Annotated in this window: 50 protein-coding genes, 3 tRNA genes and 1 pseudogene; 24 read left to right on the top strand and 30 right to left on the bottom strand. The window is 66.3% G+C overall.

The features are described from left to right. The 9 genes from H7U20_RS17190 to H7U20_RS17150 all read left to right on the top strand — a co-directional run. Window positions 1-535: hypothetical protein (locus tag H7U20_RS17190; RefSeq protein ID WP_199760352.1), on the top strand; the 535-nt coding region annotated here is incomplete at its 5' end. A 46-nt stretch (window positions 536-581) separates the two neighbouring features. Beyond that, window positions 582-1,823: a FliM/FliN family flagellar motor switch protein gene (locus tag H7U20_RS17185; RefSeq protein WP_199760351.1), complete on the top strand. Its 1,242-nt coding sequence runs from the start codon at window positions 582-584 to the stop codon at window positions 1,821-1,823. Further along, entirely contained in the window at window positions 1,820-2,476 is a 657-nt protein-coding gene (gene sctR / locus H7U20_RS17180) for a type III secretion system export apparatus subunit SctR (RefSeq protein ID WP_370593171.1), read from the top strand. The genes H7U20_RS17185 and sctR overlap by 4 nt, the downstream gene beginning before the upstream one ends. 63 nt (window positions 2,477-2,539) lie before the next feature. Next, a complete protein-coding gene (gene sctS / locus H7U20_RS17175; protein WP_199760349.1) occupies window positions 2,540-2,806 on the top strand; it encodes a type III secretion system export apparatus subunit SctS in 267 nt (88 codons plus the stop codon). A gap of 12 nt (window positions 2,807-2,818) precedes the next feature. Next, complete coding sequence (locus tag H7U20_RS17170) at window positions 2,819-3,640, top strand: EscT/YscT/HrcT family type III secretion system export apparatus protein (protein WP_199760348.1); 822 nt, start codon at window positions 2,819-2,821, stop codon at window positions 3,638-3,640. Continuing rightward, window positions 3,637-4,752 (top strand): type III secretion system export apparatus subunit SctU, encoded by a 1,116-nt coding sequence (sctU, locus tag H7U20_RS17165; RefSeq protein WP_199760347.1) that lies wholly within the window; start codon window positions 3,637-3,639, stop codon window positions 4,750-4,752. Before H7U20_RS17170 ends, sctU begins: the two co-directional genes overlap by 4 nt. 156 nt (window positions 4,753-4,908) lie before the next feature. Continuing rightward, window positions 4,909-5,301 carry a hypothetical protein gene (locus tag H7U20_RS17160; RefSeq protein ID WP_199760346.1) on the top strand — a complete coding sequence of 131 codons (393 nt, stop codon included), beginning with the start codon at window positions 4,909-4,911 and terminating at the stop codon, window positions 5,299-5,301. Between the two features lie 115 nt (window positions 5,302-5,416). Then, entirely contained in the window at window positions 5,417-5,803 is a 387-nt protein-coding gene (locus tag H7U20_RS17155) for a hypothetical protein (RefSeq protein WP_199760345.1), read from the top strand. Window positions 5,804-6,066: 263 nt separating this feature from the next. Beyond that, window positions 6,067-7,161, top strand: coding sequence for a type IV pilus twitching motility protein PilT (locus H7U20_RS17150; RefSeq protein WP_199760344.1), 1,095 nt, complete (start codon window positions 6,067-6,069; stop codon window positions 7,159-7,161). A gap of 74 nt (window positions 7,162-7,235) precedes the next feature. On the opposite strand, the gene H7U20_RS17145 is transcribed toward H7U20_RS17150, so the two are convergent. After that, window positions 7,236-8,255, bottom strand: a complete 1,020-nt coding sequence (locus H7U20_RS17145) for a hypothetical protein (protein ID WP_199760343.1) — start codon at window positions 8,253-8,255, stop codon at window positions 7,236-7,238. A gap of 137 nt (window positions 8,256-8,392) precedes the next feature. Between H7U20_RS17145 and H7U20_RS17140 the strand changes: the two genes are divergently transcribed. The 7 genes from H7U20_RS17140 to H7U20_RS17110 all read left to right on the top strand — a co-directional run bounded on the left by H7U20_RS17140 (window position 8,393) and on the right by H7U20_RS17110 (window position 14,119). Continuing rightward, the gene (locus H7U20_RS17140; protein WP_199760342.1) at window positions 8,393-8,806 is read left to right on the top strand and encodes a hypothetical protein; all 414 of its coding nucleotides are present in this window, start codon (window positions 8,393-8,395) and stop codon (window positions 8,804-8,806) included. A gap of 89 nt (window positions 8,807-8,895) precedes the next feature. Then, a complete protein-coding gene (locus H7U20_RS17135) occupies window positions 8,896-9,258 on the top strand; it encodes a hypothetical protein (RefSeq protein WP_199760341.1) in 363 nt (120 codons plus the stop codon). A 175-nt stretch (window positions 9,259-9,433) separates the two neighbouring features. After that, window positions 9,434-10,498, top strand: a complete 1,065-nt coding sequence (gene dusA, locus H7U20_RS17130) for a tRNA dihydrouridine(20/20a) synthase DusA (RefSeq protein ID WP_199760340.1) — start codon at window positions 9,434-9,436, stop codon at window positions 10,496-10,498. A 334-nt stretch (window positions 10,499-10,832) separates the two neighbouring features. Next, window positions 10,833-12,590: a methyl-accepting chemotaxis protein gene (locus H7U20_RS17125; RefSeq protein ID WP_233410825.1), complete on the top strand. Its 1,758-nt coding sequence runs from the start codon at window positions 10,833-10,835 to the stop codon at window positions 12,588-12,590. A gap of 148 nt (window positions 12,591-12,738) precedes the next feature. Further along, window positions 12,739-13,077 (top strand): energy transducer TonB, encoded by a 339-nt coding sequence (locus H7U20_RS17120; protein WP_199760339.1) that lies wholly within the window; start codon window positions 12,739-12,741, stop codon window positions 13,075-13,077. Window positions 13,078-13,128: 51 nt separating this feature from the next. Next, entirely contained in the window at window positions 13,129-13,476 is a 348-nt protein-coding gene (locus H7U20_RS17115; protein WP_199760338.1) for an energy transducer TonB, read from the top strand. Window positions 13,477-13,759: 283 nt separating this feature from the next. Further along, entirely contained in the window at window positions 13,760-14,119 is a 360-nt protein-coding gene (locus tag H7U20_RS17110) for a membrane lipoprotein lipid attachment site-containing protein (protein ID WP_199760337.1), read from the top strand. A gap of 95 nt (window positions 14,120-14,214) precedes the next feature. Here H7U20_RS17110 and H7U20_RS17105 read toward each other — a convergent pair whose 3' ends face one another. The 5 genes from H7U20_RS17105 to H7U20_RS17085 all read right to left on the bottom strand — a co-directional run bounded on the left by H7U20_RS17105 (window position 14,215) and on the right by H7U20_RS17085 (window position 18,269). Then, a complete protein-coding gene (locus H7U20_RS17105) occupies window positions 14,215-14,355 on the bottom strand; it encodes a hypothetical protein (protein ID WP_199760336.1) in 141 nt (46 codons plus the stop codon). Between the two features lie 133 nt (window positions 14,356-14,488). Next, window positions 14,489-14,935, bottom strand: coding sequence for a hypothetical protein (locus H7U20_RS17100; RefSeq protein ID WP_199760335.1), 447 nt, complete (start codon window positions 14,933-14,935; stop codon window positions 14,489-14,491). A 210-nt stretch (window positions 14,936-15,145) separates the two neighbouring features. Further along, window positions 15,146-15,802: an FxDxF family PEP-CTERM protein gene (locus H7U20_RS17095; RefSeq protein ID WP_199760334.1), complete on the bottom strand. Its 657-nt coding sequence runs from the start codon at window positions 15,800-15,802 to the stop codon at window positions 15,146-15,148. 347 nt (window positions 15,803-16,149) lie between these two features. Next, window positions 16,150-17,067, bottom strand: a complete 918-nt coding sequence (locus H7U20_RS17090) for a LytR/AlgR family response regulator transcription factor (RefSeq protein ID WP_233410824.1) — start codon at window positions 17,065-17,067, stop codon at window positions 16,150-16,152. After that, complete coding sequence (locus H7U20_RS17085; protein WP_233410823.1) at window positions 17,064-18,269, bottom strand: sensor histidine kinase; 1,206 nt, start codon at window positions 18,267-18,269, stop codon at window positions 17,064-17,066. Before H7U20_RS17085 ends, H7U20_RS17090 begins: the two co-directional genes overlap by 4 nt. A gap of 136 nt (window positions 18,270-18,405) precedes the next feature. Between H7U20_RS17085 and H7U20_RS17080 the strand changes: the two genes are divergently transcribed. Together H7U20_RS17080 and H7U20_RS17075 are read left to right on the top strand one after the other, a co-directional pair. Then, on the top strand, window positions 18,406-18,864 hold the full coding sequence (locus tag H7U20_RS17080) for a (2Fe-2S)-binding protein (RefSeq protein ID WP_199760333.1): 459 nt from the start codon (window positions 18,406-18,408) through the stop codon (window positions 18,862-18,864). Further along, window positions 18,861-21,095, top strand: a complete 2,235-nt coding sequence (locus H7U20_RS17075) for a xanthine dehydrogenase family protein molybdopterin-binding subunit (protein ID WP_199760332.1) — start codon at window positions 18,861-18,863, stop codon at window positions 21,093-21,095. The genes H7U20_RS17080 and H7U20_RS17075 overlap by 4 nt, the downstream gene beginning before the upstream one ends. Here the strand turns inward: H7U20_RS17075 and H7U20_RS30940 are convergent. The 13 genes from H7U20_RS30940 to H7U20_RS17010 form a co-directional block, all read right to left on the bottom strand. Further along, a complete protein-coding gene (locus H7U20_RS30940) occupies window positions 21,092-22,435 on the bottom strand; it encodes a TonB family protein (protein ID WP_199760331.1) in 1,344 nt (447 codons plus the stop codon). The two genes, H7U20_RS17075 and H7U20_RS30940, sit on opposite strands and share 4 nt — an antisense overlap. Further along, window positions 22,435-23,019, bottom strand: coding sequence for a biliverdin-producing heme oxygenase (locus H7U20_RS17065; protein WP_199760330.1), 585 nt, complete (start codon window positions 23,017-23,019; stop codon window positions 22,435-22,437). Before H7U20_RS17065 ends, H7U20_RS30940 begins: the two co-directional genes overlap by 1 nt. A 28-nt stretch (window positions 23,020-23,047) precedes the next feature. Then, window positions 23,048-25,948: a TonB-dependent receptor gene (locus H7U20_RS17060; protein ID WP_199760329.1), complete on the bottom strand. Its 2,901-nt coding sequence runs from the start codon at window positions 25,946-25,948 to the stop codon at window positions 23,048-23,050. 227 nt (window positions 25,949-26,175) lie between these two features. Beyond that, window positions 26,176-27,204 (bottom strand): FecR family protein, encoded by a 1,029-nt coding sequence (locus tag H7U20_RS17055; RefSeq protein WP_199760328.1) that lies wholly within the window; start codon window positions 27,202-27,204, stop codon window positions 26,176-26,178. Continuing rightward, window positions 27,201-27,719 (bottom strand): sigma-70 family RNA polymerase sigma factor, encoded by a 519-nt coding sequence (locus H7U20_RS17050; RefSeq protein WP_233410821.1) that lies wholly within the window; start codon window positions 27,717-27,719, stop codon window positions 27,201-27,203. The genes H7U20_RS17055 and H7U20_RS17050 overlap by 4 nt, the downstream gene beginning before the upstream one ends. 91 nt (window positions 27,720-27,810) lie before the next feature. Next, the gene (locus H7U20_RS17045) at window positions 27,811-28,650 is read right to left on the bottom strand and encodes an FkbM family methyltransferase (protein WP_199760327.1); all 840 of its coding nucleotides are present in this window, start codon (window positions 28,648-28,650) and stop codon (window positions 27,811-27,813) included. Window positions 28,651-28,983: 333 nt separating this feature from the next. After that, window positions 28,984-30,111, bottom strand: a complete 1,128-nt coding sequence (locus H7U20_RS17040) for a hypothetical protein (protein ID WP_199760326.1) — start codon at window positions 30,109-30,111, stop codon at window positions 28,984-28,986. A gap of 5 nt (window positions 30,112-30,116) precedes the next feature. Beyond that, on the bottom strand, window positions 30,117-32,615 hold the full coding sequence (locus tag H7U20_RS17035) for a hypothetical protein (protein ID WP_199760325.1): 2,499 nt from the start codon (window positions 32,613-32,615) through the stop codon (window positions 30,117-30,119). A gap of 374 nt (window positions 32,616-32,989) precedes the next feature. Next, window positions 32,990-33,065 (bottom strand) — tRNA-His (locus H7U20_RS17030). Between the two features lie 96 nt (window positions 33,066-33,161). Next, window positions 33,162-33,237 (bottom strand) — tRNA-His (locus tag H7U20_RS17025). Window positions 33,238-33,347: 110 nt separating this feature from the next. Further along, a complete protein-coding gene (gene murI / locus H7U20_RS17020; RefSeq protein ID WP_233410820.1) occupies window positions 33,348-34,199 on the bottom strand; it encodes a glutamate racemase in 852 nt (283 codons plus the stop codon). A 64-nt stretch (window positions 34,200-34,263) separates the two neighbouring features. Next, entirely contained in the window at window positions 34,264-35,805 is a 1,542-nt protein-coding gene (locus tag H7U20_RS17015; protein ID WP_199760324.1) for a fumarate hydratase, read from the bottom strand. Between the two features lie 39 nt (window positions 35,806-35,844). Beyond that, window positions 35,845-36,453, bottom strand: a complete 609-nt coding sequence (locus H7U20_RS17010; RefSeq protein WP_199760323.1) for a YqhA family protein — start codon at window positions 36,451-36,453, stop codon at window positions 35,845-35,847. Between the two features lie 286 nt (window positions 36,454-36,739). Here H7U20_RS17010 and acs point away from each other — a divergent pair, with 286 nt between their 5' ends. Together acs and H7U20_RS17000 are read left to right on the top strand one after the other, a co-directional pair. Beyond that, complete coding sequence (acs, locus tag H7U20_RS17005) at window positions 36,740-38,740, top strand: acetate--CoA ligase (protein ID WP_199760322.1); 2,001 nt, start codon at window positions 36,740-36,742, stop codon at window positions 38,738-38,740. Between the two features lie 92 nt (window positions 38,741-38,832). Next, window positions 38,833-38,923: transfer RNA gene (locus H7U20_RS17000), tRNA-Ser, on the top strand. Between the two features lie 261 nt (window positions 38,924-39,184). Here H7U20_RS17000 and H7U20_RS16995 read toward each other — a convergent pair. The 3 genes and pseudogenes from H7U20_RS16995 to H7U20_RS16985 all read right to left on the bottom strand — a co-directional run. After that, a pseudogene (locus tag H7U20_RS16995) lies at window positions 39,185-39,322 on the bottom strand (type II toxin-antitoxin system HicA family toxin); the annotation flags it as partial. Between the two features lie 45 nt (window positions 39,323-39,367). Then, a complete protein-coding gene (locus H7U20_RS16990; RefSeq protein WP_199760321.1) occupies window positions 39,368-41,416 on the bottom strand; it encodes a M13 family metallopeptidase in 2,049 nt (682 codons plus the stop codon). A 10-nt stretch (window positions 41,417-41,426) separates the two neighbouring features. Next, window positions 41,427-42,248 carry an AraC family transcriptional regulator gene (locus tag H7U20_RS16985; protein ID WP_199760320.1) on the bottom strand — a complete coding sequence of 274 codons (822 nt, stop codon included), beginning with the start codon at window positions 42,246-42,248 and terminating at the stop codon, window positions 41,427-41,429. Between the two features lie 110 nt (window positions 42,249-42,358). Here H7U20_RS16985 and H7U20_RS16980 point away from each other — a divergent pair, with 110 nt between their 5' ends. After that, on the top strand, window positions 42,359-42,751 hold the full coding sequence (locus tag H7U20_RS16980; RefSeq protein WP_199760319.1) for a nuclear transport factor 2 family protein: 393 nt from the start codon (window positions 42,359-42,361) through the stop codon (window positions 42,749-42,751). A 97-nt stretch (window positions 42,752-42,848) separates the two neighbouring features. Here the strand turns inward: H7U20_RS16980 and H7U20_RS16975 are convergent, their stop codons facing one another. After that, window positions 42,849-44,177, bottom strand: coding sequence for a S41 family peptidase (locus H7U20_RS16975; protein ID WP_199760318.1), 1,329 nt, complete (start codon window positions 44,175-44,177; stop codon window positions 42,849-42,851). Window positions 44,178-44,347: 170 nt separating this feature from the next. Here H7U20_RS16975 and H7U20_RS16970 point away from each other — a divergent pair, with 170 nt between their 5' ends. Further along, window positions 44,348-45,547, top strand: coding sequence for an MFS transporter (locus tag H7U20_RS16970; protein WP_199760317.1), 1,200 nt, complete (start codon window positions 44,348-44,350; stop codon window positions 45,545-45,547). Between the two features lie 257 nt (window positions 45,548-45,804). Here the strand turns inward: H7U20_RS16970 and H7U20_RS16965 are convergent, their stop codons facing one another. Beyond that, window positions 45,805-46,032 carry a hypothetical protein gene (locus H7U20_RS16965; RefSeq protein ID WP_199760316.1) on the bottom strand — a complete coding sequence of 76 codons (228 nt, stop codon included), beginning with the start codon at window positions 46,030-46,032 and terminating at the stop codon, window positions 45,805-45,807. 103 nt (window positions 46,033-46,135) lie between these two features. Between H7U20_RS16965 and H7U20_RS16960 the strand changes: the two genes are divergently transcribed. Further along, window positions 46,136-47,029, top strand: coding sequence for a LysR family transcriptional regulator (locus H7U20_RS16960; protein WP_199760315.1), 894 nt, complete (start codon window positions 46,136-46,138; stop codon window positions 47,027-47,029). A gap of 48 nt (window positions 47,030-47,077) precedes the next feature. Here H7U20_RS16960 and H7U20_RS16955 read toward each other — a convergent pair whose 3' ends face one another. Beyond that, window positions 47,078-47,590 (bottom strand): MarR family winged helix-turn-helix transcriptional regulator, encoded by a 513-nt coding sequence (locus H7U20_RS16955; RefSeq protein WP_199760314.1) that lies wholly within the window; start codon window positions 47,588-47,590, stop codon window positions 47,078-47,080. Between the two features lie 58 nt (window positions 47,591-47,648). Beyond that, window positions 47,649-48,623, bottom strand: coding sequence for a LysR substrate-binding domain-containing protein (locus tag H7U20_RS16950; RefSeq protein ID WP_199760313.1), 975 nt, complete (start codon window positions 48,621-48,623; stop codon window positions 47,649-47,651). Window positions 48,624-48,806: 183 nt separating this feature from the next. Between H7U20_RS16950 and H7U20_RS16945 the strand changes: the two genes are divergently transcribed. Then, a complete protein-coding gene (locus H7U20_RS16945) occupies window positions 48,807-49,685 on the top strand; it encodes an EamA family transporter (protein ID WP_199760312.1) in 879 nt (292 codons plus the stop codon). Window positions 49,686-49,694: 9 nt separating this feature from the next. On the opposite strand, the gene H7U20_RS16940 is transcribed toward H7U20_RS16945, so the two are convergent. The 4 genes from H7U20_RS16940 to H7U20_RS16925 form a co-directional block, all read right to left on the bottom strand. Beyond that, window positions 49,695-50,531, bottom strand: coding sequence for a sterol desaturase family protein (locus H7U20_RS16940; protein WP_199760311.1), 837 nt, complete (start codon window positions 50,529-50,531; stop codon window positions 49,695-49,697). A gap of 85 nt (window positions 50,532-50,616) precedes the next feature. Continuing rightward, window positions 50,617-51,348 (bottom strand): PEP-CTERM sorting domain-containing protein, encoded by a 732-nt coding sequence (locus tag H7U20_RS16935; RefSeq protein WP_199760310.1) that lies wholly within the window; start codon window positions 51,346-51,348, stop codon window positions 50,617-50,619. Between the two features lie 186 nt (window positions 51,349-51,534). Continuing rightward, entirely contained in the window at window positions 51,535-52,167 is a 633-nt protein-coding gene (locus H7U20_RS16930; protein ID WP_199760309.1) for a lipase secretion chaperone, read from the bottom strand. A 47-nt stretch (window positions 52,168-52,214) separates the two neighbouring features. Continuing rightward, window positions 52,215-53,558: an esterase/lipase family protein gene (locus H7U20_RS16925; RefSeq protein ID WP_199760308.1), complete on the bottom strand. Its 1,344-nt coding sequence runs from the start codon at window positions 53,556-53,558 to the stop codon at window positions 52,215-52,217. Window positions 53,559-53,779: the final 221 nt, after the last annotated feature.

Raw genomic sequence — 53,779 nt, 5'->3', positions numbered from 1 at the left:
GCCACGCCCCGCGCCGGGCCGCAAGCCGGCCGGCGCGCGCGCGTCGCCGGCGACGGCGGCGGCGCAGCAGCCGGCGCGGCAGACCAGCGCAGGCGCCGATGCGCGCGGCGCGGAATCGAGCGGCGTTTTGGATCTGATGGCATTGCTGGCCGTGTTGGACGACGCCGGCGGCGATGGCGGCGGGGCGGGCGAACGTGGCGCGCCCGGCGATGGCGTGGCGGAGCGCGGCCCGGCCGGCAGCGGGCCGAGCGAGCGGCTAAGCGAGCGTCTGAGCATGTTGGCCGAAAGCGGTCTGGATCTGGATGCGCTGGCGATCCGCTTGCTGCCGCCGGGCGGCGACGACGGCATTTTCGAGGTGGTGCTGCCGAACGGGCAGAAGATGGGGGTGGCGGTGCATCTGCGTCAAGGCATGGCGCGTTTTCATCTGAGTCCCTTCGACGACAAATTGGGTGGACGGCTGCGCGCAAAAAAAATGGAACTACAAGGCCTGTTGGCGCGACATATGAACCGGGACGTGGAAGTGACGGTGTTGTAGCGCCGCCGCCGGGTTCCGTCCCGCGAACCCACCGGAGCAATCGGCCATGTCAGATATGGACGCACCCATCGCCCCTGCCACGGCAGTATCGACCCACACCGCGGCGGCACTGGCCCGTGTCGCAGTGAGCGCCGCACAGGCGGACTTGTCGCGCATGGTGGGGCGGGGTTGTTACGTCGCGCTGCCGACGCTAGGCGCCACGCTGCACTTGCGGGCGAGCGACGCAATGCCGCCGGACTGGTCCGACGCCTTGGTGTTGGCCGGGCCGTTCGGCGCGCTCGAACTGGCCCAGGGCGCGCGCCTGCTGCGTGCCCTGACGGGAATCGACTTGAGCGGCGAGGGCGACATCGATGCCGACGCCGAGCGCTGGAGCTGCATGCAGGCGGCCGTGTTGGGTCGGCTTGGCGGCACCCAGTTCGGCGACGCCGAGCGGATCCTGTCGGCACAGCCGACGCCGGACGACGCCCGCATCCTGCGCCTGACCGTGCAAACCGGCGCGCACGCCTTGCATACGTATGCGCGCGCCGGCGCGACCGACTGGCTGCGATGGTTGCAGCGCGGCGCGTGGACGCGGCGGCTGCTGCCCTTGTCGCGCCTGCTCGACTTGCCGCTGGAACTGGCCGTTCCGCTGGCCACCCATACCTTGCCGAGCCATGTCTGCCGCGCGCTGGCGCCCGGCGACGTCCTGCTGCCGGACACACCTTACTTTGGCTGCGCCGGCGAAGGGCGGTTGCGCATCGGCGCGCGCCACGCCCGCGTGCGCTTCCAGGCGCCTGGCGCCTTGCTCATTCTTGCCTTGGAGGGAAACATGGATTCAGATCAGATCAATATGCCATCGCCGCGCGAAGCCGGCGCGGAGGAATCAGCCATCGCGGCGGTCGACAGCGCCGCTGCCACCGACAACATGGCCACGGCGACGGCGACCGCCGCCGGCATGGGCGGCGGCGAGCCAGGCACTGGCGCCGGCGCCGCAAGCGAAAACGGCGGCGCCGATGGCATCGTCGCGGCGGACGGCGCAGACGGCGCGGACGGCATGGCGGCCGAGCTGGCGGCCGACGAACTGACCCCGCTCGACCTGCTGCCGCTGACGCTCAGTTTCGAACTGGGCCAACTGCGCCTGTCGCTGGGCGAGCTGCGCACGTTGGCGCCGGGCAGCGTGCTGTCCTGCGAGGGCGGCTCGCCGGCGGCGGTGGCGATCGTCGCGCGCGGCCGCCGTCTCGGCCTGGGCGAGGCGGTCGAGGTGGCCGGCCGGTTGGCCATCCGCGTTGTGCAATGGGGAGCGCAATAGTGGGTGGGCAGTTCGATGTCGTCTCCTTCGCCATCCTGCTGGGGATGTTGTCGCTGGTACCCTTCCTGGTGGTGACGACCACCTCCTTCCTGAAGATTTCGATGGTGCTGCTGATCCTGCGCAGCGCCACCGGCGTGCAGCAGGTGCCGCCGACGCTGGCGATCTACGGAATTTCGCTGGCGATGACGGTGTTCGTGATGGCGCCGACGGTGCAGGAGATCGGCAAGATCGCCGCCAACATCGAGGCCGGCCACGGCAGCCAGGCCAGGCCGGTGCTGGCCCAGGCGCAGGACGCCTTCGAGCCGCTGCGCGGCTTCATGCTCAAGCACAGCCGGCCCGACCAGCGCGAGCTGTTCCTCGCTTCGGCCAAAAAACTCTGGCCGAAAGAGGCCGCGCAGGGCGCCAAGGACAGCGACACGCTGGTGCTGATCCCCGCCTTCGTCGTCTCGGAGCTGCAAACCGGCTACGAGATCGGCTTCCTGCTCTACATCCCCTTCGTGGTGATCGATCTGCTGGTGTCGAACGTGTTGATGGCGCTGGGGATGCAGCAGGTCAGCCCGCAGACCATCACCATTCCGCTCAAGCTGCTGCTGTTCACCATGGTGGACGGCTGGGGCAAGCTGCTCAACGCGCTGGCGTTGTCCTATGCTTAGCCCGTGCATGCATAGCCCGCGCATGCCGGGGCCGCCGCGCGGCCGCAGCGGGGGAGGACCGCCATGACCGCCGACACCATCAACTTCTTCCAGCACGGCCTGTGGCTGGCGATCATGTTGTCGGCGCCGCCGCTGCTGATCGCCACCGTGTTCGGCGTGATCGTCTCGCTGGTGCAGGCGGTGACGCAGATCCAGGACCAGACCCTGCCCTACGTGGTCAAGCTGGTCTCGGTGGCGGTCACCATCACGGCGGTGGGGCGCTGGCTCGGCACCGAGCTGCTACAGCTGACCGACCTGGCGCTGACCATGATTCCCAATATCGGCCGCTGAGGAGACGCGAACATGCCGCCATCCCTGCTGCTTGACCTGCAAACGCTGCTGGTGACGATCGCCCTGATCACGCCGCGCACCGTGGTCTGCCTGACCATCCTGCCGGGCTTCAGTTTTCGCACGCTGACCGGCATGGCGCGCACCGGCGCCGCGCTGGCGGTGGCGTTGCCGGCCGCGCTGCCGACCTACGCCTTCGTGCAGCGCACGCCGCCCGACGTGTTCTTCGCCGGTATGCTGATCTTCAAGGAGGCCATTGTCGGCGGCATGCTGGGCATACTGCTGGCGATGCCGATCTGGGTGGTGCAGTCGATCGGCTCGATACTCGACAGCCAACGCTCGCCGATCCAGATCCAGGCCAACAACCAGTCGATGGACCAGGACGCCAGCGCGATCGGCGCCATGCTGGTGCAGGCGGTGGTGCTGTTGATGATACAGGCCGGCCTGTTCGTCGCGCTGGCGCGCATCCTGATCGAGAGCTATGGCAGTTGGGCCGTCTACGACCTGATGCCGCCGTTCGAGCCGGGCCACTTCGACGTGGTGATCAAGCGCTTCGGCGAGTTCCTCTGGCATGTGATGGTCTACGGCGGGCCGGTGCTGATTCCGTTGGTGATGGTCGATTTCGGCTTCGCCATGGTCGGCGTGTTCGCTTCCAACCTGCAGGTGTCGTTCGCCTCGTCGCCGATCAAGAGCCTGCTCGGCATGTTCATCCTGCTGGCCTATTGGCCGACGCTGTCGCACTACATCGGTGGCGACTTCGCCCACATGCTGGACCTGGCCGCCAGTCTGCTGCAGGTGAGCCCGAACCTGCGCACGCCGGCGCAGCTGTTGCCGTGAGCGACGACAAGACAGAACCGCCCAGCGAGAAGAAGCTGGAGGACGCGCGCGAGAAGGGCCAGGTGCCGGTCAGCCGCGACCTGGCGCGCCTGTGCACCTTGCTGGCGGTGGCGGAGATCTCCTTCGCCAGCGAGCCGCTGTGGTGCGAAGCGATTTTTTCGCTGTTCAATCTGTCCTTGATGCGGATCGGCCAGCCATTCCTGCCGGCGCTGGGCGAGTTGATGTCCTCGGTGACGCTGTTGCTGTTGGCGGTGTTTTTCCTGTTCTGGATCGTTTGCAGCCTGACGGCGGTGCTGGGGCACTGGGGCCAGTTCGGCGTGCTGATCTCGGGCGAGGCCATCGTGCCGAAGTTCGACAAACTCAATCCGGTCAACGGCATCAAGCAGTTGTTCGCCGTGAAGAAGCTGATCGAGCTGCTGCTGACGGTGTTCAAGGCCGTGCTGATCGGCTGGATCGTCTACAACCTGGTGCGCGACCAGCTGCCCTCGATCATCTCCCTGTCCGGCGGCGAGCCGAAGGACATCTTCCACGGCTTTATGACTTTGCTGCGCTCGGTGTTCCATACCCTGGTGGTGGTCTGCCTGTGCCTCGGCCTGGTCGACTACGGCATGCAGCTGCACTTCCACCTCAAGGGTTTGATGATGGACATGGAGGACATCAAGAAGGAATACAAGGAGTCGGAGGGTGATCCGATGGTCAAGGGGCAGCGCAAGCAGCTGGCGCGGGAACTGGCCATGTCGGGACCGACGGCCAAGACCGAGAAGGCGAACGCCGTGGTGGTCAATCCGACCCACTTCGCCGTCGCCTTGCTGTACGAGCCGGAGGCGGGCGGCGTGCCGCAGGTGCTGGCCAAGGGCAAGGACGAGCTGGCGCAGGCGATGATACGCCGCGCGCGCGAATGCGGCATTCCGGTGATCCGCCACGTCTGGCTGGCGCGCATGCTGTACGCCAGCTGCCGCGCCGACAGTCCGGTGCCGCGTGCCAGCTACGAGGCGGTGGCCTATGTGTATGCGGTGGTGGCCGAGTTGATCGCCGCCGACGACACCGGCCGCGAGGTCGAGCTGGAAAGCCTGGGCGAGCCGCCCGCCGGCCAGCGTCCCGGCGCGGTCTGAGCGGCGATGTTCAAGCTGTTCGACACCGGCCCCGCGCCGCGTCCAGCGCAGGCGCCAGCGGCAGCGCCTGTGGCAGCGGCAGCGGCAGCGGCAGCGGCAGCACGCCAGCCGCCGCCGCCGCGCACGGCACCGGGGCGGGGTGGTGGCGCGGCGGGCTTGGCGCCGGCCGATGCGGCGCCGGCGCCGGCGTCGACAGCGGCGGCGAAGAAGCGGCCGGCGCCGCTGCGCCCCGTCGACAGTATCGCCTGGCCGCGTGCGCTGGACAGCGCGATCGGCGCCGAGGCGCAACCGGCGGCGGCCGGTGTGGTGGGCAGCGAGGACCGCTTGTGGCATCTGGCGTTGGTGGCGGCGCCGGGCAGGCCGCTGCTGCGGGCGCCGGCGCCGGCGAAAAAGCAGGCCGGCAGCGTGGCGCGGCCGAAGTCGCGCGGCGAGTGCGAGCGGCGCTGCGGCGGCGTCGGCCGCTGCGACGCCGGCCACGCCGATGGTTGCGGCGGCGCGCTGTGCGCGGCGGACGCGACGAACGCGACGGACGACGCGGAGGTAGTGTGAGCGGATGGGCGCCTTGCGCTGCCGGACGGCGCGGCGGGAACTGTTTGGCGCCAGGCCCCACTTATCGCTGTAGCAAGCGTTTTTCTCGAATTTCAACCAGAGGAAGGAATGCATCATGGTTTCAAGCGTCAATAACAATTCCGGCAGCTATACCCCTGCCGACCACTCGTTCACGGAGGGCTTGAAGGGCAAGTCGAACGAGGACCTGCAGAAGATGTCGAAAGATCCAAAGCTGAGCACGGGCGAGAAAATGGCCGTGCTCGAAGAGCTGGCCAAGCGCACCGGCGAGGAGATGAAGGCCGAGGAGGCCGGTGGCGGCGGCGATCCCGCCGAGGGCGGCTCGGACGAGCTGGCGGAGCTGATGAAGAAGTTGAAAAACGGCACCATCACGCCGGAGGAGCTCGACAAGCTGGCCGGCATGATGAAAATGGACCCCAAGGACCTGGAGGCGGCCATGGGCGGCGGCGAGGACGACAAGGAAGAGAACCCCGACAACGTCTAAGTCCTTGAGGCCGGCGGCCGTGCCGGACCGGGGCCGGCCTCCTCGCGGAGACCGGCCCCGGCGCCGTTGGCGCGCCGCGGCGGGCCGTTCCGGCGCGATGGTAATAATTGTTGAGAAATATTTTCCGGCCGATTCAGTAGAATGCCTGCAAGGGGGCGCGGCCGGGCGCCGCCGGCCTTGCCCGGGCGCCGCGGGCGTGCGCGGTTTTTTGATCGTCGTCCCGTCTTCCGCGCCGGAGGCGGGCCACCCATCCAAGGCCCACCATGTCGAATGAAATCGTCGCCGCGCGCGACCTGCTGCAGGAAATAGTCGAACGGATCAACGCCGGCCAGACCTTTTCCGACATCCACCTGGAACAGGACGCGCCGGCCATGCTCAAGACGCCGCGCGGCTGGCAGCAGCTCGACCCGCGCCCGGTGCGGCGCGAGGAGATGCTGCCGATCCTGCGCGGCATCGACGCGGACTGGGAGGACAAGATCGTCGAGGGGGCGATCGACCGGCCGATGGTGCTCAGCTCCTGCCGGCTGCGTTGCAACGTCTACCGCCTGTCCTGCGGCGAGAAGGTGGCCGTGTCGATCCGCCGCCTGCCGCTGCAGCCGCTGGCGCTCGACAAGACCGGCCTGCCGCACTACGCCAAGACCCTGCTCGAAGCGAGCAAGGGCATCATCCTGGTGACCGGGCCGACCGGCTCGGGCAAGACCACCACCATCGCCGCCATGCTCGAGCACCTGAACGCGACGCGCAACGCCCACATCATCACCATCGAGGAGCCGATCGAGTACCAGCTGCAGCGGCGCCAGTCGATCATCTCGCAGAAGGAGGTGCCGACCGACACGGCCAGCTTCTCGGCCGGCCTGCGCGAGGCGCTGCGGCAGAAACCGGACATTTTGATGGTCGGCGAGATCCGCGACTTCGACACCGCCGACACCGTGCTGCACGCCGGCGAGTCGGGCCACCTGGTGCTGGCCACCATGCATACCAGCAGCGCCATGAGCGCGATCACCAAATTGCTGGCCTTCTTCTCGCCGGAGCAGCGCGCCCAGCGCGCCGCCACGTTGGCCAACGCGCTGATCGGCATCATTTATCAGAGTCTGCTGCCGACCGAGGCCGGCGACGAGTTCGTGCTGGCCAGCGAGATGATCTTCAACCACAACCAGCAGGCCGCGCCCTACATCGTCGACCCGGCCAAGACCCATTTGATGGCCGAGTTCCTGCGCCGCAAGGAGGACAACCTGTCGCGTGGTCTGAACGAGGTGCTGGCCCAGTTGGTGGCCAAGAAGACGGTCAACCCGAAGGACGCGATGCGCGCCGCCTACAACCGGCTGGAGTTGCACGACATGCTCAACAGCATGCGTTAGGGGAAGGGCTTGGCCGCGCTGCGGCGCGCGGCCGGCCTGGTGCGGCCGCTTGCGCGCCGCGCCAGGTCCGCCTATTACTGCATGTGTTTCTGAAGTTCAGCCTGATGTTCAGCCTGATGTCGTTTCTGCCGTTCGAGGGAGATCGCATTGCCCAGCTTCTTGAATTGAGGAAGGTTGTCGGTGGTTGCTTCACCTAAGATATCGCTGTGAGCCTGGTTGAATGTGGCGAGACTGTGTTTGTCCGCACGGCACCAGCTGATATCGGTCTGCAATTGTTCAAGTTTATTGTTGGGCCATTTGCTCAGTTCGGTGGCCGACATGCGCGGCGCCGGCGCAAGCTGCGCAGCGGCGAGCCGGGGCGCGGCAGGTGCCGCAGGTGCGGCAGCCGTATGGGCTGCGTGCTGCGCCGCTGCCGGTTTGGCCTGCTGAGCAGGTTCTTGTTCTTGCAACGCCTTGATTTGAGTCATGACGCTTGCGATGTGTATTTGAATGGCGTCTGAGGACTGTTGGGCCTGCTCCGTAGTCGAATTGGCGATTGTCGTTTCATGTTTCTCCGAGAAACCGGCTGACTGGGTCATCATCGGTTTGTCGGCGATGCCAAGCGCTGCGAAACATTCTTTCGCCGTACCACCGGGATTCTTCTTGATGAAACTAGCGATCTCGTCGTTGCGAATCGGCTGCGCAAGACGCCAGTTGCCGGACACACTATTATTGTTGTCCTCGTAGTCGCCGGCAGGTTGTATGCCCCGCGTCATGAAGGTTGCCATGGTCATCGGGACAGGCTGCGCAGGTGCTGATTTCGGGTTTTTTTGGAAGAATAAATTGAAGAACTGCTGGCGCATGACGCCGGCGCCGGACGTGTAGCGTTGTTGATTTCTCCTCTGCTCCGTTGATAAAGGCGTGGTGGTGGTCGCCTTTGGCGCGGCGCTGGCCTGCGTATCTGCCGAATTTTTTGGGTTGTTCGCCGAAATGGTGGCGCGGATGTTTGATAAAAGATTTGAGATCATGGTTTGGTCTGTCGAAAAGAGCTTGGGTCCGTCGGCAGGTGGTTTGGACCACCAGTTCTGTAGGGCAGCTTGTTGTGCCCCGGTCATGGGTGGCGCGGGTTTGGCCTGCGGTTCCCTGCCGCGCTTTGGCGGCATCGGCCGGTGCTTGGTTTATGGTAAGAATGGTGGAACGATTTACGTCGCATGCTCACCTATAAGGCATCGTTTGATAACGGAAAACAAGCATGAAAATGATCTTCAGTCAGGGCCAGCCGCTGTACCGCAAGGACCATCTGCTGCAACTGCGGGCGGCGCTGGAGTTGCCGTCCCACACGCTGGGCGAGGAGGGCCTGGTGTTCCTGATGGCCGCCGAGCGACGCGTGATGGTCTCCTACACCGACGGCGGCCACCTGTCGTTGATCTGCGAGGTGGGCTGGCTCGACGCCTTGCGCGCCAGCGGCTGGCGCGCGCTGTTGCTGCGCCTGTCGACGGTGCACGACTACGATTTCCCGATCAGCCTGCTGACGGTGGACGGCAAGCTGGCCCTGCTGTGGTGTGCCGACGCCCGCATGGAGACGACGGCCTGGCTGCGCCGCGCCGAGGACGCGCTGACCTGGTCCTTCGACATCCATACCAGGATCAACAACCACACCCTGTAGCGCGGCGGGCGGCCGCGACGGCCGCCAAGGAGAACAGCATGCTGATAAGCGGAACTGAATTGACGGGCCAATGTATAAGCCTTACTTATATGCACGCGACACCTGCGTTAAGCGCGTCATTCGCGCCGAGCCCTAGCCCTAGCCCTAGCCCGCTTCGGGGCCAGGGGCACGCCGACGCCGACGCCGACGCGGGCGTCGGCCGCTCCCGACAGCTGCAAGCCATCCGCGACTATGCCGCCGCAGCGGCCAACGCCACCGTCACCTGCGCCGCCAGCACTACTAGCACTACCAGCACCGCCTCTGCGCCGGCCGCCGCCATGGCGGGCTACACGGCGTTGGCCTCGGCGCCGGCGCTGGCTTTGCACCGGGCGGCGATGCTGCGCCTGCGGGCCGAGGCCGGCCACCATTGGACGGCGGCGCCCTGCGTGCCGGCGCCGGCACCGGCCGACTGAGGCCGGCGGCAATCCTGTCGCGCAGGCAAGTCTCCACGCGACTTCTGACGGCACCGGCGTTTGCCGGTATCATGTCGGCCTTCCCCTTGCTTGTCCCACCGCCCACGCCAACCCCGGCGCATCGGCGGCAGTGCCGGCCAAACAGGTACTGACACGTACTATTTCGCGAAACAATATGAACACTGAATTGACCCCGGCGTCCGCCACGACCACCGCCGCCGCCAGCACCGCCAACGCCACCTCTAACGCCGCCGCCATCCCCGGCCGGCGCATCTCCGTGGCGCCGATGATGGACTGGACCGACCGCCACTGCCGCGTGTTCCACCGCCAGATCAGCCGCCACACCTGGCTCTACACCGAGATGGTGACCACCGGCGCGCTGGTCTACGGCGACGTCGAGCGCCACCTGCGCTTCAACGACGAGGAGCACCCGGTCGCCCTGCAACTGGGCGGCAGCGACCCGGCCGACCTGGCCACCAGCGCCAAGCTGGGCGAGAAGTGGGGCTACGACGAGATCAACCTGAACTGCGGCTGCCCGTCCGAGCGGGTGCAGAAGGGCGCGTTCGGCGCCTGCCTGATGGCCGAGCCGCAACTGGTGGCCGACTGCGTCAAGGCGATGCGCGACGCCGTCAGCATCGACGTCACCGTCAAGCACCGCGTCGGCATCGACGACGGCGAGAGCTACGACTTCGTGCGCGACTTCGTCGGCACGGTGGCCGAGGCCGGCTGCCGCACCTTCATCGTGCACGCCCGCAACGCCATCCTGAAGGGCCTGTCGCCGAAGGAAAACCGCGAGGTGCCGCCGCTCAAATACGAGTTCGCCTACCAGCTCAAGCGCGACTTTCCTGACTTCGAAATCATCATCAACGGCGGCGTCAAGACGGCGGCCGAGATCGACGAACACCTGCGCCATATCGACGGCGTGATGCTGGGCCGCGAGGCCTACCACAACCCCTACCTGATGGCCGACTTCGACCGCCGCTATTACGGCGCCGAGACGGCGGTGGCCAGCCGCGAGCAGGTGCTCGAGGCGATGCTGCCCTACATCGAGGCGCAGCTGCGCCAGGAGGGCGGACGCGGCCTCAAGCTCAATTCGATCACCCGCCACATGCTGGGGCTGATGCAGGGCCTGCCGGGCGCGCGGGGTTTCCGCCAGACCTTGTCGGACTCGAAAAAACTGGCCGCCGGCGACGCCCGATTGTTGCTTGAGGCGGCGGCGCGACTGCGCCAAAGCACGTAAAAACCGGCCCGCGACAGTGCAAACCACGGCACTGTCGTTATTTCCACTAAGAAAGTTCGTTTGCGTAAAATTGAGGCAGGAAATGCTTGCTTTGAGGCAAAACTTGCATCTATAATTTCAGAATATACACACATATCCACCGTTCCCAGATTGTGTATGCGACGTAGAAACTACACGTAAGCTGCTGGTGGGGCCGCTTATTTTGCATTCGCAGTCATTGTTTGCTACTGTACATAGATATTGCCTAGCAACAAGGGCCGGTGGGGCGCTTCGTGCACAAGACGACGGCATTCCAAGGCACTTTTATCAATTGTGTCACTTACGAAGAGACGAAATGAATTTAGCAAAAATGAAGGTGGGCACACGTCTGGGCCTCGGATTCGCGCTGGTCCTGGTCTTTCTGGTTGCCGTCACGGTGGTGGGTATCGCCCGCATGTCGCAGATCCAGGACCGGCTCGACCACGTGGTCGGCGTCAACAACGTGGTGACCCGCCTGGTGCTCGACATGCGCACCAACGTCAACGACCGCATCACCGCGCTGCGCATCCTGACCCTGATGAGCGATGCCAGCGACATGGAAAAAGACATGGCCCGCATCAAGGATCTGGCCGGCAAATACGCCGACACGCAGAAGAAGCTGAGCGACCAGTTCGCGCTGGAATCGACGGCCGAAGAGAAGGCGCTGCTGGCCCAGATCAAGGAATTGGACGCGGCCGCCATACCGGCCATCGCCAAGGCGTCCGAGCTGTGGATGGCCAACCAGGCGATGGATGCCACCAAGGTGCTGATCAAGGAAATCCGTCCGGTGCAAACCAAGTGGATGACCGCGCTGGACCAGCTCGCCACCCTGGAAGAAAAACTCAACGCCCAGGTGCAGACCGAGGCCGCCGAAGGTTTCGGTAGCGCCCGCACCTTCATGATCCTGCTCGGCGCGCTGGCCGTCGTCATCAGCGTCGCCGCCGCCATCGTCATCACCCGTGGCCTGCTCAAGCAGCTCGGCGGCGAGCCCGACTACACCGCCAGCATCGCCGGCGCCATCGCCAACGGCGACCTGTCGATCGTCATCGACACCGACGTCAGCGACAAGGACAGCCTGCTGGCCGAGATGAAGGAAATGCGCGACAGTCTGGTCGATATCGTTGGCCAGGTGCGCACCGGCACCGAAACCATCGGCACCGCCTCGCGCGAGATCGCCGCCGGCAACATCGACCTGTCGTCGCGCACCGAGATGCAGGCCAGCTCGCTGGAAAAAACCGCCTCGGCGATGGAAGAGTTGACCTCGACCGTGAAACAGAACGCCGACAACGCCCGCGAGGCCAACCAGTTGGCCGCCACCGCTTCGGACGTGGCCCGCAAGGGTGGCGCCGTGGTGTCGCAGGTGGTTGACACGATGAGCTCGATCGACGCTTCGGCCAAGAAGATCGTCGACATCATCGGCGTGATCGACGGCATCGCCTTCCAGACCAACATCCTGGCGCTGAACGCCGCCGTCGAGGCGGCCCGTGCCGGCGAACAAGGCCGCGGCTTCGCCGTGGTGGCGTCGGAAGTGCGCAACCTGGCCCAGCGTTCGGCCGGCGCGGCGAAGGAAATCAAGATGCTGATCGACGACTCGGTGGAAAAAGTCGGCGCCGGCACCAAGCTGGTCGGCCAGGCCGGCGTGACCATGGACGAGGTGGTCGCCAGTGTGGCCCGCGTCACCGACATCATGAGCGAGATCGCCAACGCCAGCCAGGAACAGAGCGCCGGCATCGAACAGGTCAACGTGTCGATCATCGAGATGGACAGCATGACCCAGCAAAACGCGGCACTGGTGGAACAGGCCGCCGCCGCCGCCCAGAGCCTGCAGGACCAAGCCTCGGAACTGGCCCGCGTGGTCAGCATCTTCAAGCTGGTCGAAGGCGAACAGCGCGTCGCGCCGGCCGTCTCGGCGATGGCCAGCGCGCCGGTGCGCAGCATCGCGCCGCGTGCGCCGCAGAAGAAACTGGCACCCGCCATGATCGCCCGCCCGGCCGCCAAAGCCGCCGCCAAGCCGGCGCCACGCAAGGCCGCCGCCAGCAGCGCGGCCGCCAGCGACGAGTGGGAAGAGTTCTAATCGTCCCGCCGGCCGCCTGCGGGCGGCCGGCCAGCAATCGTTCAGCAATCGTTCGGCAATATTCAACAAATTTCAGCATCAAGTAAGTAGGGGTCGCGTTACGGCGCGGCGGACAGCGTGTTTTTAAAAATAAGTGAAAAATTGTAAAATGAATAAGATTTCGATCAGCACCATCGCATTTACCCTCCTGAGCACCGGCGCCAGCGCCTTCGCCGCCGAAGTGCCGGCCTCCTTCGATGCCAAGAATTGCCGCGCCGAATATCCGAAAGCGTCGTTGATGAACGAAGAGCAGGGCAATGTGTCGATGGCTTTCCTGGTCGCCGCCGACGGCAGCGTGATGGAATCGAAAGTGGAAAAATCGAGCGGCTTCAAGAACCTCGACAAGGCCGCCGTGAAGGCGATCAGCGCCTGCAAATTCAAGCCGGGCACCAAGGACGGCGCGGTCGCGCAAACCTGGGCGAAGGTCGATTACGCCTGGAAACTGTAATTCATTTCATCGGCAGCACGGAACTCGTCTAAAAATACTTGGGGAAATCAAATGTCTACAAATAAGCGTTGGTTGAGTGTGGTCGCAGCGGTGCTCGTCATGGGCGCGCCTGCAGCGTTCGCCGCCGAGGTGCCGGCGAGTTTCGATTCGAAGAATTGCAAGGCCGAGTATCCCAAGGCTTCGCTGATGAACGAAGAGCAGGGCACCGTCTCGATGATGTTCCTGGTCAAGGCCGACGGCACCGTGGCCGACTCCAAGGTCGAGAAGTCGAGCGGCTTCAAGGGCTTGGACAAGGCCGCCATCAAGGCCTTGAGCGCGTGCAAGTTCAAGCCGGGCACCAAGGACGGCGCCGCCGCCGAAACCTGGACCAAGGTCGACTACGCCTGGAAGCTGGACTGATTCAGACATGGCGGCCGCCCGGCCGCCAGCGGCGCGGCCGAGCTTGGCCGCCGCCGGCCTTGCCCGGTTGCGCACGCCATTCCCCCTCGTTAGCCCTCCCTCCTTAGTTTTTCTCTCGCCAAGCCCTTCGGTTCCTGCGGCATGCCGGTCCTTTGCCGCCCCGTTTGCAGGCACTTTTGCCGCCCCAATGTAGCGCCAGCCCCATGTATGTAACAAGCTGTAAATCTGCGGCGAAGCGCGCGCGGATTCCCTATAGTATTCTGTGGGAATAGGAGATTCGATCATGAAGAAAATGATATTCGCATTGGCCGCCGTGGGGGTGCTGAGCGGTTGCGCTGTCGTGCCGGCCGGCCCGGTGTACTACAGCGCCCGCGCGCCGCAGAATTACGACCCCTACCAGTGGCACACCGTGGCGGAGGAGCCGCAGCGCGCTTCGCGTGTCGAGTACAGCAACGAGCCGGTGTACGAGTCGCGCACGGTGTATGTGCAGCAACCCGTCTACGTGCAGCAGCCGGTGTACGCCGCGCCGTCTTATTACTATCCGCCGGTGTCGATCGGTCTCGATTTCGTCTTCGGCAACCGGTGTTGCGGCTGGGGCGGCCGGGGACGCTACGGTTACGGCCACGGTCACGGCCGCCGCTGACCAGGGCTTTTTCATCCCGCATAAAGCAATGCCCGCTGCCGTCTTTCGGCGCAGCGGGCATTGTTGTCTGTGGGGTAGCTTGCTGTGTGGATGAATTAATGAATGAAGAACAGGGCGGCGTCGTTCAGCACTTCCGCCGAGCACAGCAGGTAGGTCGAGCCGCCGGTCAGTCCCAGCACCAGCGCGCCGTATGACACCGGGATACAGCGGGGGAGAAAGCGGGTTAAGCGAGCCATGGCGTACTCCTGATCTGGCCCCGCAGGCAAAGTGCGGGGGTAGTCATCAGCATAGCCGCTCGAATAAGCTTGTTGTATCGGCAAAAAGTCCGAACGCTTGTAGGACAAGCGCCCGACGATGCGATTGGCCGGGTTATTTACGCCACTGCACGATGGCCTCGGCCGGCGCCGTGTCGAGGGCGTTCGACACGCTGAGCCATTGCTGCAGCCGGTCCGGCAGCTTGAGGTTGATGCCGCGACCGTCGATGATACCGATCTGCTCGACCATCTTGGCATCCATCTTCGCCTTCGACACGGTGGGCGCGCCCATGACCATGCGGTCGTAGGCCTTGCGCGCCTTGTTTTCCCATTTGTGCAGGCTGCTGTCCTCGAAGCGGTTGGCCTCGAAATAGATGGTCAGCGAGCCGTCCGGGTTGCCGTAGCCGACGATGCCGGCGCCCTTGCGGATGGTGGTGGTGTTTTCCAGGTCGAAGGAGCCGGTCGGCACGAAGACGCCGGCGCGGCCGTCGGTGTCGGGCCGGCCGACGGGCGTGTCCTTGCCGTAGGTGCTCACTTCGGTGATGTTTTTTTCTTGAGCCATGTCCTGATCTGGCCGCAATTCCGGGCGGACGCGGCGTTCCTGTTCGATAAATAGTGGGAGGCGGATACGCGTTGCGGCACAGCGCAACGCCGATCCCCATTGTAGCGGGAATCTAGTTCCACTTGGAAACGTTTATACACTTTTATTCAAACGAAAAAAATGCCGCCCAGCGCTAGCTGGACGGCATTCCGGGCGCCGCTGTTATTGTGTTCAGGCGGTTTTTTTGCGGCGCGCGACGAAGCCGACAATGCCCAGGCCCAGCAGCATCATGGCGTAGGTTTCCGGTTCCGGCACAGCTGCCGTCACAGAAACGTTATCCAGGTAGGAGCCGTAGGTCGGCGAGCTGACCGGACCCAACGATTCAAATTTCAGTTCGGTGCTGGCGCCGGCCGCGTGCAGGCCGGACAGGGTGAACACACTCCAGCTGTTGTTGACCTGGCCGATCAGCGGGCTGGCGTTGAGCAGCTGGCCGCCCCAGTAGACGTTCATCGAGCTGGTGGCGCCGTTGGCCGTGTCGGGCCGGCCGGAGTAGGCGAACGACAGGGTGTAGCTGGCCAGGCCGGCGGTGCTGACGTCCTGCTTGACGGTGGTCAGCTGGTCGGTGTTCAGTTCCAGGTATTGCTGGCCGTCGGCGGCGTGGCTGTTGAAGCCGCCGTAGCCGCCATGCGCGCCGTCGGTCTGGATCTCGAAGGCGGAGTTGCCGCCGGCCGAGGAGGTCCAACCCGGCACCGCGCCGAGCGGGGTCCAGGCGGTGTTGATCAGCGGTGCTTCAAAGCTGCCGTTGACGACCAGGTTGCCGCTGGCGTTGGCGGCGCCGGCGGCGACGAGGAGGGTTGCTGCGGCAAGGCGGATGAAGGAGGTGCGCATGAGAAGATCCCGATGTGAGTTGTTTTAGATAAACATATATTGCTTTTCAATACCTAAATGTTACCACTGGAAACTCTCAAAAACTCACCTTGATGAAAATATTTATTTCAATTGTGATATCGAAACATTTCTTTTTATCATTAAATTGTTGTGCGGGAATAATGCGCTGCGCTCGCCTTAATCAAGTGGAAATGTTTTCGGGGCGCCGTATCGGTGGGTTTTCCCTATGAAAACAGGGGGATGTGGCGCCGTCCGGCCGGGCCGGCGCGGGGCGGCAGCTCGGCCAATTGCAATGGAGAATTTTTGTGACGCGGCGCGCTCGGCTGTGGTTTTTTTGCCGGCGCGGCTCAGGCGGCGTTCATCCGTTGGCGCAAGGCCTGCACATGGCGCTCGCTGACCGGCACCCGCGCGCCGCTGCGCAGGCTCAGCTCGTAATTGCCGTCGCCCAGCACGGCCAGCGCCCGCACCTGGTCGACACGGACGATGGCGCCGCGATGCACGCGGAGGAAGTGGCGCGGGTCGAGGTGGCGCTCCAGCTGACCGATCGGCACGCGGTGGAGCACCTGGCGGCCGGCCAGGTGCAGTTCGACGTAGTTGCCGGCCGCGCCTATCCAGTGCACCTGGTCGAGCTGGATGCATTCGATGCGGCCGATCGAGCGCACGCTGAGCTGCTGCCAGTGCGCCGCCGCCACCGCCACGGCCGGATGGTCCGCGCCCGTCTGCGCCGCCTGCCGCGCCGCGTCCTGCGCCGCCAGGAAGGCGCGCACCGCCTGGCCGTAGGCGGCGCGCTGGCGCTGCGCCAGCATGGCCTCGGCGCGCTCCAGCGCCTGCGCCAGGCGCAGGTCGTCGATAGGCTTGAGTAGATAGTCGAGGGCGTGCACCTCGAAGGCCTCGATGGCGTAGGCGTTGAAGGCGGTGACGAAAACCAGCAGCGGCGGTTCGGCCTGTTGACACAGCTCGCGCGCCAGGGCCAGCCCGTTCTCTTGCGGCAACTGCACGTCGAGCAGCACCAGGTCGACCGCTTGCGTCGCCAGCAGCGTGCGCGCCGCCGCCACGCTGGCGCACTCGCCGGCCAGCTGCCAGCGCGGATGCTCGGCCAGCGCGTAGCGCAGGTTGACGCGGCCCGGTTCCTCGTCGTCGACGATCAGCGCGCGCAGCGGCGGCGTGGCCGTTGCCGCCGCCGCCATGTCCGGCACGGCGGCGTTGATGCCGGCGGCGTCGGCGCCAAGTGCGGCCGTTGCGGTATGCGGCGCGGCGGCGCTCATGCCGGCAGCGCCAGTGGCAGGCGTAGTTCGACGCGGAAGCGGCCGGCGTCCACGCTGGTGCGCAGCGTGGCGAGCGGGCCGAAGGCCAGTTGCAGGCTGGCCTCGGTGTGGCGCAGGCCCAAGCCCAGGCCGGGGTTGCTGCCGTGGGCGGCCGCCAGCGGATTGCAAATGCTCACGGCCAGCTGGCGCTCCTCGGTGTGGAAGCGCAGACGGATGTCGCTGGCCTCGGTGTGGCAATCGAGGTCGTGGCGCAGGGCGTTCTCCACCAGCGGTTGCAGCAGCAGCGGCGGGCAGGCGATGGCGCCGATGCGCGCGTCGACGCCCTCGATGTTGACGCGCAGACGGGTGCCGTAGCGCAGCTGTTGCAGCGCAAGGTAGTCGCGCACGAAGGCCAGTTCCTCGTCGACGCTGACCCAGTCGCGGTCGGCGGCGGTGAGGGCGTAGCGCAGCAACGCGCTGAGGCGGTTGATGCCGGCCAGCGCCACCTTCTTGTCGTCCGAGCGCACCAGCGCGCTGATGGCGTTGAGGGCGTTGAACATGAAGTGCGGTTCGAGCTGGCCGCGCAGGGCCAGCATGCGCTGCTGCTCCAGTTCCAGTTTGAGGCGCAGGTTGTCGGTCTCCGCCTGCCCCAAGGCCTGCTGATCGGCCTTGCCCTGGCGCCAAATGCTCAAGGCGATCTGTGCGCCGATGCTGCCGCAGGTGAGGGCGACGTCGACGAACCAGTTGAACTTGTGGATGCTGGCCAGCGCCTTGAGCATGCGTTCGAGGTGCAGCGCGCGGCCGGCCAGCAGCACGTTGTAGGTGGTCTCGTACATCACGTCGAGCGGGAAGAAGATCAGCAGCGTGGCGGCGAACACCAGCGCGATACGCCGCGGCCGCGCCAGCAGCGCCGGCCAGCGCGTGAACAGCGCGTGCAGCAGGCAGCACAACAGCACCTGCGCCATGGTGCAGCGCCACCAGGCGAAGAAGTCGGTGGCGTAGGAGTTGCCGACGCCGGTGCGCAGCGTGGCGCTGTAGGACGAGGCGGCGCCGAGCGCGCTCAACACCCCCCAGACCAGCAGGTTGATGGCCAGCAGGCGCAGCATCTGGCGCCCGTCGGGCCAGCGCGTCGCGATGGTGGTGGCGGCGGTCGGCGCGCTCGGTGTGGCCATTGGGCCGGCGCTGCCGAACATGTCGACGGTGGCGGCATGGGTGGGGTTCATGGGCGCCAAGTATAGCAGCGGCGCGATGCCGCCACGGCGGCACTGTCCCGCCGATCCGGGCTTTCGTCACATGCCGCGCGCCAGCGCCGGCGCGCTTGCCTACACTGCGCTCATTCTTCCTTTTTGGAGCATGTGGATGCGCTTTGACTTGAACATCAACGGACGGCGCCAGCGCGCCGAGGTCGACGGCGACACGCCGCTGCTGTGGGTGCTGCGCGACGCGCTGGGCATGACCGGCACCAAGTTCGGCTGTGGCGCGGCGCAGTGCGGCGCCTGCACCGTGCACGTCGACGGCGAGGCGGTGCGCAGCTGCGTGCTGCCGGTGCAGAGCGTCGCCAAGCGCGCCATCACCACCATCGAGGGACTGGCGCCGCAGCGCAGCCATGTGCTGCAGCAGGCCTGGATCGCGCAGCAGGTGCCGCAGTGCGGCTACTGCCAGTCCGGCATGTTGATGGCCGCCGCCGCGCTGCTGCGGCAGAATCCCCATCCCAGCGACGCCGAGATCGACGCCGCCATCACCAACATCTGCCGTTGCGGCACCTACCCGCGTGTGCGCGCGGCGATCCACGCCGCCGCCAAGGCTGGTGCGGCATGAGCGGCGCGGCGACGCGGCGCGGCTTCCTGCGCTCGACGCTGGCGGCCGGCGTGTGGACGCTGGGCCTGAACCTGACGGCCGGCGCCGCCGCGACGGTGCCGGCCGCCGGCGCGGGCGGCGCCATTGCTGGCGCTCGAACCGATGACAAGGCGGGCACCGTCGCCTTCGATTGCTGGCTCAGCTTCGCGGCGGACGGCATGCTGAGCGCCTACACCACCGTCACCAATCTGGGCCAGGGCACGCACACCGCCATCGTGCAACTGGTGATGGAAGAGTTGGAACTGGCCGCCGCGCAGATACGCGTCTGCCACGCCCCGGTGCGCAAGGAATTCCACCGCCGCTTCCCGGCCGGGATCACGACCTTCGCCAGCGCCGGCCTGCGCACGGCGCGCGACAGCGTGGGCCTGGCCTGTGCCGCCGCGCGCGACATGTTGCTGCGCGCCGCCGCGCAGCGTTGGCAGGTCGAGGCGGCCGTCTGCCATGCCGCCGACGGCCATATCGTGCACGGCGCCAGCGGCCGCCGGCTGCCCTACAGCGCCTTGTTGGCGGAGGCCGCCGCGCTGACTCCGCCGGAGAAGCCAAAACTAAAGGCGGCGCGCGACTGCAAGGTGTTGGGCCAGTCGATGGCGCGCGCCGACATCCCGGAACGGGTCGACGGCAGCGCCGTGTACGGCATCGACGTCAAGCAACCTGGCTTGCTGGTGGCGGCAGTGCTGCACGCGCCCGGCTTTGGCGGCGCGCTGTTGCGGGTCGACGCCGCGCCGGCGTTGAAGGTGCGCGGCGTGCGCCAGGTGGTGCGGCTGGCCAACGCGGTGGCCGTGGTGGCCGACGGCTATTGGCAGGCCGAGAAGGCGGCGCGCCTGCTCAAGCCGGTGTGGCGCGCCGGCCCGCACGGCAAGGCGGACAGCACCACCATGCGCGCCGAGTACCGTGCCGCCGTGATGGGCGAAGGTGGCCTGATGTATCCGAGGGCGACCGACCGTCCCGACAAGCAGGACCACGCCGCCACCGCCGCCGCGCTGCTGGGCGCCAGCCGGATCATCGAGACCGTCTACGAGCTGCCCTTCCTGGCGCACGCGGCGATGGAGCCGTTGAACGCCACCGTCAGCGTCGGCACGGGGCCGGACGGCGGCGCCGAGGTCTGGCTGTCGACGCAAAGCCAGACCGACACCCAGCGCGCCGTGGCCAAGGCGCTCGGCTTGGCGGTCGAGCAGGTGACGCTGCACACGCAGCAGGCCGGCGGCGGTTTCGGCCGCCGCCTGGAGCACGACTTCGCGGTCGAGGCGGCGCTGATCGCCAAGGCCGTCGGCAAGCCGGTGAAGACCATCTGGTCGCGCGAGCACGATATGCGCTCCGGCTACTACCGGCCCGCCACCACGGCGCGCGTGCGGCTGGCGCTGGACGACCAGCACCGGCCCACCGCGCTGCGCGGCGACATGGCCGGGCCGTCACTGCTGGCCTATTCCGGCGTGACCAACAGCCCGCCCATCGATGGCGTGTTCGACTGGAGTTATCTGATGGGTTGGATGGGGCGCAGCTACGCGATCCCGGCCTACGACACGCGCTGGAGCCGCATCGACCATGCTGTACCCTGCGGCTACTGGCGCTCGGTCGGCAATTCGCAGAACTGCTACTTCCTCGAACACACGCTGGACCAGGCGGCGCGCGCCGCCGGCGTCGATCCGGTGGCCTACCGGCGCGCCCTGTTGAGCGGGAAAACGCGGCTGCTGTCCTTCATCGACCAGCTTTGCGCACGCGCCGGTTGGAACACGCCGCTCGCGCCCGGCCACTTCCGTGGCTTCGCCCTCAACGAGACCGGGCCGACGCTGGGCGGCCACGTGGTGGAGGTCGCCGTCGGCGCACCCGGCAAGTTCCGCCTGGTGCGCATCACGGCGGCGATCGATCCGGGGCGCGTCGCCAATCCACAGATGGTCTCGGCGCAGATGATGGGCGGCACGCTGTTCGGCCTGTCCGCCGCGCTGTTTGGCGAGATCACGCTGAAGGACGGCGCCGTCGAGCAGGGCAACTACGACGGCTACCAAGTGGCGCGCATGGCGCAAACGCCGCCGCTGGAGGTGCTGGTGATCGGCAGCGGCGAGACCGGCTACGGCGTCGGCGAGGAGGGGCCGCCGTCGATCGTCGCGGCGCTGGCCAACGCGCTGCTGGCGGCCGGCGGCAAGCCGATCACGCGCATGCCGCTGACGCAGGCCGGTTGGGAATTGCTGGGTTAGCGTACGCTGAACTGCACCGGGATCGACAGGTCGAGCTGGGCGGGGCGTTCGTCGGGGATGCGCGGCAGCGGGGCGGCGCGTTGCAGCGTCTCCAGCGCGGCCTGGTCCAGCAGCGGATGGCCGGAGCTGTGTTCGATGGTGGCGGACAGCACCTGGCCGTCGCGGTTGACGCGGCAGCGCAGCGTCACCACGCCTTCCTCGCCGCGCGCGCGGGCGGCCGTTGGATAGCGGCGGAAGCGTTCCATCCGCGCCAGCACCTTGCCCTCCCAGCTGTTCGAGCCGCTGCGCACCTCCTGCTGCGCCGGCGGTAGCGCGGGCGAGGGCGGTGCCGCCGCCACCGACGCAGTGTCGACCGGTGGCGTGGCGCGCGGCGCGCTGCTGGCCGTCGCGCCGACCGGCGGTGCATCCGCCGTCGGTGGCAATGGGGTGGACTTGGGCTGCGGCGGGGCTGCTTGCGGTGTCGGCGGCGTCTCGCGAGGCTGCGGCGGCGTGGGCGTCGGCTTGCTCTCCGCGCTGACGCGATCGGCCTGGCGCTGCTCCAGAGGCTTGGGCGGCGCGGCGGCCGGCAGGTAGACCAGCATCATGGCGCGCTCGGCTTGCGGCTCGGCGGCGACCACGTGCTTGTCCTGCGCATGGCCGTATAGTATCCATGCCAGCAGCGCGCAATGTGCGGCGACGATGGCCGCCGCAGCGAACGGCTTTGGACCGCGCGTGAACGCGGGCGTGCCCGCGTTGGCGATGACAACAGCGGCGCTGTTGGCGCCAGAGGAGCTGGCGCTGGCGAGCAGGGTGGCGGCGGCAGCGTCGGTCCCGGCGGCCGTGTTGGTCTCGACGGCCGCGTCGACCTCAGTGGCGGCCTTGGCATTGACCGTGGCGCCGGCCAACGCGCTGTCCATGGCGCCGGCATCGGCGGGCGGACCCTCGGGACGGCGCAGCAGATAGACCACCACCGCCAACTCCATCACTGCGACCAGCACGATCACCGGCCAGGGCGGCCTGCCCAAACACATCACGACGAAGCCCAGCGCCATGCCGAGGCAGGCCATGCGCTTGCCGCGCTTCGACACGGCGCGGTGTTCGCGCCACTGGCGCAGCGGCGCGCCGAAGCGCGGATGCTGCAGCAGGCGCTGCTCCAGCCGTGGCGAGGCGCGGCTGAAGCAGGCCAGCGCGAGGATCAGGAAGATCGTCGTCGGCATCACCGGCAGCAGCGCGCCGATCACGCCCAGCGCCACCATCAACACGCCGAGCGCGGTGTAGCCCCAGCGCAGCAGGCGCGCGGCATGCGCCTCGCCGCCGGCTGGCTTGGCCGGCATGCTCGGCGTGTGTGGCGGCAGCCGCATCAGAGCGTGCGGCCGACGTGGCCGTGCATGCGCGTGAAGGCCGCCTCGGCGCCGGCTACCAGGCGCGACTCCTGCTCGGCGTCGAGTTCTACGCCGTCGAGTGCCGCCGTGAATTCGCGCCAGTGGCGCGCCGCGCCGTCCGGGTGGGCGGCCAGATGGCGCGCGCCGAAGTCGCCGTCCAGTCCCAGCTTGCCGGCCAGTTTGAACAGCACCGCGCCGCCCAGCTTCGAGCCTTCGGTGACGTAGAGCCAGCCGAGCGCGGTGGCCAGGTCGACGTCGGCGGCCAGCGGCGCCTCGGGACCGTCCAGCGGCAGCGCGGCGCCCAGGTCGCCCAGGTCGGCGGCGATGGCGGCGTAGCGGCGCCGCTCGTCCAACTGCGGCAGCAGCGCGGCCAGTCCGGCGTGGTCGTACAGCGGGTCCACATCGCGCAGAAAGCTGTATTGCGCCTGCAGGAAGCGGGCGTAGTTTTCTTTGCTGGAGAAGGGGGCGCTGGCCATGATGCCGTCGTCGAGTTGTTGGTGAGTCGCCATGGTACGCGCTTTCAGGCGCAGGCTGCGGGTAGGCGGAAGATCGTTGATGTTCATGGGGTTCCTTGTGTGCTTGCGAGGGTGTTTAGAATTTGACGCCGAGCGACAGGCGCATGGTGCGGCCCGGCCCCGGCATCAGGCTAAGGGTGAGCGGGTCGAGGTAGTAGCGGTCGCCCAGGTTGTCGACGCCCAGGTCCAGCGTGGCGTTGGGCGCCAGCTTGTAACTGGCGAACAGGTCGACCAGGGTGTAGGCGCGCGTCAGCACCTGGGTTGCGGTGCCGGCCGAGTTTTGCCATTGCGCCTCTTTGTCCTCGGTGGCCAGCGGCGAGCCGACGTGGCTCAGGCGCGTGCCGACGGTGAGCTTGTTCTCCAGCAGGCGGGCGCCCAGCGTCAGGTTCATGCTCAGCTTGGGCTGGATGTGGTTGCTGACGTAGGAGGTGGTGAAGCCGATCGGCGAGCAGTCCGGCGTGTCCTTCATGCGCGGCAGGAAGCTGCCCTTGGTGCGCAGGTAGGCGGCGGTGGCGGCGTCGCAGATCAAGGTCTTGCGGTTGTAGGTGGCGGACAGTTCGCCGAACAGCGCGCCACGGTCGTAGCTCGACTGCAGTTCGAAGCCGGCGACCTGGTAGCTGTCGGCGTTGGCCATCGAGAAGTTCTGCGCCCAGGCCGGCAGGCCGGCGATCTGCCGCCGCGTGATGTAGTCGCGGGTGACGTTGTCGAAGTAGGCCAGTTTGAGGCGCAGCTTGTCGCTGGCGCTCCAGACGCCGTCCTTGACCAGGTTCAGGCCGATCTCGCGGTTGTCGCTGCGCTCGGCCTTGAGCGGCGAGAAGTAGGTGGCCGAGAAGCCCAGCGTCGACTCGTACAGGCTGGGCATGCGCAGGCCGCGCGCGCCGCGCAGGTAGACGCTGACGCTGTCGGACAGCTTGGCGGTCAAGCCGAAGGAGGGCGCGAAGCCGTGGTCCCGGCGCTCCAGCGGCATGCTGTACTTGAAGGCGCCGGGGATGTCGTCGTGGAAGACGTAGTCGTTGGGCTGCGCGTAGTCGACCTTGGACGGGTCGATCGGCACCGGCTCCTGGCCGTAGTTCTCGACCATGCCGACGCCGGTCAGCAGCGGATTGGTGGCCGGCGTGAATTGGCCGGCGTCGTCCTGGCGCCATTTGACGCTGCCGATGTTGTCGCCGGCCTTGTCGTACAGCGTCACCCACTGCCAGCCGCGCGGGTCGTGCAGCTGCTCGGCCATGCGGTTGCGGTCGCGCGTGTTGTAGCGCTGGTAGCGGCCGCCGACGTCGACGCTCAACCAGTCGCGCGGCTTCCACTGCAGCGCGATGAAGGCGCTTTCCTCGTGGCGTTTGCCGTCGCGCTGGGTGCGGTTGTGGTTGATGTCGTCGGCGACGATTTGCACGTCCTTGCCGGGGCCGATGTTCTCGTTTTGCAGCGACAGGCCGTAGTTCAGCCGCAGCGGGCCGAAGCGGGTGTCGAGCAGGCTGGTGTTGCTGATGTCGGCGCCGAGGCGGCGCGCCGCCGTCTTGGCCAGGTACAGGCTTTCGACGCAGGCCTTGCATTCGTGGTCGCCGGGGTTCGGCTTGCCCTCCAGCGGATTGTGGAAGATGTCGCCGTTGCGGGCGGCGCTCTGCATGTCGGTCAGCCACAGGTTGGCCTTGAAGTCGAGCAGCGACTGGCCGGCCGGCTTCCAGCCGTAGCGCGCGGTCCAGGCGTCGGTGCGCACCTGGCTGGTGTTCCACTGCGGGATGAAGCCGGTGCTGTTGCGGTAGATCTGCGACGGCATCACTTCGCCGAAAGCGCTGTCGAAATAGCGGTAGCCCAGCTCCAGCGTGTGCGCGCGCGGCAGGCGCAGCACGCCCTTCAGCAGCACCGAGGTGGTGGTGTTGGAGGTGTTGAGCACCTCGTCGCCGGCCTTGAAGAACTGCGTCACGCCGTTGTCGTCGCCCCATTCGTCGAGCTGCTGGTAGCGGCCGTAGCCCTTGGTGCCGGCGAAGTAGTTGCCGATGCGGCGGCGGCTGTAGGCGGCCACCAGGTCGTAGTCGTCCTGCGTGGTGGCTACGGCGACGCTGGCGTAGCCGCTGTGCGCGTTGAGCAGGCCGTTGCGCTCGCGCCGTGGCGTGGCGGAGAAGTCGTCCGGCGCGCTGACGCTGTTGCTTTGCAGGCCGCCGCGCAGGCGCACGCCCGTGCGCGCGCCGGGCAGCAGGACGTCCTCTGGGCGCAGCGTCTGCATGCTGACCATGCCGCCGATGGCGCCGGCGCCTTGTGCCGACAGGTTCGGTCCCTTGTCGATGCGCACGCTGCTGATCAGGTCCGGGTCGATGTAGCTGCGGTCGGCGATGCCGGCGTAGCCGCGATACACGGTCGACGATTGCAGGCTGCCGTCGATCAGCACCGGCACGCGGCCTTGTCCCTGCAGGCCGCGCACGTTGATGTCGACGGCGCCGCTGTTGCGGCTGTCGCCGACCTGCACGCCGGCGACCGCCTTGAACATGTCGGCCGGCGAGGTGCCGCGAAAGCGTTCGATCTGCTCGCGGCCGATGTGGGCGGCCGACGAGGACTGCGTGTAGGGTAGGTCGGCCGGATCGGTGTCGTCGTCGCTGGACCAGGCGCCGGCGGCGCTCTGGCCCTGCACGTTCAGGGTGCCGATTTGCACCGCGCCTGCCGCCGCCTGGGGCGCCGCCGTCAGGATGATGCTGCCGTCGGCGCGCACTTCGGCGCGCAGGCCGCTGCCGGCCAGCAGTTGGCGCAGCGCCTCGGCGACGCTGAACGCGCCCTTTAACGGTGGACTGACGCGGCCCTGGGTAAGCCGGGCGTCGGCCAGCAGCACCATGCCGGCCTGGCGCGCCAGCTCGTTGAGGGCGCGGCCCAGCGGCTGGGCGGCGATGCTGAATTCGATGCTGGCCGGCGCCGCGTAGGTGGGCGCCGGCGCAGACAAGGCCAGGGCCAGTAGCAGGGGAAGGGGACTGCGGCGTATCAATGAGGGCATCGTTGTTCCTATGGTGATGTGGTGTGTCGCTCATAGTTAAAACGAATGAGACTCATTTACCCTGACGTGCGGAGAAAAATATTTACGGTTTTAAGTGTGGATTGGCGGGATGCCGGCAAAACCCAGCGGCGTAAATCTAGGGTCAGACCCCGAGGGGTCTGACCCTGGCTCTGCGCCGCTGGGGTGGGGCGCCGGCATCCCGCCGCCTTGGCAAGCGGGCCGCCAGTTCAGCGCGGCAGGATGCGTTTGACCCGGCCGTCGCCGACCACCCGCACCGGCAGCGCCAGCGGCAGGGCGGCGGCGAACTGGGCCGGATTGCCGACGTCGAAGCTGCCGCTCAGGCGCAACTGGGCCAAGGCGGCGTCGTCGACGCGCAGGCCGCTGTCGGCGTAGCGTTCGAATTCGGCCAGCGCCTCGGCCAGCGTGGCGTTGTCGAAGTTGACGCGGCGCTCGCGCCAGCTACCGACCGCCGCCGGCACCACGCTGGCCGGCACGGCCGGACCGTCCGCCGCCAGGGTCAGGCCGTCGCCGGCCAGCAGCGCGGGCGCGTCGGCGTTGCGCCCCGGCGCGGCCACCGCGACCTTGCCCTGTTGTACGGCGACGTTGACCAGGCCGTCGACGTTGCGCACGGAGAAGTGCGTGCCCAGCACCGTCACGCGGGCCGCGCCGGCCTCGACGTGGAAGGGGCGCTGCGGCTCCGGCTTGACGTGGAACATGGCCTGGCCGCGCAGCAGGCGCACCTCGCGGTGGTCGGCGTACAGGGCCACCTGCACTTCGGTCGCCGTGTCGAGTTCGATGCTGCTGCCGTCGGGCAGGCGCTGCTCTGCATACTGGCCGCGCGCGGTGGTGAAGGTTTGACTGTAGCCCGGCTGGTGCAGTTGCTGGTAGCCGAGCAGGCCGCAGGCCAGCAGCAGGCAGGCGGCCAGCGCGGCGCGCGGCGCGGCGTCGGCCAGACGGCCCAGCCAGCGCAGCGGGAGAAATTGCGCCAGCCAGCCCGATGGCGCGGCCGGCATTGCCGCCGGGGCCAGGCCGCTGCGGTCCAGCGCGGCGACGCGGGCGGCCGGCAGGCCGGCCAGCAATGTGTCGGCGCGGCACATCTGCTGCCAGGCGAGGGCGTGGGCGGCGTCGCTGTCGAGCCAGTGTTGCAGCGCCGCCTGCTCGGCCGCCGACAGGCCGGCGTCGCGGCGCAGCAGCCATTGCGCCGCCGCGCCGTCGATGGCGTCGGCGCGGCCAGGTTCAAGTTCCTGCCGGCTCATGCCGACAGCTCCCCGGCCAGCGCCTTCTTGCAGGCGACCATCGCCTTGATGATGTGCTTCTCCACCATGTTGACGGAGATGCCCATCTGCGCGGCGATCTCGACATGGCTGAGGCCGTCGAACTTGTACAGGGCGAAGGCCTGGCGGCAGCGTGGCGGCAGGTTTTCTATGATCGCAAGCAAGTGTTCCATGTGCTGCCGGTCGGCCAGTCGTTGTTCTGGTTCGTCGGCGCGCGGCGCGCGCGGCTCGTGCAGGGCGAGGTCCTCGTGGCGCCGGATCAGGCTCTGGCGCTGCTGGTCGATCACGATGTTGCGCGCCGTTACGTAGAGCAGGGCGCGCTCGTGGCTGCCGGGCTCGGCCGAGTCGCCGCCCCGGCCGGACGTCAGCACGCGGGCGTAGGCTTCCTGCACGACATCCTGCGCCTTGTCGCGGCAGCCGGTGGCGCGCGCCATCAAGCGCAGCAGTTCCTGGTAGTAACGTTCGAGCACCGCGTCGCATCCCTCAAAAGGAGGCATGATAGCAATTGATGCGAATAATAACAAGAATCATTCGCATTTACGTGCTATGGCCAGCACTGGCGGGCCGTGCCCCAGTGCTGAACCCGGATTACATGTCGATGTTGGTGTAGTAGAAGTCGTGGTCGATCTGGTGAATGCGGCGCAGTCCCATCCGCTCCAGAATAGCGAAGGTCACCGGCTGCTGCGGCTCGTACACTTCGACCTGCATCAGTATCCGGTTTTCCTTCACGGTACGTTCCATGCCCAGCAAAACGTGCTGCTCATGCCCTTCGACGTCAATCTTCACGATCAGGTTCCTGTCTTTCAAGCCGAGGAAGGAATCGAGGGTTACTCCGTCAACTTCCATGGTGGCGTACTCGAAACCCTGATGCACCATGCCAACGCCGCCGCGGTTGCCGTCGGGATGGCTGGTGCTATCCCAGGCGTACATCAGATGATCGCTCTCCGATACGGCCTTGTTAAACGCCTTGATTTGACGCGCCGCGCCGTTGAGGAAGACATTCGATTGCAGCTGCGCAAAGTTATGCCGGTCCGCCTCGAAAGCGAAAATCTCGCTAGCCAGCCCCGCTTTTGCAAACAGCAGGGAATACATGCCCCAATAAGCGCCGATATCGAGAAATGCCGTTTTCTCCTTGCCGCGGAAGCGCTCGGCAAGTTGCAGGAAGTACGCCACCTGCTCGGGCTCCCAGCTTCCCTGGTTAATCACACAGCGATCTACCAGCGACGAAGGATCCAGCAACAACCGGCAACCTAGGCGGTCGTAGATGCTCACCCCGGTCGGCTCGCTGGACACAGTGCCTGCCGGCGCGGTTGCCGACAGGCGCGCCACGGCGGTACTGATTTCCTTGGCCGAATTCGCCAAGGATAGCAGGCTGGCATAGGCGTTCTTCATTTGACGAAAAGGGGTGATGTTATGCAGGGTACTCATGTTATCTCCGGTTCTGAAAGTGCAATATTGGAAAAATTTTAACACGATTCAACGTTCATGAAGAACTCAGTGTTGCTCAAAGGAAAAATCAGCTGCCTGTTACCGTCAGGCGGTTGAGCCGCCTTCCACTGTCGCTCCGCATAGGGCGAATCGAATATGGCGGCGAACGTAAATGGGGCGTAGTGGATGGACGCGCACGGCGGCTACATGAAAAATATTGGATCTAGAACGCAAAAAGTCCATCTCGAAAGATGGGCTAAGTGCTTGCATTCCATGGAAGGGGGCTGAGGGGGCTTGAATCCACGACAACAGGAATCAACGAATGGCAATTTATTACAACGCAAAATGCATGGCTGTCTCCAGGCTGAATGCGCGCGCCTCGCTGAACGGCAAACTATCGGTACGCACGCGTAGACGGAGCGGGCCGTGCTCATATCCCAGCCCCATCATCTTGAAACGCGTGTCGTAGCTGGCGCTGACCGTTCCCCACCGGCTGGCGTAGCTGCCGACGACTTCCGGGATGGTGGTGCCGGCGATGCGCTGCGCGCCAATCCGCGCAGCCCATTGCCCGACCTGGTAAGTCAGGTTCAGCGCGGTGCTGGCGCCGATGCTGCTGGTGCGCTCGATCAGGCTGCTCTGCCCGACGATCTTCGGCTTGTAGTTGATGTAGCCGTCGCTGTCGACCGTGCGCACGTCGGAGGCGATGCGTTTCACCAGCGACGGCAAATTGGTCCAACGCATGCGGCTCCACAAGTCGTTGACCGCCAGATTGGCGGTGAGCTGGCTGCTCAGCGGCCATTGCAGGGCGGCCGAGATACTCGCGCCGGACGATTTTTGCGTCGCCTCCGGCATGAACGGATAGGTGTAGCCCGTATTCGAATTCGCATACGTTCCGTCGATCCGGTAGGCGGTATCGGGTTTGTAGCTCACCGTGCCGGACGCGCCGCTGTCGCGATTGCGGGCGTGCCCGTACACGGAGGCCGACACCATCAGCAGGGGATTGCCGGCGCCTTGGTCGGGCAGGGCGAAGGTGCGGCCCACGCGCGCGCCGGCCGCCGCCCACTGTTTCGACTGGGCGTCCGCGGCGAAATCGCGTGCCTTGTCGGGCGTCTTGTGGCTCTGGTAGACATGGTACATGTCCACCGTATCGCGGTTCGCCTCCAGCGACAGTTCCAGCCGGTATTCCGCGCCGATGCGCCAGCCGTTTTTCTCCACGCCGAATTCCACGCGGTCCCGCTGCAGGAAGACGTTGCGGCCGTTGTGCGGGGCGTAGTTGGCGCCCCAGTCGCGGCCCAGTTCGCGGATCGGCACGGCATCGTAGACTGCCCAGACTTGCGCCTTGGCGTAGGGTTGCCAGGCGCTGCTTGGCGCATGCAGTGCGATGTCGCTGTCGGCGACGGACGTTTGCGCGGCGGCCCCGCTTGCAGCAAGCAGGGCGCCCAGTAAGGAAATCAAACGCATGATGGTCAGTTCAATGTCTCGAAGCTGCCATCGATGTAGTTGATCATCCTGTTGCTGGTATTGATCAGCGCTGTTTTGCTGTTGTTCTTGTAGGCGTCGAGGTACTTGGCGCCGTCGACCAGCGTGACCGTGACGCCCGTTGCGCTGGCGATATGGACCGTTCTTGGCAGCGCGTTGTTGCCATCGAAGGAGATCGCGTTCGCGCCGTCGTTGTAGGTGGCGTTGAACTCGGCGGTCTTGTAGCCGGTGGTGCGGGCGGCAAACGTGATGGCCAGCGTTGGACGGCTGACAATTTTCAGGCTGCCCTTGAACGATGCGCTGGCCAGGACGAAATTGGTCGCCGACAGCGGCGCGGTGCTATCGTAGTTTTTGTAGTTCGATGCTTCGGCCGTGATGACGCCGTTGAAGTTCTCTGAACGGCTGTTGGTGAAGCTGCCGGTGAACTGCGCGTAGTTCGGCAGGTAGCGGTTGCCGTGTTTGTCGGTATCGAATTTGCTCAGGGACAGGGTGCCGCTGACGGTGCTGCTGGCCGTCGCGACTTCGATGCCCAGCTTGCCTTCGGTGACGCGATACGTGCCGCCGTTGTTAGACGCCCGGACGAAGGATGTATTGGCGATCTTGACGCTGCCTAGCGTCGCGCCATTCTTGACCGCGCCGACGGTGCCGGAGAACGCGTAGTTGTTGATGCCTCCCGCTTCGGCCGTGGTGGTGGTACTGACCTTCCACGTTTCGTAGTCGGTGAGCGCAACGCCGCTGGCGTCGGTGCGCGCGGGCATGGTGCCTTCAATCAGCGCGGAGGTGACGGCGTTGCCGTTCATCGCATAGCTGATGGTGCCGCTCGCCGCGCTGCCTACGGCCGTGTAGCCGCTCAAGGTCCGGATGTTGTAAGGGACGCCCCATTGACCCTTTTGGTATTCCTGCGTCAAGCGCCGTGTCTGGGCGGCGTAGATGAAATTGCTGCTGGCCGCAGGCGCCAGCGTGATGCTTCTGCCGATCATGGCGCGGGTATATCCATTGCTTGTGCTGCGTTCCGATCCTTCGACGATTCTACCGTTCAGCGTGCAGGAGACGCTCTTCGGCGTCACCGACGACAGGTCGCTATTCGTCATGGCGATGGTCGCCGCCGCATCTTTGTAAAGCGTGCACGAACTGAACGACAACTCTGTCGAGCCGTCGTTGACGGTAATGGCCGTGGATTTTTTCTGGATAAAGTCGTTGTAGAGCTTGATGCCGTGACCGGAGACGATGATCCAGTCGGCCAGGTCCTGATCCAGCGGCGATACGGCGCTGTCGAAATCGGCTTTCATCGCGTCCAGGCTGTTGCGCAGGCCGCCGCCGTCCTTGTTTGCGTCCGACCATGCTTGCAGGTTGGTGCGCAAACTGGCGAACAGGGCTTTCGTGTCGGCCACCGGATTGGCCGGTGTCGGCGTAGGCGTAGGCGTCGGCGTTGGCGTAGGAGTCGGCGTTGGAACCGGCGTCGGCGTAGGTGTTGGAACCGGCGTTGGCGTAGGCGTTGGAACTGGCGTCGGCGTCGGCGTTGGCGTCGGCACAGGCGTCGGAGTCGGAGTTGGTGTAGGCGTCGGAGTCGGCGTTGGAGTAGGTGTCGGCGTCGGTGTCGGAACAGGCGTCGGGGTATTGATAGCCACGTCGGAGAACAGCTTTTGGCCATCCAGCGTCTTCAGCGTTGTTTTGTTGACGGTAGCATCGTTGGCCACTGCCGTCAGCGCGGTGAGCAGGGCTGCTTTCGCGCCGCCGCCAATGCTGACGGTCCCGTTTTTCATCGTCACGGTGCCGGTCGTCGCGGTGACTGCGCATTTGACTTTTTCACCGGGCGTACCGGCGCATCCCATACCGCTGGCGTGAGCAATCTGCGAGATCGCTGCCAATGCCACGGACTGCAATTTTTCCGACGCATCGGTCGTATTGGCCGCCGCATCGCTATTGGAATTGAGCGGCTTGGTGGTCAGCGGATTGAAACCGAGAACCTTGGTGACTTCGGTCTGCGCCGACGCCACGTTTGCCGCGGTCAGGCTGCTTGCCGTGCCGGCGCTCATCGCCGCCGTCACCAGCATGTCGGTGAACGGCGTCACGTGGCCGGTCGCGTTGTTGTTGCTGCCGCTGTCGAGCTGGACCAGGCTGCGCATCGTCATCGTGGCGGGCATGGCAATCGTGCCGCTGTACTCGTCTTCCATGGTGGTGGCCGCGTCGGCGCTCACTTCCACGGTGAACAAGCCGGTGCGGGTGCCCAGGTTGACCGAATAACTGCCGTCGGTTTTGGACGTGCGTCCGGTGGCGACCGGCGCCGCGGAGCGGTTGCCGGCGGCGTCGTAGGCATAAACATTGACGATGCCGTCCTTGATGAGGCCCTTGGCGGCCACGCCGCTAATGGTGCGGGACGGTGTGGCGACAGGACCCACGTCAGGAGTAGAGGGATTGCCACCCCCGCCGCCACCGCAGGCGGTCAAAGCGGAAGTCAGGGCGCAAACGAGGGTAAGTTTTGTCAAATTCATTGCAATAGTTAAATAATAGTTTTCTCACTGTCAATTGTAACATATGCAATTATTGTCGAAAATAAATTGAGCAATTATTAGACTTGCTTAATTAATAATCTATGCGGGCAGCCGATTTGCTAGGGGGGGGCAGAATCGGCAACGCCTGCGCGCTTGCGCAGCAGGTTGGCGGGGCTGGAGGAATCGTCAAGCGGCGCGCGGATCAGTCGCTACGAAGGCGGCCTGCATGAGCCGCCAGTGCGCTTCGCTGAGGCATTGGTAAGGGGTATTGGGAGTGTCAGCGGCGTTCTTCTCCGGGCGGAGGTCCGCAGAAACAAAAAAGAGCTACAAGCCGAAGCGTGTAACTCTTTGATATTCCTACATATTCTTGGGGTGGCTGATGGGGCTCGAACCCACGACAACAGGAATCACAATCCTGGACTCTACCAACTGAGCTACAGCCACCACTGGTACTGCGCGATCTACTACGATACTCTGCTGCGGGAAATAAAAAAGGCTGCAAGCATGAACTTGCAACCTCATTATTTGCTGCGAATTCTTTGGGGTGGCTGATGGGGCTCGAACCCACGACAACAGGAATCACAATCCTGGACTCTACCAACTGAGCTACAGCCACCACTGATACTGCGTTGTCTACGGTGTTTCGTAGACAGGTGCCGAATTATACAAGCCAGTTTTGAAACACGCAAACCTTAATGCGGTTTTTCGCAAAAATGGCAAATCGGCCTAGACCGACACCGCCGTCACCGGCGGCGTCAGCCCCAGCAGGCCGGCGAACGGTCCGCTCAACGACGCGGCGGCGGCGCTGGTGTAGCCGTGCAAGCCGGCCGGCGTTCCGCCGGCGCGGCGCAGGCCGGCCGCCTCGAGCAGGCGGCTGAGCTGGCGCGCCACGGCTTCGCCGGTGTCGAGCACGCTGACCGGCGCGGCGGTGTGGGCGCGCACCACCGCCTGTATGCCGGCGAGCACGAAGGGGTAGTGGGTGCAGCCGAGCACCAGCGTGTCGACGCCCTCGGCGATCAGCGGCGCGATGTAGCGCTCCAGCAGGGCGCGGGTGGCCGGCGTGTCGAGCTCGCCCTTGTCGATCTGGTCGGCCAGGCCGACGCAGGGTTGCAGGTGGAAGCTGACGCCGGTGGCCGCGCTGATCTGCTCGCGCAGCGAGAGGAATTTTTCGCCGCGCAGCGCGCTGGCGGTGGCCAGCACGGCGACCTTGCCGTTGCCGCTGGCGGCGGCGCCCGGCTTGAGGCCGGGTTCGACGCCGACCACCGGCAATTGCGGATAGCGCGCGCGCACCGCCTTGATGCCGGCGATGGTGGCGGTGTTGCAGGCCACCACCAGCGCCTTGGCGCCGCGCCCGACCAGGAAGGCGGCGATGGCCAGCGAACGCTCGGTCAGCACCGCCTCGGTCTGCGCGCCGTACGGGGCGTAGGCCGAGTCGGCGAAGTACAGCAGGTGCTCGTCGGGCAGCTGGGCGCGGATGTGGCGCAGCACCGACAGGCCGCCGACGCCGGAGTCGAACACGCCGACGGGGGCGTCGGCGGGCGTGGCGAACGGCGGCGCAAAGGGGAGGGAGGAAATCAAGTTCGTGTCCGGACAAGGCGCCCGCCGCCCGCGCACGGGCGCGCGGCGGGGCCGGGTGGGTTGCTTAGGCGGTGACGACGGGGATCGCGCTGACGCTGCTCAGCTTTTCGATCTTGGCCTTCCATTCCGCCGGGCCGGTGTTGTGCACCGAGGTGCCGGCGGCGTCGACCGCCACGGTGACCGGCATGTCGACCACGTCGAACTCGTAGATCGCTTCCATGCCCATGTCGGCGAAGCCGAGCACCTTGGCGCTCTTGATGGCTTTCGACACCAGGTAGGCGGCGCCGCCGACGGCCATCAGGTAGGCCGACTTGTGCTTCTGGATCGACTCGATGGCGACCGGGCCGCGCTCGGCCTTGCCGATCATGGCGATCAGGCCGGTCTGCTCCAGCATCATGTCGGTGAACTTGTCCATGCGGGTGGCGGTGGTCGGGCCGGCCGGGCCGACCGCCTCGTCGCGCACCGGATCGACCGGGCCGACGTAGTAGATGACGCGGTTGGTGAAGTCGACCGGCAGCGGCTCGCCCTTGGCCAGCATGTCCTGGATGCGCTTGTGCGCGGCGTCGCGGCCGGTCAGCATTTTACCGTTCAGCAGCAGGGTTTGGCCCGGCTTCCACGACGCCACTTCTTCCGTGGTCAGCGTGTCGAGGTCGACGCGCTTGGATTTTTCCGTGTCCGGCGTCCAGTGCACCTCGGGCCAGGTCGACAGCGGCGGCGGCGTGATGTAGGACGCGCCCGAGCCGTCCAGCACGAAGTGGGCGTGGCGGGTGGCGGCGCAGTTGGGGATCATGGCGACCGGCTTGGAGGCGGCGTGGGTCGGGTACATCATGATCTTCACGTCGAGCACGGTGGTCAGGCCGCCCAGGCCCTGGGCGCCGATGCCCAGCGCGTTGACCTTGTCGCACAGTTCGATGCGCAGCTCTTCGAGCTTGTTTTGCGGGCCGCGTTTTTTCAGGTCGAACATGTCGATGTCGTCCATCAGCACCTCCTTGGCCATCAGCATGGCCTTCTCGGCGGTGCCGCCGATGCCGATGCCCAGCATGCCCGGCGGGCACCAGCCGGCGCCCATGGTCGGCACGGTCTTCATGACCCAGTCGACCAGCGAGTCGGACGGGTTGAGCATGACGAACTTGGTCTTGTTCTCCGAACCGCCGCCCTTGGCCGCGACCTTGACGTCGACCGTGTTGCCCTCGACCAGCTCCATGTGCACCACGGCCGGCGTGTTGTCCTTGGTGTTCTTGCGGTCGAACTGCGGATCGGCGACGATCGAGGCGCGCAGCTTGTTGTCGTCGAAGTTGTAGGCCCGGCGCACGCCCTCGTTGACCGCGTCGGTGACCGTGCCGCTGAAACCCTCGAAGCGCACACCCATGCCGATCTTCAGGAAGACGTTGACGATGCCGGTGTCCTGGCAGATCGGCCGTTTGCCCTCGGCGCACATGCGCGAGTTGGTCAGGATCTGCGCGATGGCGTCCTTGGCCGCCGGGCTCTGCTCGGCGTCATAGGCGCGCGCCAGGTGTTCGATATAGTCGGCCGGGTGGTAGTAGCTGATGTATTGCAGGGCGGCGGCGACGGATTCGATCAGGTCTTCTTGCTTTATGATGGTCATGGTGTTCTCGCGTTTGAGGGAGGGGCTAAGGGGAGGGCGTTAATGGCTTTGCGATTCGTTCTGCGTGCCGGTGGTGATGCGGTCGGTGTAGGCGATGGCCAGCGCCGACAGCAGGAACACGGCGTGGATCGCGGTTTGCGCGATCAGCACCTTGGCGTCGTAGGAGGCGGCGTTGATGAAGGTCTTCAGCAGGTGGATCGAGGAGATGCCGACGATGGCCATGGCCAGCTTGGTCTTCAGCACCGAGGCGTTGACGTGCGACAGCCACTCCGGCTGGTCCGGATGGGTGTCGAGGTGCATGCGCGAGACGAAGGTCTCGTAGCCGCCGATGATGACCATGATCAGCAGGTTGGAGATCATCACCACGTCGATCAGGCCGAGCACGACCAGCATGATGGTGGTCTCGTTGAGTTTGGTCGGCACCTCGGAGCCGGGCACGGCGATGGCCTGGAAGATGTGCGCCAGCGCCGCCTCGTTGCCGAGCGCCGCGCCGATCAGATCCTTCAGTTCGACCCAGAAATGGAACACATAGACGCACTGCGCCAGAATCAGGCCCAGATACAGCGGCAGCTGCAGCCAGCGCGACATGAAGATGAAGGCGGGCAGCGGGCGCAGCTTGGGGACTGGTTGGTGTTGCGGGTCAGACATTGGGGTGATTCTCCGGAAAAGGATGCGGCAAAAGGACTGCCGACATTTTACACGTGCAATCCGGCAATCGTCTTGCCGGGCGTGCAGATCGGCGGCCGCGGCGGGGCGAATGGGGAGAATCAGTGGACTAGTCAAAAATTCGGTAAAATTGCATAAAAGATCAAATTGCTTGCTCGACTAGCAGGTCCGCCGGCCGGCCATATTCGGCCCGATGGGCGGCTGTAAGGAGGCAGTAAGCGGCAAAGTTTAATGTTGTTGGCAAACGATTACTACAATGGAGATCAGCATGACCGGTACAGCAAATCAAGGAACCCAGCAGCAAGGTCCGCAGGAGTCGCGCGTGTTTCAGCCGTCGGCGGCCTTCGCCGCCCAGGCGACCATCTCCGGCATGGCCGCCTACGCGGCGCTGCAAGCCGAGGCCGAGGCCGACTACGAGGGCTTCTGGGCGCGCCTGGCGCGGGAGAACCTGGTCTGGCAGAAACCCTTCAGCCGCACGCTCAACGAGGACAACGCGCCGTTCTACAAGTGGTTCGAGGACGGCCACCTGAACGTCTCCTACAACTGCCTGGACCGCAACCTGGAGAACGGCAACGCCGAGAAGACCGCCATCATCTTCGAAGGCGACGACGGCCAGTCCAGCCACGTCAGCTACCGCCAGCTGCACGAGAAGGTCTGCAAGTTCGCCAACGGCCTGAAGGAACGCGGCGTCAAGAAGGGCGACCGGGTCATCATCTACATGTCGATGTCGGTCGAAGGCGTCGCCGCGATGCAGGCCTGCGCCCGCATCGGCGCCACCCACTCGGTGGTGTTCGGCGGCTTCTCCGCCAAGTCGCTGCAGGAGCGCATCATCGACGCCGGCGCCGTGGCCGTCATCACCGCCGACGAGCAACTGCGCGGCGGCAAGCGCCTGCCCTTGAAAGTCATCGTCGACGAAGCGCTGGCGCTGGGCGGCTGCGACAGCATCAAGGACGTCATCGTCTACCAACGCACCGGCGGCGACATCGCCATGCAGGCCGGCCGCGACATCTGGCTGCACCAGCTGGTGGAAAAACAGGCGGCCGTGTGCGAACCGGAGTGGGTCGACGCCGAGCACCCGCTGTTCATCCTCTACACCTCCGGCTCGACCGGCACGCCGAAGGGCGTGCAGCACTCCAGCGGCGGCTATTTGCTGTGGGCCGCGCTGACCATGAAGTGGAGCTTCGACATCAAGCCCGACGACGTGTTCTGGTGCACCGCCGACATCGGCTGGGTGACCGGCCATAGCTACATCTGCTACGGCCCGACGGCCGTCGGCGCGACCCAGGTGGTGTTCGAAGGCATCCCCACCTTCCCCAACGCCGGCCGCTTCTGGGACACCATCGCCAAGCACAAGGTCAGCATCTTCTACACCGCGCCGACGGCGATCCGCTCGCTGATCAAAGCCTCCGACGTCGACCCGGCCGTGCATCCGAAGAACTACGACCTGTCCACCCTGCGCCTGCTGGGCACGGTTGGCGAGCCGATCAATCCGGAAGCCTGGATGTGGTACTACAAGAACATCGGCCGCGAACTCTGCCCGATCGTCGACACCTTCTGGCAGACCGAGACGGGCGGCCACATGATCACCCCGCTGCCGGGCGCCACGCCGATGGTGCCGGGCTCCTGCACCTTGCCGCTGCCGGGCATCACCGCCGCCATCGTCGACGAAGCCGGTCAGGACGTGCCGAACGGGCAGGGCGGCATACTGGTCGTCAAGCGACCATGGCCGTCGATGATCCGCACCATCTGGAACAATCCCGAGCGCTTCAAGTCCAGCTACTTCCCGGAGGAGCTGGGCGGCAAGATGTACCTGGCCGGCGACGGCGCCATCCGCAACAAAGAGACCGGCTACTTCACCATCACCGGGCGGATTGACGACGTGCTGAACGTGTCCGGCCACCGCATGGGCACGATGGAGATCGAATCGGCGCTGGTGGCCAATCCGTTGGTGGCCGAAGCGGCCGTGGTCGGCAAGCCGGACGACACCACCGGCGAGTCGATCTGCGCCTTTGTCGTGCTCAAGCAAGCGCGGCCGACCGGCGACGACGCCAAGCGGCTGGCGCTGGAGTTGCGCAACTGGGTCGCCAAAGAGATCGGCCCGATCGCCAAGCCGAAAGAGATCCGCTTTGGTGACAACCTGCCGAAGACGCGGTCGGGCAAGATCATGCGGCGCTTGTTGCGCGTGTTGGCCAAGGGCGAGACCATCACGCAGGACATCTCCACTTTGGAGAATCCAGCGATTTTGGAGCAGCTCAAAGAAGCGTCCTGATAGGGTGAAAGAGGGGGAAGGCGAAAAATGTTGGTACTCCTTGGAATCCTTGCTATAATTCGCCGCTCCTCGGAAGGGGAGTAAGAAATGCAGGAGAGGTGGATGAGTGGTTGAAGTCGCACGCCTGGAAAGCGTGTATAGGTTCATAGCCTATCGGGGGTTCGAATCCCCCTCTCTCCGCCAAGGATACAAAAGCAAAAGCCACCCTCGGGTGGCTTTTTGCGTTGTAGCCTTGGCGGAGAGAAGCAAGGCCCCTGCGGGCCTTGCGCGGGGGATTCGAAAGCGGTCGCCCTGCAGGGCGCCGCGCGGTCGCGGGACGCGACCGAATCGCCCATCTGCCACCGCTGCGCGGTGGCGCGCCGAAGGCGCCGCGCGCAGCGCAGTTTCCTAAAAACATATTCCACCTGGCAAATTGTCCGAATGTCGGCACTGACCCTCGCCCTGCTTCAGTCCTGCGTCCTTCAATATGCTGTTCCACGTTCCGATTGGTAGGTCTCTTTTTGGGTGAGGCACAGTTACCAGGCCGGGCTTCTCAGCGTGTTTGAAGTGATGATGGCCCACCTCTCGACTGATACGCCATCCAGCCCTTAGCGGTGAGGCGAGGCAAGCCGGATGGACTTTACCCCCTCACCACATGATCACGCGCTGCTCGGGCGGCAGATACATCGGATCGCCCGGCTTGATGTCGAAAGCCTGATAGAAGCCGGGCTGGTTCATCACGGTGCCCTTGGCGCGGAATTCGCCCGGTGAATGCGGATCGCTCTTGATCTGGGCAATCGCCGCCTCGGGGCGCAATTTGGCGCGCCATTTCATGGCAAAGCCGATATACAGGCGCTGTTCGCCGCTGAGGCCGTCGAGTACCGGCGACGGCTTGCCGCCGAGTGAGCGCTGATAGGCCTGGTAGGTGATCGACAGGCCGGAATTGTCGCCGATGTTTTCACCCAGGGTCAGCTCGCCATTGATGAAGTAGCCCGGTACGGGACTGTAGGCGCCATATTGCTTGACCAAACCGGCGGCACGTCCCTTGAAGGCGCTACGGTCCTCCACCGTCCACCAGTTGCGCAGGCGACCCTTGGCGTCGTACTGGCTGCCGGAGTCGTCGAAGGCATGGCTGATCTCATGGCCGAAGGTGATACCCAGCAGGCCATAGTTGACCGCATCTTCGGCTTTCACATTGAAGAACGGCGGTTGCAGGAGCGCCGCCGGAATGGTGATCGAATTGAGCGCCGGACTGTAGCTGGCGTTGACGGTTTGCGGCGTCATCGACCATTCGTCGCGGTCGACCGGCCTGCCCAGTTTGTCGAGGTTTTGCTGACGGCTCCAGATGCGCGTCGCCCGCACGTTGGCGACCAGGTCATGCGCTTGCGTTTTCAAGGCGCTGTAGTCGCGCCATTTGTCCGGATAGGCGATCTTCGGCTTCAAGGCGGCCAGCTTGAGCTGGGCTTCCTTCTTGGTCTCCGGCCCCATCCAGTCGAGCTGCTCGATGCCGTCCTTGAACGAGGCCACGAAATTGTTGAACATGGCCATCACGCGCGGTTTGGTTTCGGGCGGCAGGTACATCTCCACATACAGTTTGCCGACCGCATCGCCAAGGACGCCGTCGGTAAAACGCTGGGCCCGCTGCCAGAGCGGTTCACGTTGCGGAACGCCGCGCAGCACAGTGCCTTCGAAGGCGAAGCGTTCCTTGACGGTGGCGTCGTCCAGAAAGTCGGCATAGCTTTCGAGAATGCGCCAGGTGAAATAACTCTTCCAGGATTCCAGCGGGACATTGGCCACGGTCGCGGAGAAACCGCCGAGGAAGCTGGGCTGGCGCACCACCGCCGAGGATTCCTTCGCCGCCAGGCCGGCCGCGGCAAAGTAAGCCTGCCAGTCAAAGGCCGGCGCCAGCGCGGTGAATTGGTCGAAGTCGACGCGGTTATACGACTTGACCGGGTCGCGCATCTGCACGCGGGTCCATTGCGCCGCAGCCAGGCGGGTCTCGATGTCGAGGCTCTGGGCGGCATGCGCGACGGCGTTCTTGTCGCCGCTCATCGCCAGCATGGTCTCGATATGCTTCAGGTATTGGGCGCGCACGGCCTTGAGCTTGGCGTCCTCGTCCTTGAGGTAATAGTCACGGTCGGGCAGGCCCAGGCCGGACTGGCTGATGTTGATGGTGTAGTGCTCGGGGTCCTGCGCATCGGGCGCGACGCCGGCCGCGAACGGCGTATGAATGCCATTGCGTTGCAGGTAAGCGAACAGCGCCGGCAAGTCCTTCTTGTCCTTGATGGCGGCGACGCGGGCCAGGTCCGCCCGCAAGGGTTTGAAGCCGGCGGCATTGCGCGCCTTTTCGTCCATGTAGCTGGTGTACAGGTCGGCGATCTTGTGCGCGTCGCTACCGGGCTTGCCGGGATGCTTGAGGGTGGCGGCGATCAAGGCCCGCAACTGGCCTTGCGCGGTTTCGCGCAATTCGACATAGGTACCCCAGGTCGACTTGTCGGCCGGGATCTCGGTATTGCGGGTCCAGACGCCGTTGACGTAGCCGTAAAAATCATCCTGCGGACGAATCGCCGGATCCAGGGTGTTCAGATCGATGCCGGATACCGGCGCGGCGCCCTGTGCGTTTTGCTGGGCGTACAGTGGCGGAGCGGACCAGACGAGCAGGGCGCAGCAGGCGGCGTTGATAAGCGAGCGATTCACGGCGATTCCTTTAATTTATGTCGACTTCATGTGGGAGAACATGCGGTGCCGGAGCGTGCGGCGGAGGATTATAGCGTCCCGGCGTCACACCGAACACGCGGCGGAACAAGGCGATAAAGGCGCTCACGTTGTCATAGCCCAAGTCCAGTGCCACCGCCGTCACCGGCCTGCCGGTCGCCAGCAGTTCCAGCGCCCGCAGCAAGCGCACGCGCTGGCGCCACTCGGTAAAGCTGAAGCCGGTTTCGGCGAGAAAGCGGCGTGTCAGCGTGCGCGGTGCAATGCCGGCCCAGGCCGCCCACTCGTCCATGCGCCGGCCATCCTCGGGCCGCGCCGACAGCGTCCGCGCGATCTTGAGCAGGCGGGCATCGAGCGGCATGGGCAGGCCGAGGGCCGCTTCGGGCAGCGTGCCGATCTCGTCGAGGATGACGCCGGCCAGCCTTGCCTGCCGCGCATCGGGAACGTCGCCGGCCCAAGACGCGGCCCGCGCCACGGCCTCTTGCAGCAAGCCCGGAACAGCCAGGACGCACGGCGCGGCGGGCAGCGCGGCACAGGCGGCGGGCGCGACGTACACACTCCAGCCCGAAAACGGCCCGTGCGAGCGCAAGCCGTGCGGCACGCCCGGCGGTATCCAGACGGCATGCGTGGCGGGCACCACCCAGTGGCTGTCGCCGGCATCGACGGACAGCAGCCCTTGCACCGCGCCGAGCAATTGCCCGCGCGCATGGCGGTGGCGGCGCGTCACGCGCACCGTGCCGGCGTGGCGCACCACGGCCAGCACCAGCGGTCCTTCGGTGGAGTCGGCCTGCGTCGGCAAAATCAGCGAGTCGGTCATGTGTGGCTTCAAAAAGGTATTGAATGTCTTTTATACCGTACACACGCCATCACCGCACGGTTATATTTGCATCGTCACCTTCATTTCCACCCTAACTCACAGGAAAAAACATGAACGCCACCGATATCCGCTCCGCTCTGGACGAATTGCTCAACCGGCAGGACCTGCCGCTGGAAGATGTGCTGGAACGTCATTTCAGCCCCGCGTATCGACAGCGCACCAATGGGCGCTGGGACGATCGTGAAGAGTTCGCCCGCCATGCGCGCAAGCTGCGCGAAGTTGTCGCATCGGCGCGCATCGAGGTACTCGACGAACTGCGCGACGGTAACAAATACGCCGACCGGCATCGGGTCCACGTCACCAAGCGCGACGGCACGCAGATCGTCCAGGAGGTGTATCTGTTCGCCGAGATGGATGCCAGCGGGCGCTTCGCGCGCATCGAAGAAACCACGCTGATGCTCGAAGGCGCCGAGGCCGACCGGGATATCGGCAGCGTGAAATAGCCCGTGGGCCGGACGGACCGGGCCAGACGGGCCGGGCGGGCTGAGCAGCCTGGCAGGCAGCGTCGACCGGTGTGATCAGCCCGTCAGCCCACCAGCACTACAGCTTCAACACCGCCTCGATCAAAGCGCGGCTGTCGAAAGGGCTGTCCGGCAAGACGATGTCGGGCTGCAGCAGCACGGGCGTGGCCGCGCCCGAGGGCCGTTGGAAAATCAAGCGTGGCACGCTGAGTGCCAGGCCGCTGTTGGGCAGCACAAAGTTCTGCGTGCCGCCGCTTTGCCGCGCACGCGCAGAGCCGGCGGCGCCGACCACCTTGCCGAAGCCAAAATCCTGCACGACGTTACTCAACAGAATGGACGAGGAATACGTATTCCGCCCCACCAGCAGGTAGGTGGTTCCGGAAAAATGCAGCGGGTCGTTGGGCGCCGGTTGCAGCAACGTGCTGATGGTGCCGTCGATGACATCGCCGAGCTTTTCCGTAGCGCTGTCGCGTCCCTTGACGACCTTTTTTCGGTACGTCGATGCCCAGCGATAAGGCTTGTCGGCGATGTAGCGCAGCAGGCCGTCCATCCACATGTCGTCGTTGCCGCCGCCGTTGGCGCGCACATCGATCAACAAGGTTTTTACTTTCGCGTCGCGCATCTGCCTGAAGGCCTGTTCGGTGAAGTCGGTGAACTGTTTTTTATCCGGCCAGTAGAAGGTATTGATGGTCAGCAGGGCGGCATCGCCGGGCAGCATCTCGAAGCGGAATTGCTGCGCGAAATCGGCTTGCCCGTTGAGGTAGGCCGGCATCCTGCCGAGCGCCGGAACCTGTAAATGCTTGCCGTTCTCCAGCAGCAGATCGAACTGCGCCGTCTCGCCGTACATCTTCCAGTAGAGGAAGGGCCAGCGCGTCGACAGCAGGTTGGCGTGGAACTCGGCGCTGTCGCCGTGGCAACGCTCAAGCAGTTCCGCGACGACGCGGCCGGCCGGCACACCGTTGATTTTTTCGATGCGCATGCCCTGGTGCGTGCTGGCGGCGCCGCCCAGTTCGGTGCGGATGTATATATTGCCTGCAGGCTGGACCGATACCTCGTAGGGGAAAAATTTCCCGCCCGCTTGCACGAAGGCCGCGCTTTGACCCTGCGCATCGGGCTGTGTGAGGACCATGTGGGCGTCGGCGTAGACCGGGTTGAGCGTCGCCAGCAGGCGCCAAGCCTGGTCCCGCGTCATCGGCTCGCGCAACTGCGTATCGATGTGTCGGTAGGCTAGGCGCAATTTATCCGGATCGGCAGAAAAACCCGGTTCCGGATGCGTGGCGGCGACCTGGTCCTGGATGAAACGCAGGTCGGCGCGCAACTGTTCCGGGGTGAAAAGCGTCGCCGCATGGGACTGCGTCAGGCAGGCGCCGCACAGTAGCAAAAGGCAAAGCGACAGTTTTTTACGCATGTTCGTTCTTTCCGGCGAAGAGAATTGGGAGGCTCGACTGTAGCCGCCGAAGCCGCCAAGTGCCGCAGGGAAGCGACAGGCGGCGTATTTTGCGTGTTGGATTGCAAGATCAGGCGCATGCGCATACAGTAGCAAGTTGGTCGCCTGCCAATCTTTCCACTCTCAGAACAATGAACAATCCGAAAGCCGCCGCCATTGCCGCCGATTCCACCAGCGCAGACAGCAGTATCCGTCGCCGCTCCTTGATCGCCGCCTGCAGTGCCCACGCCATCCACGACGGCTTGACCGATCTCATCTATGTGCTGCTGCCGATCTGGCAAGCGCAGTTTTCCATCAGCTACGCCGTGGTGGGGCTGTTGCGCGGCTCCTATTCGGGCATGATGGCCGGCTTCCAGTTGCTGGCCAGCCGCCTGGCCAAGCGTTGGGGCCGCGAGCGCATGCTGGTCGGCGGGACGGCGCTGGCCGGGGTCGCCTACCTCATCGCCGGCCAGGCCGGCGGCCTGACGGTGCTGCTGATCGCCCTGCTGCTGGGCGGCCTGGGCGCCAGCACGCAGCACCCGCTGGCGTCCTCCATCGTCAGCGATACGCATGAGGCCGGCGGCGGCGTCAAACAGGCGCTGTCCCAGTACAACTTCGCCGGCGACATCGGCAAGACGCTGATCCCCGGGCTGGTCGGCTTGTTGCTGGTGGTGGTCAGCTGGCAGACCAGCGTCACGCTGATGGGCTTGCTTGGCCTGGCCGCCGCCGGTTTGCTGTGGTGGCTGCTTCCCACCCAGCTTGAAGCAACAGCGGTCAAGGTGACATCCGCCAAGGCCGTCACGGCGGCCGGCTCGGCGGGCGGACTCTACGCGCTGTTGATGACCGGCGCCCTGGACAGCGCGGTGCGGATGGGCTTTCTCACCTTCCTGCCGTTTTTACTGAAAAGCAAAGGCGCCGGCAGCGCCAGCATCGGCCTGGCCTTGTCGCTGCTGTTTGTCGGCGGCGCGTTCGGCAAACTGTTGTGCGGCTATCTCGGCGCGCGCATCGGCATGATGAAAACGGTGTGGATCACCGAGTCCGCCACAGCGCTGCTGATCCTGCTGACGGTGTTCCTGCCGTTGGCCGGCATGATGGCGCTGCTGCCGTTGCTGGGATTGGCGTTGAACGGCACCTCCTCGGTGCTGTACGGCGCGGTGCCGGAGTTGGCCGGCGCGGGCAAGCGCGAGCAGGCCTTCGCCCGCTTCTACACCTGCACCATCGGCGGCGGCGCGCTGGCACCGGTGCTGTTCGGCCGCCTGGGCGACGTTGCCGGCATCCCCGCCGCGCTGATGACCTTGGCGTTGATCCTGCTGTTCACCTTGCCCTTGTCGTGGCGGGTACAGAAAGGCTAGTTACCAAGCTGTTCCGCGACGCCAACCTGCACCTGGTCACGCGCGGCGGCCAGTACACGGTCGTTTGCAACGTCTCGGGGAAGTCGGAATATGGCAACGAGAGCATCCCGGGTGTCGCGTCGCTGCTGCTGTCGCAACTGGATTCAACTGGCTGGACCTGGTGTCCTACTACTGCGACAACTTCCTCTGCTCGACCATTCCGGACGACGTCTACACGCCGATGGCGTAGGCGGCAAGCCCCGGTCCGGCTGCTGCGATCAACGACGCGCCAGATTCGCCAGCATCTTCAGCAGCTCGGCGGTGAAGCCGGGTGCCAGGCCGGCGCCCGCAGCCACAGGGTGATCGGCGGCAAAGGCCATGTCCACCACCACCATCACCGGCCGGCAGGGCTGCGCCACGCGCCCGCTCGCCGCGTCGATTCCCGTTCCACGCGGGCCGGCGAACTGAGCTTCAGTGCTGGGTTTTTTTCCGATGAACGTGGCCATGGCGATTTCCCTTGTTGAATGAATAAGCCTGTATTCTGCGCTGTTTCACTGATGGGATAAATGCGTATAATCGAATTGAGTATCCCAAAAATGGAGCAATGGCGTGGATGTATTGAACTACATGCGGCTGTTCGTCGAGGTGGCCAAGCGTAAGAGTTTTCGCGGCGCCGCCGAGGCGCTGGAGATGTCCAATTCCACGCTGTCGCGCAACATCGCCGAGCTGGAGAAGGCCATCGGCCTGCGCCTGCTGCACCGCTCGACCCGCAAGGTCGAGCTGACCGAGGCGGGCGAGGTGTACTTCAAACGCTGCCAGGGCATCGTCGAGGAGGCCTTGTGCGCACACGAGTCGCTGCGTGACGTGTCGGAGCGGGCGATCGGCACCTTGCGCGTGTCGATGACGTCGAGCTTCGCGGTCGGCTATCTGGCGCCCATCCTGGGGGAATTCTCCCGCGCCTATCCGCTGATTAAATTTGACCTGGACTGCACGCCGAGGGCGGTGGACTTGCAGGCCGACCCCTACGACCTGGCGATCCGCCTGGGCGCGCCGCCGACCTCGCCGTCGTCGCTGGTGGCGCGCAAGATCGCCACGCTGCCGCGTTATCTGTACGCCTCGCCCGGCTACCTGCGGCGCGAGCCGGCCTTGGCGCATCCCGACGATCTGGCTGGGCACGCGCTGTGCGGCCGGCCCACCGTCGGCGGGCAGTTTTCCGCCAGGCACCTTCTGCTGCGCGGCGAGGAGACGGTGATGGTGATGCAGGCGTCGCGCTTCGTGACGAACGGCGCGGCGTTGGCGCTGACCATGGCGGCCAACGACTTGTGCATCGCCGTGCTGGACCCGCGCATCGCCCGGCACGACGTGGCGGCGGGCCGCCTGTTGCGCGTGCTGCCGGAATGGCAGGCCGAGCCGGTGGAGGTGCATGTGATTACCGACACGCGGCATCTGCCGGCCAGGACCAAGCTCTTCATCGCGTTTTTGAAGGAGCGCCTGGCCGAGTGAGCGGGGCCGCGCCGCGCCGGGTTGCGCGCGATTTTGGTTGCGCGCGATCTATTGCTCGCCGGCTTCCAGCACCGCCAGCAGGCGCGCCAGGCCGGCGTCCAGCGCGGCCAACTCCTTCTTTTCCAGCGGCGCCAGGATGCGGTGCTCGTTTGCGACGTGTGCCTCGACGGCGCGGTTGACCAGCTGCAAGCCTGTGTCGCTGAGTTGCACCAGCATGCTGCGGGCGTCCTCGGGGTTGGGCTGGCGGACGATCCAGCCGGCCGCCTCCAGCCGCTGCAGGCGGTGGGTCATGGTGCCGGAGGTGATCATCAGCGCCGAGAACAGGGCGGTCGGGCTCAGCCGGTGCGGCGCGCCGGCGCGGCGCAGCGTGGCCAGCATGTCGAATTCCCAGCTGCTCATGCCGAAGTCGGCGAAGGTGTCGTCGAGGCGGCGCTGCAGCAGCAGGGCGCAGCGGCGCACGCGGCCGATGGTCGCCATCGGGCTGACGTCCAGGTCCGGCCGTTCGCGGTGCCATTGCTCGAGGATGCGGTCGACCGCGTCGGCGGCTCGCTCAGGTTTCATATGCTGTCCCGCTTTGTCTTGATGTGAAGATTATATGCCGGCCTGCGCCAAGGCATGCCTAGGCGGCGCGTTGCGCCGGTGCGTGCTGCGCCAGGGTGTGCAGCACGATGTCGCGCAAGCGTTCGATGACGGGGTTGGCCGCCGCGTCGGCGTGGTGCAGCAGCAGGCCGACGTCGGGCAGCGGCGGCAGGCCGCAGTCCTCCAGCACGCGCAACTGCGCCGGCACGCCGATGTCGGTGCGCACCGTCACGCCCAGGCCGGCCGCCACGGCCGCCCACACGCCGCCCAGGCTGGGACTGGTGAAGGCGACGCGCCAGGCGATGCCGGCGCGGTCCAGCGCGTTGGTGGCGGCGCTGCGCATCAGGCAGGGGGCGTCGAAGACGACCAGCGGCAGCGGTTCGTCGCGCCGGCCCGGCGTTGGCGGCGCGAGGTCGGCCGCGCCTATCCAGCGCATCGGCAAGGGGCCGATGTCGAGTGCGCCGCGCCAGCCCGCGGCGCGGCGAGCGCCGGCGTCGGCGCCGAGCTCGCTGCCATTGCCGCCGCCGAAGCCGCTACCGGCGAAGCGGCTGCCACCGTCGCCATCCCAGGCCAGCGCCAGGTCGAGCCGGCCGGCCGCCATCTGTTCGAGCAGTTCGGCGCTGCGCGCGACGCGGGCCTCGATGCGCAGGCGCGGGTGGGCGCGGGCGAAGCGGCCCAGCATGTCGGTGAGGATGTGCTCGGCGAAGTCCTCCTGCATGCCCAGCCGCACGCTGCCGGCCAGCTCGACGCCGCGCACCGCCGTGGCGGCCTCGTCGTTCAGCTCCAGCAGCCGGCGGGCGTAGCCGAGCAGCGCTTCGCCGGCCGCCGTCGGCAGCATGCCGCGTCCGGCCTTGCGCAGCACCGGCGTGCCGAGCTGTTCTTCGAGCTTCTTGAGCTGGGCGCTGACGGCCGAGGTCGAACGGCCGAGGCGGTCGGCCGCCTTGGCGAAGCTGCCCAGCTCGATGCCGGTGACGTAGGTGCGCAGGATATCGAGGTCGAAGGTGATACGCCGCATAAGCATCCCGTTTTGTTGAATCATGGGGTTCAATATAGCCGATTTTTGGCATCGTGAGGCGGCGGACCGGTGCTTTGGCGGCGGCCGGCGGTGCTCGCCCGGCGCAGCGGTTTCGTTGCGCGGTTTAACTTGAGTTCAAGATATGTGTTAGCATTATTTATCTTGATATCAAGGTAATTCACCATGAACACATCCAACCGCAACTCCTCCTGGGCCGACGTGCTGACGACGGCGCTGGCGCCCGTCATCTGGGGCTCGACTTACATCGTCACCACGCAATTGTTGCCGCCGGACCGGCCGTTCACGGCGGCGCTGCTGCGCGTGCTGCCGGCCGGCATACTGCTGACCTTGTTCAGCCGCCGCCTGCCCAAGTCGGGCCAGTGGGGCCGGCTGTTGCTGCTGTCGGCGCTGAACATCGGTTTCTTCCAGGCGCTGCTGTTCGTCGCCGCCTATCGCCTGCCGGGCGGCTTGGCCGCCGTGGTCGGCGCGATCCAACCCTTGCTGGTGATGGGGCTGGCGTGGACGGTGGATAGCCGCCGTCCGCCCGCTTTGGCCGTGGCGGCCAGCGTGGTCGGCATCGGTGGCATGGCGGCGCTGCTGTTGTCGCCCGGCTCGGTCTGGGACGCGGTCGGCATCGCGGCGGCGCTGGCCGGCGCCGTCTGCATGGCGGCCGGCACCTTCCTGGCGCGCCGCTGGCGGCCGGACGTGCCGGTGCTGGCCTTCACCGGCTGGCAGTTGTTGGCCGGCGGTCTGATGCTGGCGCCGGTCGCCTGGCTGGCCGACGCGCCGCTGCCGGCCCTGAGCGGGCTGCAGATGCTGGGCTACGCCTATCTGTCGGTGGCCGGCGCGCTGCTGGCCTACGCGCTGTGGTTCCGTGGCATCGCCCGGCTGTCGCCGGTGGCGGTGTCCTCGCTGGGTTTGCTCAGTCCGCTGACGGCGGTCACCCTGGGCTGGGCGCTGCTGGGGCAGTCGCTGGGCGGCGTGTCCTTGCTGGGCATGGCGCTGGTGATCGGCAGCATACTCGCGGTGCAGTGGGCCTCGACGCCGCGCGCGGCGGCTTGAGCGGGCGGCTCAGGGGCCGCGCCGATTGAAGGGATGCAGCAACTGGCCCAGCAGGTCGGGTTCCATCGGTTGGTCGATGCCGTAGGCGGCCGGCCAGCCGTCGCGTTCGACGTGGTAGGTGCCGAACAGGCGGTCGAGCCAGGGCAGCATCGGGGCGTAGTTGGTGTGGCGGTGGGCCGGGCCGGTGTTGTCGTGGTGCCAGTGGTGGAAGGCCGGCGTGCTGACCAGCTGCTCCAGCCAGCCCAGGCGCCAGCGCACATTGGCGTGGATGAAGTAGCCCCACATGCTGCCGAGCAGCGCCACCAGCAGCGGCACCCAGTCGACCTGGCCGGCGCCGGGCCGGGCCAGGCCCAGCAGGTACAAGGGGAGGTAGCCGCACAGGCGCATGAACACCAGGTCGAGCGGGTGGGCGCGCGAGTTGACCAGCCAGTCCATTTCCTTGGCGCTGTGGTGGATGGCGTGGAAGCGCCACAGCCAGGCCACCTCGTGCATCCAGCGGTGGCCCCAGTAGAAGCCCAGCTCGGCCACCAGCAAGGCGGCGGGCAGGCGCAGCCACAGCGGCTGGGCGGCGACCCAGGGGAAGGGGCCGGCCGGCGCCAGTTGCGCCAGGCCCAGCGCGAGCAGGGCCAGCGGCCAGGCCAGCAGGCGCTTGGGCAGCAGGCTGGTGAGGAAGTAGTAGCCGAGGTCGGTGCCGATGCCGGCGCGCAGCGCCCGTTGCGGACGCAGGGCGAACAGCCGCTCCAGCGGCACCAGCAGCAGCGCCAGCAGGATCAGTCCGTTGCCGAACTTGATCAGGTCGAAGGCGAACGGCGGCAGGTTCTGTTGCAGCTGGCGTAATGTTTCCATGGGCGCGGCAAACTCCGTCGACGGGAGGGCGGGCCGCCGGCGGACGGCGGCCCGGTGCTGGCGCCGGTGGGCGCGGCGGCGCGGCTCAGCCGGCCTGGACGGTTTGGACGGCCTGGGCGCGGGCGCGGCGGGCGCGCAGCTTCCAGCCGATCAGCAGGCCGCCGATGCCGAGCAGCCAGACGGCGTCCGGCTCGGGCACGGCGTTGATGTTGATGCCGTCGAGGGCGACCATGGGCGGATCGCCGGCGCCGACCGAGAGGAAACTCAGCACTTGCGTGGCGGTGTGGGCGGTGAAGCTCATCGATTGCATGGCCCAGGGCGAGAAGGTCAGCGTGGCGCCGTTGCCGGTCATCAGGGCCGACATTTGCACATCGCCGCCGAAGTCGACCTGCCACTGGCCGCGCACCGGGCCGGGCGTGGTGAAGATTTCGGTGTCCTGCGCCAGCGCCTGGTAGAAGCTGAGCTTGTACTTGTTGCCGGGTGTCAGGCCGCTGATGGTCTGGACGATGGGCGAGTTGTGGTAGTCGCCGTCGGACAGGACGAAGTTGCCGCCGTCCGGGCTGTTGGCGGGGAAGGCGCCGGCCAGGCCGACGCCGGGGAACAGGATGCCGGTGAAGCTGGGGGTGACCAGGGTCTCGCCGATGTCGGAGTTGCTCCAGTTGCCGACGCCGGCCAGGTAGAAGTAGGTGGTGTTGCTGGCGGTGACGGTCTCGAAGGAGCCGTTGACGACCAGGTTGGCGTGCGCCGGAATGGCGGCGAGGGCGAGGGCGGGGAGCAGGATCGCGAGGGTCCGGCGCAGAACGGGCAGCTGTCTCATGGTAGCCTCTTTTCATTGGCGACAACGCTTGCCTGGGTCATCGCGGCCAGGGTTTGCCGCACCCCGCGCGGTGACCCGGGACGGGCCGCGCAAGCCGGCAATACCGCTTCATGATAGCAACGATCGGGTGGCTAGCATAGGCAAACCGAGCCATGCGGGCCAAGGCCGCAACAGTGGCGGGCGGGATCAATCCTGCTTCAGCTCGGGCTGTTCGGAGGGCAGGCTGGCGTCGAGCATGGCTTGCTCGTCGGCGCTGAAATGCGCGCTGCGCAGGCGCGCCAGCGCGCTGCCGGCGGCGGCCACTGTGAGGGCGTCGGTGGCGGCGTCGGCCGTCCCCGCGGGGAGGCGGGCGAGCTCGGCCCGGTAGGCGTCGAGGCGCTGTCGCCAGCGGGCGTCGGCGCTGTCCATCTCGGCCAGCCGGGCGGCCAGCGGCGCGCCCACGGTGGCGGCGCGCAAGCGGTAGACGGCGTTGGCGTCGCCGCCTTGCCGGCGCAGGATTTGCACGGCCAGCTCCTGCGCGTGCAGCCGGGCCGGCAGGGTGATGGCGCCCGCTGCGGCGGCCTCCGCTGCTGCTGCTGCTGCTGCTGCTGCTGCTGCCGCGTCCGCCGGCTTAACCGGTGCCGGCGCCGACGGGTTGGCCGCGCCGGCCGGGCGCAGGGATGGCGCCGCCGGCTCGGTGGGGCGGACAAAGTCGAAGTAGTGCGCGCCGTCGGCGGCCGGCGCGCGCGGCGGCTGCGGCGGTGTGGACGCCGGCCAGAGCGCGTACAGCAGGGCGGCGCCGGCCGCCGCGCCGCCGAGCTGGATCTTGTTGATGGGCATGGTGTCGTCGCCCGGGCGGACGCCGGCGGCGCCCGCCCGGGCCTCCCTTACAGACCGAAGATGATGCCGGCCAGGCGGTCGTAGATGGCGTAGACGGTGCCGGCCGGTTGCTGCCAGCCGATCACGTCGAAGTGGTCGCTGCCGGCGTAGACACCCAGGTGGTTCCAGCTGCCGCGCACCGAGCTGCCGTCGTAGTTGCGCTGCGGCTGGCTGGCCGGTCCCTTCATGCTGACGGTGTTGACCACGCCGTCGTTGGCGAACCAGCTGTTGTCGACGGGCACCCGGCCGGCGGCGGACTGGGTGTAGGAACCCATGCCCGGGCGCAGCAGCGCCGGCACCACCCATTCGCCGGCGGTGTTTTTGAGCAGGAAGATCATGTCGTCGCGGGCGTACTGGTAGTTGCCGCTTTGCAGAGGCGCGATGATGCGGTCGGTGCCGTTGCAGCAGGCGCTGCCGGTCTCGGTGGCGCGGCTGCCGATCGAGTAGTAGTAGACGTTGGGCGAGGTCTTGACCCAGTTGTTGAGGTCGCGGGCGCCGTCCGGTCCCAGATCCCATTGCGCGGCGTCGTGGTTGGCCAGCGACCAGAACGGCGCGCCCTTGACCCGTTCGAGGAAGTCGGCCAGAGACTCGCTCGGCCCTTGCGCCAGGCCGAACTGTTCCAGGCGGAACTGGTAGAGCGCGTTGTTGCTGCCGCCCAGGCCGGCCACCTCGACGATCTTGCCGGCCAGCTCGGAGACGGCCGGCACGAAGTCGACGATGACGTCGCGCAGGGTGGTGCCGTTGTGCGGCGTGGAGATGGTCGAGGCGCTCTTGACCCAGCCGGTCTTGCCGCCGGCGTAGAGCGCGCCGCCGCCCTCGTTGCCGTTGGGCGAGCCGTGTTCCAGCAACTGGACCAGGGTGCGCACGGTTTGTCCGCCCTGGCTGTGCGACACCAGGTGGATCGGATGGGCGGCGTCCCAGGCCGGGTACAGCGCCGGCGGATAGTGTTGCGGATTGTTGTTGGGGTCGGCCGCCCAGCATTTGCCGGCCGGTTTTTGGATGGCGCCGAAGGCGGCGTAGCTGGCGGTGTGCTTGGCGCCGTAGTCGGCGCAGCCGCCCTTGATCTGGTAGTACAGCTCGACGGCGCGGTCCCAGTTGGAACTGACCGGGCCGACGGCGGCGGCGAACACCTGGTGGTTGCCGGCGCGCAGGTGGGCGACGATGTCGTTGTTGCCGCCCCAGTAGCGGAAGCCGCTGCCCTGCAGGTCGTTCGGGCCGAAGCCGAGGAAGCCATGCACCATCACCAGCGGGAGATTGTTGGCCGCCTGGGCCTGGCTGCCGGCCAGGCCGGCCGCCGCCGCGAGGCTGAGGCGGGCGAGTAGTGTCGCGCTGCGTTTCAAGGTCAGTTTCATCGGGTCTGTCTCCTGGGAGTGGGACGATGGCTTGGCGAACGCGGCAGGGATTGCCGTTGCCTGGCGGCGTCGAATTGCTAGGACGATTTCACCATGATCCGGCTGAGAATGCTGACTTATTGGCAAGCTTTCCGGGCCAATCGGATGGCTTGGAAGGCCAGGGTGTGCGGGCGCCGGGGAGGCTGGAAAACCCCACAGGCAAAGAGCCGGGGGGGGGGCCC

The sequence above is a fragment of the Rugamonas violacea genome (assembly GCF_016461825.1).
Classification (GTDB): Bacteria; Pseudomonadota; Gammaproteobacteria; order Burkholderiales; family Burkholderiaceae_D; genus Rugamonas.
The sequence above is the reverse complement of the archived record's forward strand: the minus strand, read 5'-3'. Positions and strand labels throughout refer to the sequence as shown.

Excerpts from the sequence above, each read along its gene's own strand:
- H7U20_RS17100 (WP_199760335.1), bottom strand. The coding sequence starts at position 14,935 with ATGGCTCAAGAAAAAAACATCACCGAAGTGAGCACCTACGGCAAGGAC.
- H7U20_RS17110 (WP_199760337.1), top strand. The coding sequence starts at position 13,760 with ATGAAGAAAATGATATTCGCATTGGCCGCCGTGGGGGTGCTGAGCGGT.
- H7U20_RS17040 (WP_199760326.1), bottom strand. The coding sequence starts at position 30,111 with ATGCGTTTGATTTCCTTACTGGGCGCCCTGCTTGCTGCAAGCGGGGCC.
- H7U20_RS16950 (WP_199760313.1), bottom strand. The coding sequence starts at position 48,623 with ATGCGGCGTATCACCTTCGACCTCGATATCCTGCGCACCTACGTCACC.
- H7U20_RS16965 (WP_199760316.1), bottom strand. The coding sequence starts at position 46,032 with ATGGCCACGTTCATCGGAAAAAAACCCAGCACTGAAGCTCAGTTCGCC.
- H7U20_RS16945 (WP_199760312.1), top strand. The coding sequence starts at position 48,807 with ATGAACACATCCAACCGCAACTCCTCCTGGGCCGACGTGCTGACGACG.
- H7U20_RS17075 (WP_199760332.1), top strand. The coding sequence starts at position 18,861 with ATGAGCGGCGCGGCGACGCGGCGCGGCTTCCTGCGCTCGACGCTGGCG.
- H7U20_RS17105 (WP_199760336.1), bottom strand. The coding sequence starts at position 14,355 with ATGGCTCGCTTAACCCGCTTTCTCCCCCGCTGTATCCCGGTGTCATAC.
- H7U20_RS17045 (WP_199760327.1), bottom strand. The coding sequence starts at position 28,650 with ATGAGTACCCTGCATAACATCACCCCTTTTCGTCAAATGAAGAACGCC.
- H7U20_RS17135 (WP_199760341.1), top strand. The coding sequence starts at position 8,896 with ATGCACGCGACACCTGCGTTAAGCGCGTCATTCGCGCCGAGCCCTAGC.
- H7U20_RS16935 (WP_199760310.1), bottom strand. The coding sequence starts at position 51,348 with ATGAGACAGCTGCCCGTTCTGCGCCGGACCCTCGCGATCCTGCTCCCC.
- H7U20_RS17050 (WP_233410821.1), bottom strand. The coding sequence starts at position 27,719 with ATGCCTCCTTTTGAGGGATGCGACGCGGTGCTCGAACGTTACTACCAG.
- H7U20_RS17015 (WP_199760324.1), bottom strand. The coding sequence starts at position 35,805 with ATGACCATCATAAAGCAAGAAGACCTGATCGAATCCGTCGCCGCCGCC.
- H7U20_RS17140 (WP_199760342.1), top strand. The coding sequence starts at position 8,393 with ATGAAAATGATCTTCAGTCAGGGCCAGCCGCTGTACCGCAAGGACCAT.
- H7U20_RS17120 (WP_199760339.1), top strand. The coding sequence starts at position 12,739 with ATGAATAAGATTTCGATCAGCACCATCGCATTTACCCTCCTGAGCACC.
- H7U20_RS17065 (WP_199760330.1), bottom strand. The coding sequence starts at position 23,019 with ATGAACATCAACGATCTTCCGCCTACCCGCAGCCTGCGCCTGAAAGCG.
- H7U20_RS17185 (WP_199760351.1), top strand. The coding sequence starts at position 582 with ATGTCAGATATGGACGCACCCATCGCCCCTGCCACGGCAGTATCGACC.
- H7U20_RS30940 (WP_199760331.1), bottom strand. The coding sequence starts at position 22,435 with ATGCGGCTGCCGCCACACACGCCGAGCATGCCGGCCAAGCCAGCCGGC.
- H7U20_RS16975 (WP_199760318.1), bottom strand. The coding sequence starts at position 44,177 with ATGCGTAAAAAACTGTCGCTTTGCCTTTTGCTACTGTGCGGCGCCTGC.
- acs (WP_199760322.1), top strand. The coding sequence starts at position 36,740 with ATGACCGGTACAGCAAATCAAGGAACCCAGCAGCAAGGTCCGCAGGAG.
- H7U20_RS17155 (WP_199760345.1), top strand. The coding sequence starts at position 5,417 with ATGGTTTCAAGCGTCAATAACAATTCCGGCAGCTATACCCCTGCCGAC.
- H7U20_RS16940 (WP_199760311.1), bottom strand. The coding sequence starts at position 50,531 with ATGGAAACATTACGCCAGCTGCAACAGAACCTGCCGCCGTTCGCCTTC.
- H7U20_RS16970 (WP_199760317.1), top strand. The coding sequence starts at position 44,348 with ATGAACAATCCGAAAGCCGCCGCCATTGCCGCCGATTCCACCAGCGCA.
- H7U20_RS16955 (WP_199760314.1), bottom strand. The coding sequence starts at position 47,590 with ATGAAACCTGAGCGAGCCGCCGACGCGGTCGACCGCATCCTCGAGCAA.
- H7U20_RS17125 (WP_233410825.1), top strand. The coding sequence starts at position 10,833 with ATGAATTTAGCAAAAATGAAGGTGGGCACACGTCTGGGCCTCGGATTC.
- H7U20_RS16985 (WP_199760320.1), bottom strand. The coding sequence starts at position 42,248 with ATGACCGACTCGCTGATTTTGCCGACGCAGGCCGACTCCACCGAAGGA.
- H7U20_RS17115 (WP_199760338.1), top strand. The coding sequence starts at position 13,129 with ATGTCTACAAATAAGCGTTGGTTGAGTGTGGTCGCAGCGGTGCTCGTC.
- H7U20_RS16925 (WP_199760308.1), bottom strand. The coding sequence starts at position 53,558 with ATGAAACTGACCTTGAAACGCAGCGCGACACTACTCGCCCGCCTCAGC.
- sctS (WP_199760349.1), top strand. The coding sequence starts at position 2,540 with ATGACCGCCGACACCATCAACTTCTTCCAGCACGGCCTGTGGCTGGCG.
- H7U20_RS17055 (WP_199760328.1), bottom strand. The coding sequence starts at position 27,204 with ATGAGCCGGCAGGAACTTGAACCTGGCCGCGCCGACGCCATCGACGGC.
- H7U20_RS17085 (WP_233410823.1), bottom strand. The coding sequence starts at position 18,269 with ATGAACCCCACCCATGCCGCCACCGTCGACATGTTCGGCAGCGCCGGC.
- H7U20_RS17145 (WP_199760343.1), bottom strand. The coding sequence starts at position 8,255 with ATGACCGGGGCACAACAAGCTGCCCTACAGAACTGGTGGTCCAAACCA.
- H7U20_RS17150 (WP_199760344.1), top strand. The coding sequence starts at position 6,067 with ATGTCGAATGAAATCGTCGCCGCGCGCGACCTGCTGCAGGAAATAGTC.
- H7U20_RS17080 (WP_199760333.1), top strand. The coding sequence starts at position 18,406 with ATGCGCTTTGACTTGAACATCAACGGACGGCGCCAGCGCGCCGAGGTC.
- H7U20_RS17010 (WP_199760323.1), bottom strand. The coding sequence starts at position 36,453 with ATGTCTGACCCGCAACACCAACCAGTCCCCAAGCTGCGCCCGCTGCCC.
- H7U20_RS17090 (WP_233410824.1), bottom strand. The coding sequence starts at position 17,067 with ATGAGCGCCGCCGCGCCGCATACCGCAACGGCCGCACTTGGCGCCGAC.
- H7U20_RS17170 (WP_199760348.1), top strand. The coding sequence starts at position 2,819 with ATGCCGCCATCCCTGCTGCTTGACCTGCAAACGCTGCTGGTGACGATC.
- H7U20_RS16930 (WP_199760309.1), bottom strand. The coding sequence starts at position 52,167 with ATGCCCATCAACAAGATCCAGCTCGGCGGCGCGGCGGCCGGCGCCGCC.
- H7U20_RS17060 (WP_199760329.1), bottom strand. The coding sequence starts at position 25,948 with ATGCCCTCATTGATACGCCGCAGTCCCCTTCCCCTGCTACTGGCCCTG.
- H7U20_RS17095 (WP_199760334.1), bottom strand. The coding sequence starts at position 15,802 with ATGCGCACCTCCTTCATCCGCCTTGCCGCAGCAACCCTCCTCGTCGCC.
- dusA (WP_199760340.1), top strand. The coding sequence starts at position 9,434 with ATGAACACTGAATTGACCCCGGCGTCCGCCACGACCACCGCCGCCGCC.
- H7U20_RS16980 (WP_199760319.1), top strand. The coding sequence starts at position 42,359 with ATGAACGCCACCGATATCCGCTCCGCTCTGGACGAATTGCTCAACCGG.